This is a genomic window from Mycoplasma sp. AC157 (assembly GCF_054343415.1).
The window spans coordinates 1-57,671 of record NZ_JBTGVE010000002.1 but is presented as its reverse complement, the minus strand read 5'-3'; the positions used below and the strand labels follow the sequence as shown (position 1 = coordinate 57,671).

At 23.8% G+C, this 57,671-nt stretch carries 50 protein-coding genes and 10 tRNA genes (1 of these 60 running past the window's edge); 49 read left to right on the top strand and 11 right to left on the bottom strand.

Annotation, left to right across the window (positions count from 1 at the left end; all coding sequences use genetic code 4):
* The 7 genes from ACXX84_RS00750 to ACXX84_RS00720 all read right to left on the bottom strand — a co-directional run.
* Positions 1–1,280, bottom strand: partial view of a hypothetical protein gene (locus ACXX84_RS00750; protein WP_458572725.1) — the beginning only. Its footprint begins 2,932 nt before the window's first position; 1,280 of the gene's 4,212 nt are visible here — the first part of the coding sequence; it begins with the start codon at positions 1,278–1,280; its stop codon lies beyond the left edge, outside the window.
* Positions 1,281–1,491: 211 nt separating this feature from the next.
* Positions 1,492–2,187 (bottom strand): 16S rRNA pseudouridine(516) synthase, encoded by a 696-nt coding sequence (locus ACXX84_RS00745; RefSeq protein ID WP_436358524.1) that lies wholly within the window; start codon positions 2,185–2,187, stop codon positions 1,492–1,494.
* Positions 2,188–2,194: 7 nt separating this feature from the next.
* Positions 2,195–3,811 carry an ATP-binding cassette domain-containing protein gene (locus ACXX84_RS00740; protein ID WP_458572724.1) on the bottom strand — a complete coding sequence of 539 codons (1,617 nt, stop codon included), beginning with the start codon at positions 3,809–3,811 and terminating at the stop codon, positions 2,195–2,197.
* Positions 3,786–5,387, bottom strand: coding sequence for an ATP-binding cassette domain-containing protein (locus ACXX84_RS00735; protein ID WP_458572723.1), 1,602 nt, complete (start codon positions 5,385–5,387; stop codon positions 3,786–3,788). Before ACXX84_RS00735 ends, ACXX84_RS00740 begins: the two co-directional genes overlap by 26 nt.
* Positions 5,387–6,133 (bottom strand): type III pantothenate kinase, encoded by a 747-nt coding sequence (locus tag ACXX84_RS00730; RefSeq protein ID WP_458559325.1) that lies wholly within the window; start codon positions 6,131–6,133, stop codon positions 5,387–5,389. The genes ACXX84_RS00735 and ACXX84_RS00730 overlap by 1 nt, the downstream gene beginning before the upstream one ends.
* Complete coding sequence (rsmA, locus tag ACXX84_RS00725) at positions 6,134–6,913, bottom strand: 16S rRNA (adenine(1518)-N(6)/adenine(1519)-N(6))-dimethyltransferase RsmA (protein WP_458560335.1); 780 nt, start codon at positions 6,911–6,913, stop codon at positions 6,134–6,136. It abuts the gene before it with no gap.
* Positions 6,914–6,917: 4 nt separating this feature from the next.
* Positions 6,918–8,204, bottom strand: a complete 1,287-nt coding sequence (locus tag ACXX84_RS00720; RefSeq protein WP_436358518.1) for a TatD family hydrolase — start codon at positions 8,202–8,204, stop codon at positions 6,918–6,920.
* A gap of 81 nt (positions 8,205–8,285) precedes the next feature.
* Here ACXX84_RS00720 and ACXX84_RS00715 point away from each other — a divergent pair, with 81 nt between their 5' ends.
* Together ACXX84_RS00715 and rsmG are read left to right on the top strand one after the other, a co-directional pair.
* The gene (locus ACXX84_RS00715; RefSeq protein ID WP_436358517.1) at positions 8,286–9,254 is read left to right on the top strand and encodes a ribose-phosphate pyrophosphokinase; all 969 of its coding nucleotides are present in this window, start codon (positions 8,286–8,288) and stop codon (positions 9,252–9,254) included.
* Positions 9,241–9,927, top strand: a complete 687-nt coding sequence (rsmG, locus tag ACXX84_RS00710; RefSeq protein ID WP_458572722.1) for a 16S rRNA (guanine(527)-N(7))-methyltransferase RsmG — start codon at positions 9,241–9,243, stop codon at positions 9,925–9,927. The genes ACXX84_RS00715 and rsmG overlap by 14 nt, the downstream gene beginning before the upstream one ends.
* A 13-nt stretch (positions 9,928–9,940) precedes the next feature.
* Here the strand turns inward: rsmG and ACXX84_RS00705 are convergent, their stop codons facing one another.
* Positions 9,941–10,687, bottom strand: coding sequence for a phosphotransferase (locus ACXX84_RS00705; protein ID WP_458560334.1), 747 nt, complete (start codon positions 10,685–10,687; stop codon positions 9,941–9,943).
* A gap of 22 nt (positions 10,688–10,709) precedes the next feature.
* On the opposite strand from ACXX84_RS00705, the gene ACXX84_RS00700 reads away from it, so the two are divergent.
* From ACXX84_RS00700 to proS, 17 genes are all read left to right on the top strand, one after another.
* A complete protein-coding gene (locus ACXX84_RS00700; RefSeq protein WP_458572721.1) occupies positions 10,710–11,369 on the top strand; it encodes a phosphotransferase in 660 nt (219 codons plus the stop codon).
* Between the two features lie 109 nt (positions 11,370–11,478).
* Positions 11,479–12,993, top strand: a complete 1,515-nt coding sequence (gene gpmI / locus ACXX84_RS00695; RefSeq protein ID WP_436358512.1) for a 2,3-bisphosphoglycerate-independent phosphoglycerate mutase — start codon at positions 11,479–11,481, stop codon at positions 12,991–12,993.
* An 85-nt stretch (positions 12,994–13,078) separates the two neighbouring features.
* On the top strand, positions 13,079–14,434 hold the full coding sequence (locus ACXX84_RS00690) for a hypothetical protein (RefSeq protein ID WP_436358510.1): 1,356 nt from the start codon (positions 13,079–13,081) through the stop codon (positions 14,432–14,434).
* Positions 14,435–14,608: 174 nt separating this feature from the next.
* The gene (locus ACXX84_RS00685; protein WP_458557227.1) at positions 14,609–16,261 is read left to right on the top strand and encodes a hypothetical protein; all 1,653 of its coding nucleotides are present in this window, start codon (positions 14,609–14,611) and stop codon (positions 16,259–16,261) included.
* 58 nt (positions 16,262–16,319) lie between these two features.
* Entirely contained in the window at positions 16,320–16,892 is a 573-nt protein-coding gene (locus ACXX84_RS00680; RefSeq protein WP_436358508.1) for a diadenylate cyclase, read from the top strand.
* Positions 16,893–16,912: 20 nt separating this feature from the next.
* Positions 16,913–18,364 (top strand): magnesium transporter, encoded by a 1,452-nt coding sequence (mgtE, locus tag ACXX84_RS00675; protein ID WP_458560330.1) that lies wholly within the window; start codon positions 16,913–16,915, stop codon positions 18,362–18,364.
* 26 nt (positions 18,365–18,390) lie between these two features.
* On the top strand, positions 18,391–18,906 hold the full coding sequence (locus ACXX84_RS00670; RefSeq protein ID WP_436358505.1) for an MHJ_0274 family protein: 516 nt from the start codon (positions 18,391–18,393) through the stop codon (positions 18,904–18,906).
* On the top strand, positions 18,899–19,507 hold the full coding sequence (gene pgsA, locus ACXX84_RS00665; RefSeq protein WP_436358504.1) for a CDP-diacylglycerol--glycerol-3-phosphate 3-phosphatidyltransferase: 609 nt from the start codon (positions 18,899–18,901) through the stop codon (positions 19,505–19,507). Before ACXX84_RS00670 ends, pgsA begins: the two co-directional genes overlap by 8 nt.
* Before the next feature lie 130 nt (positions 19,508–19,637).
* Positions 19,638–20,336, top strand: coding sequence for a purine-nucleoside phosphorylase (gene deoD, locus ACXX84_RS00660; RefSeq protein ID WP_436358503.1), 699 nt, complete (start codon positions 19,638–19,640; stop codon positions 20,334–20,336).
* Positions 20,337–20,395: 59 nt separating this feature from the next.
* Positions 20,396–21,691, top strand: a complete 1,296-nt coding sequence (locus ACXX84_RS00655; RefSeq protein ID WP_436358502.1) for a pyrimidine-nucleoside phosphorylase — start codon at positions 20,396–20,398, stop codon at positions 21,689–21,691.
* Between the two features lie 2 nt (positions 21,692–21,693).
* Positions 21,694–22,362 carry a deoxyribose-phosphate aldolase gene (gene deoC / locus ACXX84_RS00650; RefSeq protein ID WP_458559333.1) on the top strand — a complete coding sequence of 223 codons (669 nt, stop codon included), beginning with the start codon at positions 21,694–21,696 and terminating at the stop codon, positions 22,360–22,362.
* Between the two features lie 37 nt (positions 22,363–22,399).
* Positions 22,400–23,023, top strand: a complete 624-nt coding sequence (gene upp, locus ACXX84_RS00645; protein WP_436358499.1) for a uracil phosphoribosyltransferase — start codon at positions 22,400–22,402, stop codon at positions 23,021–23,023.
* Positions 23,023–23,898 carry an ROK family protein gene (locus tag ACXX84_RS00640; protein WP_436358498.1) on the top strand — a complete coding sequence of 292 codons (876 nt, stop codon included), beginning with the start codon at positions 23,023–23,025 and terminating at the stop codon, positions 23,896–23,898. The genes upp and ACXX84_RS00640 overlap by 1 nt, the downstream gene beginning before the upstream one ends.
* Positions 23,891–24,529 carry an MPN527 family putative ECF transporter permease subunit gene (locus ACXX84_RS00635; RefSeq protein ID WP_436358497.1) on the top strand — a complete coding sequence of 213 codons (639 nt, stop codon included), beginning with the start codon at positions 23,891–23,893 and terminating at the stop codon, positions 24,527–24,529. The genes ACXX84_RS00640 and ACXX84_RS00635 overlap by 8 nt, the downstream gene beginning before the upstream one ends.
* 184 nt (positions 24,530–24,713) lie before the next feature.
* The gene (locus ACXX84_RS00630) at positions 24,714–25,838 is read left to right on the top strand and encodes an HAD family acid phosphatase (protein WP_458572720.1); all 1,125 of its coding nucleotides are present in this window, start codon (positions 24,714–24,716) and stop codon (positions 25,836–25,838) included.
* 105 nt (positions 25,839–25,943) lie between these two features.
* Entirely contained in the window at positions 25,944–28,445 is a 2,502-nt protein-coding gene (lon, locus tag ACXX84_RS00625) for an endopeptidase La (RefSeq protein ID WP_458572719.1), read from the top strand.
* Between the two features lie 138 nt (positions 28,446–28,583).
* On the top strand, positions 28,584–30,014 hold the full coding sequence (gene proS, locus ACXX84_RS00620) for a proline--tRNA ligase (RefSeq protein WP_458572718.1): 1,431 nt from the start codon (positions 28,584–28,586) through the stop codon (positions 30,012–30,014).
* A 50-nt stretch (positions 30,015–30,064) separates the two neighbouring features.
* On the opposite strand, the gene ACXX84_RS00615 is transcribed toward proS, so the two are convergent.
* The gene (locus tag ACXX84_RS00615; RefSeq protein WP_458557221.1) at positions 30,065–31,018 is read right to left on the bottom strand and encodes a potassium channel family protein; all 954 of its coding nucleotides are present in this window, start codon (positions 31,016–31,018) and stop codon (positions 30,065–30,067) included.
* A 38-nt stretch (positions 31,019–31,056) separates the two neighbouring features.
* Between ACXX84_RS00615 and tsaE the strand changes: the two genes are divergently transcribed.
* The 12 genes from tsaE (at position 31,057) to ACXX84_RS00555 (ending at position 36,244) form a co-directional block, all read left to right on the top strand.
* On the top strand, positions 31,057–31,452 hold the full coding sequence (gene tsaE / locus ACXX84_RS00610; RefSeq protein WP_458559611.1) for a tRNA (adenosine(37)-N6)-threonylcarbamoyltransferase complex ATPase subunit type 1 TsaE: 396 nt from the start codon (positions 31,057–31,059) through the stop codon (positions 31,450–31,452).
* A 1-nt stretch (position 31,453) separates the two neighbouring features.
* Positions 31,454–31,993 (top strand): tRNA (adenosine(37)-N6)-threonylcarbamoyltransferase complex dimerization subunit type 1 TsaB, encoded by a 540-nt coding sequence (tsaB, locus tag ACXX84_RS00605; RefSeq protein WP_458560939.1) that lies wholly within the window; start codon positions 31,454–31,456, stop codon positions 31,991–31,993.
* A gap of 225 nt (positions 31,994–32,218) precedes the next feature.
* Positions 32,219–33,793: an ATP-binding cassette domain-containing protein gene (locus ACXX84_RS00600; protein ID WP_458572717.1), complete on the top strand. Its 1,575-nt coding sequence runs from the start codon at positions 32,219–32,221 to the stop codon at positions 33,791–33,793.
* A complete protein-coding gene (locus ACXX84_RS00595; RefSeq protein ID WP_458572716.1) occupies positions 33,786–35,390 on the top strand; it encodes an ATP-binding cassette domain-containing protein in 1,605 nt (534 codons plus the stop codon). Before ACXX84_RS00600 ends, ACXX84_RS00595 begins: the two co-directional genes overlap by 8 nt.
* A 130-nt stretch (positions 35,391–35,520) precedes the next feature.
* Positions 35,521–35,597, top strand: a tRNA-Pro gene (locus ACXX84_RS00590).
* 1 nt (position 35,598) lies between these two features.
* A tRNA-Ala gene (locus tag ACXX84_RS00585) sits at positions 35,599–35,675 on the top strand.
* Between the two features lies 1 nt (position 35,676).
* A tRNA-Met gene (locus tag ACXX84_RS00580) sits at positions 35,677–35,753 on the top strand.
* A 25-nt stretch (positions 35,754–35,778) separates the two neighbouring features.
* Positions 35,779–35,855 (top strand) — tRNA-Ile (locus ACXX84_RS00575).
* A 1-nt stretch (position 35,856) separates the two neighbouring features.
* A tRNA-Ser gene (locus tag ACXX84_RS00570) sits at positions 35,857–35,947 on the top strand.
* A gap of 65 nt (positions 35,948–36,012) precedes the next feature.
* A tRNA-Met gene (locus ACXX84_RS00565) sits at positions 36,013–36,088 on the top strand.
* 2 nt (positions 36,089–36,090) lie between these two features.
* A tRNA-Asp gene (locus ACXX84_RS00560) sits at positions 36,091–36,167 on the top strand.
* Position 36,168: 1 nt separating this feature from the next.
* A tRNA-Phe gene (locus ACXX84_RS00555) sits at positions 36,169–36,244 on the top strand.
* A gap of 192 nt (positions 36,245–36,436) precedes the next feature.
* Here ACXX84_RS00555 and ACXX84_RS00550 read toward each other — a convergent pair.
* Entirely contained in the window at positions 36,437–37,435 is a 999-nt protein-coding gene (locus ACXX84_RS00550) for a hypothetical protein (protein WP_458559607.1), read from the bottom strand.
* A 71-nt stretch (positions 37,436–37,506) separates the two neighbouring features.
* Here ACXX84_RS00550 and ACXX84_RS00545 point away from each other — a divergent pair, with 71 nt between their 5' ends.
* From ACXX84_RS00545 to ACXX84_RS00485, 13 genes are all read left to right on the top strand, one after another.
* Positions 37,507–38,298: an HAD-IIB family hydrolase gene (locus ACXX84_RS00545; RefSeq protein WP_458572715.1), complete on the top strand. Its 792-nt coding sequence runs from the start codon at positions 37,507–37,509 to the stop codon at positions 38,296–38,298.
* Positions 38,299–38,749: 451 nt separating this feature from the next.
* Complete coding sequence (locus ACXX84_RS00540; RefSeq protein WP_458560322.1) at positions 38,750–41,134, top strand: hypothetical protein; 2,385 nt, start codon at positions 38,750–38,752, stop codon at positions 41,132–41,134.
* Positions 41,134–42,231, top strand: a complete 1,098-nt coding sequence (locus ACXX84_RS00535) for a hypothetical protein (RefSeq protein ID WP_458559613.1) — start codon at positions 41,134–41,136, stop codon at positions 42,229–42,231. Before ACXX84_RS00540 ends, ACXX84_RS00535 begins: the two co-directional genes overlap by 1 nt.
* 92 nt (positions 42,232–42,323) lie before the next feature.
* Positions 42,324–42,398 (top strand) — tRNA-Cys (locus ACXX84_RS00530).
* Positions 42,399–42,402: 4 nt separating this feature from the next.
* Positions 42,403–42,479, top strand: a tRNA-Arg gene (locus ACXX84_RS00525).
* Positions 42,480–42,556: 77 nt separating this feature from the next.
* Entirely contained in the window at positions 42,557–45,490 is a 2,934-nt protein-coding gene (dnaE, locus tag ACXX84_RS00520; RefSeq protein ID WP_458561095.1) for a DNA polymerase III subunit alpha, read from the top strand.
* Positions 45,483–46,346, top strand: a complete 864-nt coding sequence (locus tag ACXX84_RS00515; RefSeq protein WP_436358485.1) for a 5'-3' exonuclease — start codon at positions 45,483–45,485, stop codon at positions 46,344–46,346. Before dnaE ends, ACXX84_RS00515 begins: the two co-directional genes overlap by 8 nt.
* A gap of 1 nt (position 46,347) precedes the next feature.
* Positions 46,348–46,896 carry a dephospho-CoA kinase gene (gene coaE / locus ACXX84_RS00510; RefSeq protein ID WP_436358484.1) on the top strand — a complete coding sequence of 183 codons (549 nt, stop codon included), beginning with the start codon at positions 46,348–46,350 and terminating at the stop codon, positions 46,894–46,896.
* A gap of 46 nt (positions 46,897–46,942) precedes the next feature.
* Positions 46,943–47,863 (top strand): DnaD domain protein, encoded by a 921-nt coding sequence (locus tag ACXX84_RS00505; protein ID WP_436358483.1) that lies wholly within the window; start codon positions 46,943–46,945, stop codon positions 47,861–47,863.
* Positions 47,864–47,881: 18 nt separating this feature from the next.
* Positions 47,882–48,769, top strand: coding sequence for a DnaA ATPase domain-containing protein (locus ACXX84_RS00500; protein ID WP_436358482.1), 888 nt, complete (start codon positions 47,882–47,884; stop codon positions 48,767–48,769).
* A gap of 39 nt (positions 48,770–48,808) precedes the next feature.
* Positions 48,809–49,915, top strand: coding sequence for a (d)CMP kinase (cmk, locus tag ACXX84_RS00495; RefSeq protein ID WP_458572714.1), 1,107 nt, complete (start codon positions 48,809–48,811; stop codon positions 49,913–49,915).
* On the top strand, positions 49,908–51,215 hold the full coding sequence (gene der, locus ACXX84_RS00490) for a ribosome biogenesis GTPase Der (RefSeq protein ID WP_436358480.1): 1,308 nt from the start codon (positions 49,908–49,910) through the stop codon (positions 51,213–51,215). The genes cmk and der overlap by 8 nt, the downstream gene beginning before the upstream one ends.
* On the top strand, positions 51,215–51,499 hold the full coding sequence (locus ACXX84_RS00485; RefSeq protein ID WP_436358479.1) for an HU family DNA-binding protein: 285 nt from the start codon (positions 51,215–51,217) through the stop codon (positions 51,497–51,499). Before der ends, ACXX84_RS00485 begins: the two co-directional genes overlap by 1 nt.
* Here ACXX84_RS00485 and recU read toward each other — a convergent pair.
* Entirely contained in the window at positions 51,492–51,980 is a 489-nt protein-coding gene (recU, locus tag ACXX84_RS00480) for a Holliday junction resolvase RecU (protein WP_436358478.1), read from the bottom strand. The two genes, ACXX84_RS00485 and recU, sit on opposite strands and share 8 nt — an antisense overlap.
* 102 nt (positions 51,981–52,082) lie before the next feature.
* Between recU and ACXX84_RS00475 the strand changes: the two genes are divergently transcribed.
* The 5 genes from ACXX84_RS00475 (at position 52,083) to ACXX84_RS00455 (ending at position 57,479) form a co-directional block, all read left to right on the top strand.
* Positions 52,083–52,379: a holo-ACP synthase gene (locus ACXX84_RS00475; protein ID WP_436358477.1), complete on the top strand. Its 297-nt coding sequence runs from the start codon at positions 52,083–52,085 to the stop codon at positions 52,377–52,379.
* Between the two features lie 81 nt (positions 52,380–52,460).
* Positions 52,461–53,165 carry a lysophospholipid acyltransferase family protein gene (locus tag ACXX84_RS00470; protein ID WP_436358476.1) on the top strand — a complete coding sequence of 235 codons (705 nt, stop codon included), beginning with the start codon at positions 52,461–52,463 and terminating at the stop codon, positions 53,163–53,165.
* The gene (locus tag ACXX84_RS00465) at positions 53,165–53,995 is read left to right on the top strand and encodes a segregation/condensation protein A (protein WP_436358475.1); all 831 of its coding nucleotides are present in this window, start codon (positions 53,165–53,167) and stop codon (positions 53,993–53,995) included. The genes ACXX84_RS00470 and ACXX84_RS00465 overlap by 1 nt, the downstream gene beginning before the upstream one ends.
* Positions 53,985–54,581 carry an SMC-Scp complex subunit ScpB gene (gene scpB, locus ACXX84_RS00460; RefSeq protein WP_436358474.1) on the top strand — a complete coding sequence of 199 codons (597 nt, stop codon included), beginning with the start codon at positions 53,985–53,987 and terminating at the stop codon, positions 54,579–54,581. Before ACXX84_RS00465 ends, scpB begins: the two co-directional genes overlap by 11 nt.
* Positions 54,582–54,593: 12 nt before the next feature.
* Entirely contained in the window at positions 54,594–57,479 is a 2,886-nt protein-coding gene (locus tag ACXX84_RS00455) for a lysylphosphatidylglycerol synthase domain-containing protein (protein WP_458572713.1), read from the top strand.
* The last annotated feature ends 192 nt before the right edge of the window (positions 57,480–57,671 follow it).

Here is a 57,671-nt window from a genome sequence, read left to right as displayed (position 1 = left end):
TTATTATCAATTAAAGAAATATCTTTAATGTGTAAATTATCTTTTTCATTAAATTTACTTACTTGTTCATCATATTTTATAAATGAATCTAAAAGAGAATAGTCTATTTCATTAAATTCTACATTGTTATTAGTTGTTGTAAAAGACTTATTATTTAAAGAAATATTTTGAGTTCCTATTTCTAGATTAGTAAGATAATAAGTTGTATTAGCTTTAAGATTATATAAATCAAAAGTTAAATTTGTATTGTTTGATTTTGGACTACTAAAATCAAAAGTTTGTCCATTTGTGTCTTGAAGAGATAAAGTAGCAGCATCAGATGAATCTAATGGTGTATCTAAAGAAATAGTAAGTTGTGCTTTATTAGTTTGAATATTAGAAATAGTGGTATTTTGTAAATTATAAGTTTTTTTCTCTTTTTTTGGTGGTGTTTCAGGTTCTATTTCTTTTTGTTTCATTGCTGTTGTAATGCTTAAATTATCATTTGGTAAAGATAAAGAATTTCCATTTAACAACACAGAAGTTAAAGTATAAGTTGTATTTGCTTGAAGAGAATTAAAAGTTATAGAAAATGTAGGTGATTCAGTTATTGAAAGATTTTGATTATGATTTTGTCCATCTGAAATAGTTACTAAAAGATTATTTTTGTTTGCAACAGAAAGTGTGTAGTTAGAAAAGTTTAAAGTTAAAGTAACGTTGTTTGTATTGATATCTTTTCAAAAAACGCTTGATATTGTAAAATTATCTTTTTTCTCTTGACTCGGTTCATTATCTTTATTTTTTGGATTTGTTGGCGTAATTGGGGTTTCTGGAAGTTTTGGTTTTTCTACTGGCTTAGGTTTTGTAGGTGGTTTATTTATACCGGAGTTAGGATTTTCTTGTTTTTCTTGTTGTTTAGTTTTAAAGAAGAATTGTTTTTCTTGTTGTTTAGTTTTTAGTGATTTTCCATTATATTTAATGTCAAAAGTATATATTTTATTTGATGATAAATTATTTATGAAAAATGTTATAGTTTTTTTATCGCTTGATAAGTATCCATTAATATTTTGATTATCATAGGTTAAAGAAAAACTACCATTTTGAGAAATGGGTTTTTCTAAAAAAACTTTAATAGTAGCTGAATTTTCTGTAGTTTTATTTTCTATTTTTTTAATTTCTATTTCTTTATCATTATTATCGAATTTTTCTACTTCTACTTTTTCATTACAAGCAACTGCTAAAACAGGTGCAATACCTAAAAAAGCAGGAATTACATATTTTTTAAATTTCTTTTTTTGCATAATTAATCCTTATATTTTAATTATATAAAAATACTTATAAATTGTCTTACAAATAGGGACTTCAAAAGCAATTATGCGTAAATTTTGATTAAAATACCTTTTTTTAATATTTTTTTAAAATATATAATTTTCATAAAAGAAATAATAATTTTTAAAATTTGTAATTGTTTTAGAATAACAAAGAGTATATATATATATATATATATCATAATTAAAATAAATCTTCTTTTTTAATAATTTTATATTGTCCTAACTCCAAATCATCAGGGAGATTTAAGTTGTTGAATTTAACTCTTTTTAAATATGTAACTTTATAATCAAAAGAAAGAAACATCCTTTTTACTTGATGAAATTTTCCTTCACTAATACTTAAAAAACATTTATTTTTTTCTATTAATTCCAAAAAGGAAGGTTTAACTTTTTCGGTTTGGGAAATATAAAAACCTTGTGCAAATTTTTCTTTTAACAAATCAAAATTGATTTCTTTATCTAACTCTACATAATATTTTTTAATTATGTGTTTTTTAGGTGATAAAAGATTATGAGTGCTTTCACCATCATTTGTAATTATTAGCAGTCCTTCTGTATCTAAATCCAATCTTCCTATTGTATGTAAATTTTTTATATTAGTAATAGATTCAGGAAGTAAATCAAAAACTGTTTTATATAAATTATCTTTATTTGCACAAACATATCCTGCGGGTTTATTTAGTAAAATATAAATAAATTTTTCTCTTAAATAAAGAGAATTCCCGTTAATTGTAATTTGTAAATAGCTTTCTTGAAATAATTGACCTACTTTAATTTTTGAATTATTTACAAGAATTTGTTCTTTTAAAATTAACTTTTTAATTTCTGTTCTAGAGAGATTGCAATTATCTGAAATTATTTTTTCTATTCTTTTCATTGTAACCTTATAAATTGTTTAAATCTATTATTTTGTCAAATTTTTCATAATGTTTAAGATCTAAATTATGATTAACTAAAATAAGGGTTATTTCTTTATCTTCGATCAGTCTATCTAAAATGATTTCTATATTTTTTTTATCTAAATTTGAAAAAACCTCATCAAAAACTAGGAATTTTCTATTTAAATAAAATACTCTAGCAAGTGATAATCTTTGTTTTTGTCCTTCAGATAAAGCAATGGCAGACTCTTTGTGTTCAATTTTTTGCTGAACTTCATTTCATAAATTAGCTTTTTTAAGTGCTTCTATTACTTTTTCATCATTGTTTTGTTCTCATAAAGAAACATTTTTGTAAATCTCTTCATCAAAAATGATATTTTCACTATTTAAATAAGTTATTTTATTTTTATAGGAACTATCTGAAATAGTTTTTAAATCTGCTTTGTTAACTAAGATTTGCCCTTCATAATCTTGCTCAATACCAAGAATTAGTTTTAATAATGTAGATTTTCCTGTTCCTGAAGCGCCTTTGATGAAGTATTTTTTTCCTTGTTCAAAACTAAAATTAAAGTTATTGAAAATTAAATTTTTTCCATTTTTGTAACTAAAATTAATATTTTTTAGTTCAATTTTCTCTATTTCTTTTTCTAAAGTATTTCCTAAATCTTTTTCAATATTAAATTCAATTTTTTCTATTATTTTTTTAGATGTTTTTATTTTTTTGATTCCTGAAATATATGAAGGAACAGTGGTAATTAGTTTAGGAAATAGAAAATTAATAAAAGTAAGAGTAAAAATAGTAATATGTGGAACTTTTAAAAATAATAAAATAGCCATAGTGATTATTGAAACAAATTGTAGTATTCTTAAAATTCTTTCAGGAATCATTTCATTTAAAGCTTGAGCGTTGTTAACTTTTAAAGATGCTTTATAAAGTTGTCAATTTTTTTCTCTTGAGTTTTGATAAATTAAATGAGTTTTGTTGTTATAAAATAGAATTTTAAATCCATTTAAATAATTATCAATAACTTGTAAAAATTCAGTTCTTGCATTGGAATAATCTTTTTGTTTTTTTGTTTGTTTTTTATTGAAAAATAAAGAAAGCAGAACTGAAAAAAACACAATAATTAAAATAATGGGAATTAAATAAAAACTAATCAATCCTGCTGAAATTAAACTAGCTATTAGTCCAATTGTGGAACCGATTGTTCTAACCATTGTTAAAATAACTTGATCAAAAACAAGATTGCTATCATTGAAAATAATACTAAAAATTTTAGCACTATCAAATTCATAACTGTTTTTAGCAGTTGAATTTATAAATTTATTAAACACGTTTTCTATTAATTTATTAATTAATTTCATTCTAAAATAAACTTCAAGTCGCACTCTTCATCAAATGGAAAATTTAGTAAAAAAATCAGTTGCTAAAATAAATATAATAACAATTAAAAAACTTTTAAAAAAAGCATATTTATCATTTGTAGGAACAATTGCATCATAAATTAAAGAAGAAGCATAAGACATTAAAATTCCAAAAAGAAGTGTTGAAACAACATTAATAATTTCAGCAATAATATACAAAATTGTATATTTTTTAGATGCTCTTAGCGATCATTTCATCTTTAATTTTCTCCATATCTATAATATAATCATACATTTCATAATTTTCAGCATGGTGACTGATATTTAAAATTGTTAATTCTTTATTTTGAAATAAGAAATTTTCAATTAATTCAATATTTTCTTTATCTATATTAGCAAGTGCTTCATCTAAAATTAAAAGATTTTTGTTTCTTAAAAAAGTTCTTGCAAAATTAATTCTTTGCTTTTGTCCTGTTGATAAACTATTGTTTAAATTGATGTCATAATCTAAAGAAATTTCTGTTAAGTTAACTTTTTCCAATGCCTCTTTTGCTTCGTTATTCATACCTTGTTCTCAAAGAGTTAAATTATTATAAACAGTATCAAAGAAAACAAATTCTTTTGAGTCTAAATAAGTAAAGAAGTTATTAACTTCAGGTTGAGAAATTTCTTTTAAATCATAACCATTTAAAAGGATTTTTCCTTTATATTCGTTAATTTGTTTAGTAATTATATTTAAAAAAGTAGACTTCCCTGAACCAGACGGTCCTTTGATTAAATACTTTTTTCCTTTTTCTATTTTTAAGTTAAAATCTTTAAAAATTACATTTTTTTCATTATAAGAATAGCTTAAATTTTCTATTATTAATTCTTCAAATTTAGGATTATCTCCTTTGAAAAATAATTTTTCATTTTTTGGTGTACTTTTGAATTCTTCTAATTTTTCTTTTAAACTTTTATAATGCACAAAGAATCATGAAGAGATTCTGAAGGATAAACTAATTTTAAAGCTAAGTGCAGGAATTATTATAATGTTTGCAACCATTTCATTTTCAAAAAGAATAAAATAAGCTGTTACTATTAATAGAGCAATATCAGTTATTGTTATTACATATCAAGTTACAACATCAACCAAAAATAATATAGAAAATATTTTCAATAATTTCATTCTAAATTTTGTGTTTAAATTATTTAATTGTTCTTGAAAAATGTGTCTAACATCTAGAAAATAAAACATTTTATAAGTGGATAAAAAAGCAGATAGTTTTACATTTCCTTCTTCAAAAGTTTTCATTAATAATTTTCATTTTTTTGAATTAAATGAAGAAATAATTAAAGGAATAACTGTTGTAATAAAAGAAAAAAGAAGGATAAATATACTTAGTTTTCAACTTGAAATTACTGCTAAAATAATGGCACAAATAATACTTCCGATATTGAAAAATAAGTTAAAAAAAGCAGAATACAACCTTTCAATAATTATTGGAATTTGATCTTGAATTTGTGAAATAAATTTACCTTTTGTTTTTATTTCAAAATTCATTGGATTTTCATTAACAGTTGATCTTAAAATATCTTCTCTAAGATGAAACTGAATTTTATTAAAAATTTTATTTTTTAAAAATAATCGTACAAATGCTAGAATTGTTGCAAAAAACAACAAACACCCTTCTATTGTAATTCAAAAATAAAATTCTTTACTGTTATTTTCTTGGATGTACTGATTAATTAATCCAGGAATGTATAAAGAAAAAGTTATTTTTGTAGCTATTAGCATTTCAATAATTGCAATAAAAAAAGTAAGTATTTTTTCTTTATTCAAATATTTAAACATTATTCAATTATACAACTTTCTGCAAGTAGTTTTAATGATTTAATAACCATTTCTTCAATTATATTTTGTTTTTCTTTGATTTTATTTTTTAGATATTTTATATTACCACCCGTAAAAAATACTGGAAGATTTTCTTTATTCATTTGCTCTATTAATCCTTTTATTGCAAAATAATTTCCGTTTATTATACCTATTGATAAAGCATCAACTGTGTTTGTCCCAATTGATTTATCAATTTTATCATTTAAGTTGATTTTATTTATTTGTGAAGTTGAATTAAAAAGAGAATTTAGTCCTTTTTCTATTCCTGGCAAAATCACAACTCCTTTAATTTCTTTTTTATATATTTTTGAAATAACAGTTGCTGTTCCAAGAGACACAATTATTGCTGATTTAAATTGTTTTGCTGTATAAAAAGCATTTAGTAAAATATCTGTTCCAATCTCAGAAAGATTAATTTGATTACTAATAATTAAATCTGTTAACTTAAATACGTGGTTTTTTATTTGGTGAATTTTAATATTATTTTCTTTTAAAACATTTTCTATTATTATATTTTTTTCAGGCTTTACTGAAGAAAAATAAGCATTTATAAAGGAAAAACCTTTATTTTTGATTTCTTTTAGTTTTGAATTTAAAGTATTTTCATCCATTTTATCAACTGGAATCTTTTCTATTTCTAATTCTTTGTTTGTGTTTAAAAATCCAATTTTTAAAAGCGAATTTCCTAAATCTAAATATAGCATTTATCCCTTTCTGTAAAAACTTTTGAAAATCTTTTCAAAAGTTTGTCAATTTAATTCTTGTGGTCTTGTGTTTTCAAGAATATTATTTTCTTTAAAAACATTTAAAATGTCTTGACTTGGAAATTTATTTTTTAAATTATTGTAAAGGGTTTTTCTTTTCATAGAAAAACAAAGTTTTACAAATTCTAAAAATTCATTAACATAATTTTGATCTAAATTTTCTTTAATTTTTATTGTTATAATAGCAGAATTTACTTTTGGTTTTGGAAAAAAACAAGTAGGAGGAACAATAAATTCTTTTGTAACATCTGCTAGAAATTGACAACTAACTGACAATTTTCCATATTCACTTTTATTATTTTTTGAAACGATTCTTTGTGCAACTTCATCTTGAACCATTATTGTTAATTTTGAAAAACTATTTATATTTTCGAATATTTTAAACAAAATTTTGCTTGTGATATAGTAAGGTAAATTTGCAACAACTTCTTTTTTTGAATCAAAAGAAATTTCTTCTTTTAAAAAATCATTATGAATTAAATTAAAATTTTTGCTTGTTATCTTGTTTTTTAAAATTTCTATCATATCATTATCAATTTCAAAAGCAGTTAAATTTTTTGCTTTTGAAACAAGGATTTCAGTTAAAGCACCTTGTCCTGGTCCTATTTCTATGATTTCTTTATTTTCTACATTTGCTATTTCTATAATTTTATTGATAATATTTTTGTCAATTAAAAAATTTTGTCCCAATTGTTTTTTAGCTCTAATTTCTTTATTCATTATTTTATACCCCAAAGACTCTTTTAACATTATTTAAAATAATTTGTTTCATTTTTTCTTTTGAAATTCCTTTTATTAAACTTATTGTTTCGAGTGTATATTTTACATAGTGAGAATGATTAGTTTCAGAACGAAAAGGTTCTGGAGTTAAATAAGGAGCATCTGTTTCTGTAAAAATTCTTTCTAAAGGAATCATTTCTATCACTTTTCTTGACTCAACATTTTTTTTAAAAGTTATAACACCTGAAAAAGAAAAGTAAACATTTTTAAATTCAAGAAATTTTTCAGTTCATAATCTGTTGCCTGAATAAGTGTGAAAAACGAAGGGAACATTTTTATATTTTTTAATAATTTCATATATATCTTCAAAAGCATCCCTAATATGTAAAATTACAGGTAAATCATGTTTTTTTGCAATCTCAATTTGTTTAATTAAAGAATTAATTTGAATATCTTTAGATGGATTATCTTCATAATAAAAATCCAAACCAACTTCACCTATTGCTACAATGTCTTTTGTTATTAATTTATCTAAATTTTCATAATCATCATTAATAGAAACAGTATTAGGATGTATCCCAAGAACTGGAAAAACATTTTTATGTTTTCCAAATTCCTGCATAATTTCTGTATTTTCGTTTCAATTAGTTGAAACGAAAAACATTTTATAAATGCCATTTTTAAAATTTTCTTGAATTTCTTGTGAAGGATTTTGATAATATTCTTTAAATGGATGAGCATGTAAGTCAATTAGATTATTTTCCATAATATTGGTACTTAATTTATAAAAGAAAGTAGATTCTTTTTCTCTTTTAATTTCTTTTTTAAAAAAAGGATTAAATTTTTCAATTATTTTTTGTGAAAATAAGTTAGTTTTATCTGCTGTTATAAAACAAGTATCTAGATTATATTCATTTTTTATCAATTCAAGTGCTTTTTCTAAACATAAGGTTCCAATTCCTCTTTGTCTTAATTTTGGATTAACTCAATAACCAATGTTACCAAAATTATTAATAATTTCATTATTTGAATCGTTACTTTTTCTTATATTAAATCAAGCTGCTATTTCATCAAATTCACCATCTTCATCTATTAAAAATAAAATTTTACCTTTTAAAAACTCATCATCTGCTTCTTTTTTAGTTAGTTCTTTTAAGAAGTTTATAATTTTAGGAAAATTTTCTTCAGAAATTTCAATTTTTGAAAAACTTATTGGATTATTTTCAAAATTTGTATTTAAAAAAACGTCTTTATGCTTGGTTTTTAATTCACTAAATCTAAAATTAGCCATTTTTATTCCTTAATTCTTTTTTTTCTTTCTTTTAAGTTTATAATTTAAATAATAATTCAATTTTACAACAAAGGAGAAAAAATGCTAATAAACGAACGAAATGTTCTATTTGGAATGGAAAATTCCTTAAATCTAGCTAAAAAAATTTCACAAAAGGTAAATTTACCATTAACACCAATTAAAAAAGAGGTTTTTGCTGATGGAGAAGTTATGCTTAATTCAGCTGAAACTGTAAGAAATTCAAATGTTTTCATAGTTGCAAGTACCCATACACCAGTAAATGACAATATTATGGAACTTTTAATTTTTATTGATTCATTAAAAAGAGCAAGTGCAAAAGAAATAACTGTAATTTTATCATATTATGGTTATGCAAGACAAGATAGAAAAGCAAAAGGAAGACAACCAATTGCTGCAAAATTAGTTGCAAATTTATTAGAAACTGCTGGTGCTACAAAAATAATCACTGTCGACTTACATAATCCATCAATTCAAGGTTTTTTCAATATACCTTTAGATGATTTAAGAGGGCAATATGTTCTTGCAAAAAGAATTAAACAGAAAAAACACTCTTTTACAGTTGTTTCACCAGATCATGGTGGAGCTGTTAGAGCAAGAATTTTATCTGAATTGCTATCAAATTCAGTTAAAATCGCTATTATCGATAAAAGAAGAGTAGGAACAAATCAAACAGAAGTTCTTGGTATAATTGGAACTGTCGATGAAGAGCATGCAATTATAGTTGATGATATTATTGATACAGGTGGAACCATTTTAAAAGCAGCTCAAACAGTAAAAGAACACGGAGCAAAAAGTGTTACAATAGTAGCTACTCATGGAATTTTTTCCCGTGGATTTGAAATGTTTGAAGAAAGTCCGTTTGTAGATAAAGTTATAATAACTGATTCTATTGAAAAACCAAAATTAAGTAAATTTTCAAAAATAGAAATAGTTTCACTTTGTGATTTTATATCAGAAGTTATTATAGCAACAATTAATAAATCATCTGTTTCAGATATTTATAAAGGTTTCAAAAATGAACTTCTATAAAGAAAAAACCCGTATTTTTGTAAATAATGAAGACAATTTTAAAACACTAGAAAAATATGTAAATTTAATAGAAGAAAAAAATAAGGTTATGAATTTAACAGGATTTAGCGGAGACGTTCTTTGAAAAGAAGGGATTTATGAATCGCTCCTTTTCATGAAAGAAAGTTTTGCTAATAAAATAACTACAGAAAAAAATCATTTTCTGGATGTTGGTGCAGGTGCAGGATTTCCTTCAGTTCCCTTTTTAATAACTAAACCTAATATTAAATTAACTATTTATGAACCTTTAAAAAAGAGAGTAAATTTTTTAAATATAGTAAAAGAAGAATTAGATTTAAATATGGAAATTTTTCCATTAAGAGCAGAAGAATCTAAAGAAAAAGAAGTTTTTGATTTTGTTTGTGCAAGAGCAGTTATGGACTTTAAAAGATTATTTGAAATAACTCATCATTTAGGTAAAAAAGGTGCATTTTTTAGTTTTTTAAAAGGTCCTAAAGCACAAGAAGAAGTTCAAAGTTCTGTGAATTTAACTCAAAAATTCAATGAAGAAATTAATGTAAATGAATTAAAAATTTTTGAAGATAAACAAAATTTTACTATTAATTTTCACAAATTACACTCTACTCCAATTGGTTTTCCAAGAAAGTGAGATAAAATTTTAAAAGAAAAATAAAAAGAACAAGTTGTTATTTTGTTCTTTTTCATTCTCTTTGTCTTTCTTCTAAAGTTTTTGATACAACTTTAATTTTGTCTATAAATTCTTTGTCATCAAAAGGTTTTGTTTCTTGAGCATTTACTCATAAAATGATTAAATAAAGAACCAAAATTCTGTGTTGTAAAACAAATTCGTAGTCATAAGAATCATAAGTGTTTAAAAAAATAGTTTCCTGTTCATCACTTAATCTTGATGATTCAATGAAATAAGCTAAATCAAAATGTTTATCACCTTTTGAAGCATATTCTCAATCTATGATTCAAATTTTATTATTTGGATCAATAATAATATTATTTGCTCACAAATCATTATGAAGAGGTGTATCTTTTTTCATATTTCTCAAAATTAAATTGATTTTTTTATAATATTCATTAATTATTGGAATATTAATGTTTTTATTTTTCAATATTTCTCTATATTTTTTAATTCTTGCTGCATGATTTGAATTAGGCATTTCTACTTTGGAAGTATGTATTTTTTTCATTAAATTAGCAATGTTTATTAAATTTTCATTTGTAATTTCTATATTTTTTCCATCAATTCACTCATATTTTAATAAAGAATCTGAATTTTCTAAAAGTTTAGGAACAAAATCAAAAACACTTAAGTTTTCATAATTTATTTTGTGATTAAATTCGTTATATTTTTTTTCTTGAAGAAAAGTGTCATTTTCTTTATATGAAATATTTGTATACCCATTATTTATCTTTATTTTCATTTTTTAATTATATAATTTTTATATGAAATTAAAAGAGTTTCCATTAGAAATTAATAAAAAATTAAAAAAAATTTCTTTTTTTTATGAAGGAAATCATAATAAAACTTATATTGGATATTTTGAAAATAAAAAAGTACAAATAAGAGTTAAAAAAAACAATATTGTTAATTCAAAAAATGAAGAAAATTTCTTTTTACAAACACAAAAAAATAATTTTGTTTATTACAAAGAAGGTAACTATATAAAATTTTGAATTTCAGGAGAAAATTTAGAAAAAATTTTTTTAACAAAGAAAAAACAAAGAAAAATTCTAGAACATTTGTATTATTTTTCGTCTTTAAAAGTAAAAGATATAGAAGTTTTTAATTGGGAAACTTGAAATCATAATGATAAGAAAATTACTAAATTATTAAATGGATACAAAAATGAAAAAATGACACTTTCTCACGGAGATTTAAGGAAGAAAAATATTATAATAGACAAAAAAAACGATATTTATTTTATTGATTTTGAATGAACTAGACTAAATTATTTAATGTTTGATTTAGCTTCTTTATATTTATACGTTAATATAAGTAAAAAATTAATTATTAAATATTTTAAAATCAAAAAAAATAATTTAGACAAATGAATATATTTGGTTAAAAAGTTTAATAATGAGTGAAACGAAAAAATGTATTAAATTTTAAACTCAAATTACTCTTGCAAACAGTGGTAAAATAAAATAAAACTTAAAAGAATTTAAAAAAATATAAAAATGGTAAAATTTAATTAAAAAATAAGGAGAAAAAATGAAAAAACCAGTTATTTTAACAGTTATTGATGGATTAGGTTTAAGAGAAGAAAAACAAGGAAATGCGTTTGCATTAGCAAAAACACCTACATTTGATGAATATTTTAAAAATTATCCTCATTCTATAATTCAAGCATCTGAAGATTTTGTAGGATTGCCAAAAGGACAAATGGGTAATAGTGAAGTAGGACATTTAAATATAGGGGCTGGTTTTGTTGTTTATACAGGATTATCCCTTATAAATAAAGCTTTAGAAGATGGAGAATTTAAGAAAAATCCAAAATTTTTAAGTGCTTTTGAAAATTCAAAAAAAACAAATACAGCCTTACAAATTATGGGTCTTTTATCTCCAGGGGGAGTGCATTCATTAGAAAATCATTTATTTGAATTAGTGGAAGCAGCTCATGAAAATGGAGTTAAAAAAGTTTCTATTCACTTATTTGGAGATGGAAGAGACGTTGCTCCACAATCCATATTAACATCACTTGAAAAATTAAATGCAATACTTTCTAAATATCCAGATTATAAAATAGCTTCTATTTCCGGAAGATTTTATGCAATGGATAGAGATAAAGTTTTTGAAAGAGTTGAGAAAGCTTATGATGCAATTTTAGGGTTTTCTAATGAAAAATTTACTGATGTAACTGATTATGTAAAACAACAATATGAAAAAGGAATTTATGATGAATTTTTAGTTCCAGCAGTAAATTATGAAGTTGAAAAAAATGACTTTTTAAGAAATAAAAACTCTGTAATATTCTTTAACTTTAGACCAGATAGAGCAAGACAATTAAGTCATTTGATTTTAAGAACTAATCTTTATGATTTTATGCCAGAAAAACAAGTTCATGTACATAATTTTGTTTCAATGATGAAATACGAAGGAATTGAAACAAATATTGCATTTGAAGAAACTGAAGTAAAAGAACCAATTGGAAAAGTTATAGAACAAGCAGGTTTAAAACAATTAAGACTTGCAGAAACTCAAAAATATGCTCATGTAACATTCTTTATGGATGGTGGTAATGATGTAGAATACAAAAACAGTGAAAGAATAATGGTTCCTTCTTTAAAAGTTGAATCTTATGCTGATGCTCCACAAATGTCTGCAAAAGAAATTACTGATAAATTATTAGAAAGAGCAAAAGAATTTGACCTTGTGATTATGAATTTTGCTAACCCAGATATGGTTGGACATACAGGGAATTTAAAATCAGCAATAAAAGCAGTCGAAATTTTAGATGAGCAACTTGGAAGAATTAAAAAATGAGTTGAAGAAAACAATGCAATTCAATTTATAACAGCAGATCATGGAAATGCCGAAATTACAGAAGATGAAAATGGTAAACCAGCAACAAAACATACTTCTCAACCTGTAATGTTAATTACAACAGATAAAACTTTAAAATTAAAAGATGGAAAATTAGCAAATATCGCACCAACAGTTTTAGATTATATGGGTATACAAAAATCCAAATATATGACTGAAGAATCACTGATTATAAAAAAATAATTTAAATTAATAGGAAAAATAAAGAAAATTTCCTATTTTTTTATTTTTTTAAAATTTTTTCACAAAAAAAGAAATATTAAATAGAATGAAAAAAAGAATTGTTAGAATTATTATGTTTTTACTTATTTGTTTTTTATTACCTTTTTTCAGTTTTTCAGCAGGTGTGCAAAAATATGAAAATAAAGATAAAATTTCTATATTAAACAAAGAAAAGTTATTCAGTAACATTAATTATATTGAAACTTTTAAAAAAGACTTTGACTTAGATTCACAAAATATAGCATTTTTAATAAAGAATCAAGAAAAAGAAAAATTTAGTCAAAAAAACAAATTTTTAATTCAAGTTATAAGTGAAATTAGCCCTAAAACAAAAGTCAATATTTATTATTTTAATAATGAAGATGATTATAAAACCATTCTTAATAAGATTAATACAGAAAAAAATAAAGGAATTTTTCATTTTTATGATCAGGTTGATAAAAATGATGAAAAAAATGAAGAAGCTTTAAAATTTCTTGAAAAATTTTCAGATATTAATTATATAGGTAATTTTTTTCCTGCAATTTATAAAGAAAATAATATTTTTTTAGATAGTTTTAATTCTATTTTGGTAGGAAATATAGGAACTCGTTTAAAAGGAAATATTGTTGATTTTAATTCTTTAAAAAAAGAAAATCAGTATGAAAATAAAAAAACAAAAAATGGCAAAATTTCTGCAAGCATTGTAGCAACAACTGCTTGAATTTCAAATACTGAAGAAGGTAGTATGGAAGATGCTTATTTAGCAACAGCAATAATAATAGCTACATTTTCAAGAATGATTATTGAAGATACAAGAAAAAATTTAAAAGAAAAAACTCTTTTAGCAATTAATTCTTTGCTTTCTTCTGCTAAAAATAATTTAAATTTTAATGAAAAATATTTTAATAATTTTTGACTTAAAATAGGTAGTGGAGTTTTTGATTTTGAAAAGTCCATTAAAAACTATCAAAGGTCTAAACTTATTAAAATTGAGAACACATCAAAAGAAAATGAAATAGCATATTTACAGGAATTCTCTTTTTTAAAGGAACAAGACTTAAATTTAACTATTTTTTGATATGATCAAGAAGGAGTGCGAGATAAAGAAAAATATCAAAAATATTTAGAACTTAAAATGAGTCAAGTGGCAGCAAGCTGACAACCTAATCCTGTATTTGGTGATATAACTAGTGAATATTTAAGAAAAGAGTACAAAAAAACTTTTTATTCTAAAAATGACTTAGATTTATTTTTAGATTTTTACGATGGTGGTTGAATAGAAATAGGTAGTTCAACAAGCAAAAAAGCTAATGTTGAGAAAATTTCACTGAAAATTCCTTATTCTGGAAAATATAGAATAAGAGTTAAAAAACCAAAAGAAAAAATAAAAGAGAACAGTAAATTTGTTCTCAATTACTAAGAAAGACCATTTTTTGTGTTTTTTTCTTTATAAAATGTGTTTATTTTCTTTCTTTTTTCAAAAAATAATGTAAAATTTTTATATATTAAAAAATAAAAATAAATTTAAAAGTTTTTATTCAAAATAAAAATTTTAAAAGTAATATAGAAAACAAAATTTTAAAAAAGAGGAAATATGATTAGAAAATTTTATTGTTCTAAAGTAGAAAACCATAATACAAAAACAGTTGAATTTCAATTTAAAGCAGCTAAACAACCAGATCATTTAGTTTTTAACAGTTTAGAAGAAACTATTAATTATTTCAAATCATTAAAATTAAATGCAACAATGTGACTAAGAGAAAACGGAATTTTTGTTAGTTCAATAAAAACAAGAATTGGTGAAGAAGAAGATTCAGAAGTTGAAGTTGAAATTGTTCATTTTGAACCTAAGAAAAAAGAAGTAGAAGTTGAATGAAACGTTTCTGATGATTGTGAAGAGTGCAAAAAACTAGATGCAAGTGTAGAGACTTGAAATAAAGTTGAAGAAGTTAAAAAAGAAGAAGTGAAAGTTGTTTCTCATTCTTCTTCAAATGTTGCAGAAGGAAATTGTAATTGCGAAATGTGTGCAATTGCCTCTTCTATCGAAGATTCAAACAAAGTGGTTGAATTAAAAGATGAAACTTTAGATTGTTCAGAATGTAAAGAATGCTCTGAATTTGAAGAAGAAGATGACAATAAATGTAATTGCGAATTGGAAGAAGAAAAAACTCCAATTTTAGAAACAAAAGAAAATATTGTTGTTGAAGAAGAATGTTTAGAATGCAAATTAGAAGCAGAAGTTGGTTCTGACTGTTATGAATGTAAAGAATGTGATTTAGAGGAAAATACATCTAAAGTTGTTTCTGCTGTAGAAATATCATCTGATTTACCAAACTCTAATTCATGTGAAGTATGTGAAAATAATGTAGAAATTGAAAAAGAAGAATGCAAAGGTTGTCAACTACAAGAAAATGAACAAACTTGTTCAGAATGTGACTATAGTGCAAATGATAATAAAGAAATTATTTCATCTACAAACAAAGAAGTTGAATTGTCACATATAGATTGTGATGAATGTTTAAGATTACTTGAAATTGAAAATCAAAATTTAATAAATGGATGTAATATTTGTGATTCATTTGTTAAATCAAACGTATCACCTTCAACTCAAGTTTTAGCTGAAAATGAAGAAAAATCAAAAGATTTTGTAACTTTAGAAGAAAAAAATAAAGTAGAAATTTCTTCAGATTGTGAAGCTTGTGCAAAAGCAAATCAAGTAGAATTAGAAGAAAAATGTTCAGGATGCGAAATCTTATTCAAAAAATCAGATATTCACCATGTAACAAACTTGGAATCAAAAGAAGGATGTCAAGAATGTTATAATATAGAACAAGAAATCGCTAAATGAAATGCTGAATTAAATAAATATTCAACTATTGAAAAAGAAGAACAAACAATTATTTCTTCTCCAAAAACTTCATCTGTTGTATCTAATAAAGAAAATCCACAACTAATAATAAATGAAAATTCTGAATCTTTAGTTGTTTCAGGTAAGGTTTTAGTTTACCACACTAATGAAAAAATAAATGTAGATGAAGAATATGTTTTAGTTAAAAAATCTACAAAAGAAGCAATTGATGTTGAAGTTGTTGAAATTTCTAGTTTAGATATTAATACAGGTACTCAAAACGTACAACAAACTAAAGAAAGTATCTGAACTAGAACAAACTATGTTCTATGATTTATTTTCTGAATATTACTATTACTTTTATTAGTATCATTATTAATTTTCTTCTTGGCAGTTTAATAATAAAAATTAAAACGTATCAAATTTATTAAGATACGTTTTTTTAAAAAGAATAATAATGTTAGCATTAGTTATACTTACTTTTATACTTGTCTTTATAATATTTCTATCAATAGGAATAAAAGAAATATTAATTTTAATTAAAGATATAAAAAGTAAAAAATCAAAATTCAGAGAATTAGCTGATTCTAATAAAAATAGAGTAATAATAGAATTAAAAAACGCAGTTGATGAACTTTCAAGAACTAAAACAGGAGCAATAATAACTATAGAAAATCACGATAATATTGAAAATTTAAGAACAGATGGAATAAAAATTGATTCCAATATTTCTTCTTCACTTTTACTTTCTATATTTAATAAAAACTCTCCACTTCATGATGGAGCAGTGATAATTCGTGGAAATAAAATGATTTATGCTTCCACCTATTACAAAATAACATCTAAATCAATTAATAATAAATTTGGTTCTAGACATAGAGCGGCAATGGGAATTAGTGAACAATCAGATTCAACAACTATTGTTGTTTCAGAAGAAACAGGAGGAATTACCATTGCAAAAAATGGTAAATTTGAATACGTTTTAATAGATGATTTTAGAAAAATTTTAGAAACAAAACTTAAAAATTAAGAAACAAAGGAGGGCAGAATATGACACCTATTGAAAATGCTATTGAAAAAAAAGATATTTCTTGGATTAGGGAATATTCGAAAAATACTCCTATTGTAACAATCGCCGATGAGGTAGAAAAATTAAATGATATTCATAGAATAATTTTCTTTAGAATGTTAAATACAGAAGTAGCAGGAGATGTTTTTTCTTATTTGCCAATTGAAATACAAGAAAATTTGATTCATAATTTTTCTCAAGATATGCTTAATCAAATTGTTGATGAACTTTATACAGATGAAATTGCAGATTTAATTGAAGAAATTCCACAAAATTTAGCACAAAAAATATTAAAAAACATCGATCCGGAAACAAGAAAAGCATTAAACAGAATCTTAAGATATAATGAAGATCAAATTGGTTCGGTGATGTCTGTAGACATTATAACTTTAAAAGAAAATTGAACCGCAGGACAAGCTTTAGAATATATTAGAAATAAAAAAGATGAAGTAGAGTTAACTCATTATTACTACATTGTTAATAAAAATAAAAAATTAGTTGGTGCTTTAACTTTAGAAGATATCGTTTTTTCAAAAGTATCTTACCAACTTAAAGATATTATGTTTGCAGTTCCTAATGTTTATACAACAGACTCAAAAGAAGAAGTTGCTAATATCTTTGCTGAACACGATATGTCAGTAATTCCGGTAATGAATTCATCTAATAAGCTTGTTGGAATGGTGACTTCAGATGATATTATTGATATTTTTCAAGAAGAAGCTACAGAAGATATTTATAAAATGGCAGGAATTAGTTCGAAGATAGTTGAAGAAGAATACTTAAAAACTAAAGTATTAACCATTGTAAAATCAAGAATATTTTGATTAATAATTTTGATGTTAGGTTCTACTTTATCACAAGTTGTTATTCAACTTTTTACCGATTCACTTGAAAATAGTTCAAGTTTAAAAGCTTTAGGACTAGGGATATTTATTTCAACAATTGTTTCGATAATTCCTGTAATTTCGGGTTCAGCTGGAAATGCTGGTTCGCAATCAGCAACTACCATAACAAGAGCCCTTTCTTTAGGGGAAATAGAAAAAAGAGGATATTTAAAAAAGGTATTTTTCAAAGAAGTTAATGTTGGAGCAATTATTGGATTAATATTAATGCTAGTCAATTTTTCAAGATTAGTAATTTATTTTATGATAACAAAAGATATTTTTAATACAGAATTTATTACATCCAGTGAAGGAATTGTTACTAAATTACCTAAATATGCCTATATTTTAATAATTTCAGCAGCAGCTTCTGTATCAATGTTTTTGGTAATTATCTTTTCAAAAATTTTAGGTTCTGTAATACCTTTATTAGCAGCAAGAATGGGTAAAGATCCAGCTGTTATGTCTGCACCTATTTTAGCAACTTTAACAGATGCAACTTCAACTTTTATCTTTTTTGGTATAACTATTTTAATATTCTTATTAATTTAATATAATTTATATAAGGAGAAAATAATATGGATCAAGTAACAATATGAGTTATTGCTGGGGTTTTACTAGCTTTAATTATCGGAGTTCTTTTATTTCAAATAATTTCAGAAAGAATCAAAAGAAAAAAAATCAAAAAAGAAAAAGCAGAATTAAATAAAATAGAGCAAGAAGTAATTGAAGCATCTGTATATAAAGTGAATGCAATAATGGAAATTAACGATGACTTTTTAAAAAAATTTGTAGTTTCTGTTGGTGATAAAAAAATGAAGGACATTCGTAGTTTTGCAGAAAAACAATTAAAAGAAATCACTCATGAAAAAAAATATAAAAAAATTTTTATTCATAATAAATTGGAAAGAGATACTACAATTCATCAAAATATTTTAAATTTAATTGAAAATAAATCAAATTTATGATCTAAAAAAAATCAAGAAGAAATAAAATATTTTAAAGATATGGAAAAAATCTTTTTAGAAAAAAATTCAGAAGAATATTTATCTAAAAAAGAACAATTTAAGCAAGAGGTTTTATCAAATGTCTAAAAAGAAAAATATTCCCAATTATTTAACTATTTTTAGAATGATTTTATGAATTCCTTTTGTTATTCTTTTAGTCATTTATTACAATAATGCACATTATAAATATGCCTTTAAAGATAGTTTTATTAATTTTCATCTTTTAGCAGTTTCTGTTATCATCTTCTTGCTTGCAATGTTTACAGACTTTTTAGACGGATATTTAGCAAGAAAATGAAATGTAGTTAGCAATTTTGGAAAACTATTTGATCCAATTGCAGATAAAGTTATCACAACAACTGCATTAATATTTTTAGGACTATTTAATTTTACAGAAATTTGAGTAGTAATTGTTTTCATTGTTAGAGATATTGTTGTGGATGGATGTAGAAATTTAGCAGCAAAAAATAATTTAAATATTAGTGCTTCTATTTGAGGAAAATGAAAAACCTTTATTCAAAGCTTTGCTATTCCTTTCCTTTTCTGAATAACACCATTTTTTATTAATAATACAAACTGAGTTTGAATCTACTGAGTTGTAAATATCCCGCTTTTTATAGCACTTATTTTCTCTTTATTTTCTGGATTTTTATATGTGAAAGAAATGACAAAAATTCTAAAAAAATAATATAAATTAAACTTCTTTTTCCCAAGAAGTTTTTTATTTATTTTATATTTCTTTTTAGATAAATTTAAAAACTTTTAGATAACTTTATTGTATAATAGTAATAATAAATTAGTTAAATTAAGGAGAAAAAATGACCCCACATATTAATGCAAAACCAGGGAAAATTGCTAAAACAGTTTTAATGCCTGGAGATCCATTAAGAGCAAAATTTATTGCTGAAAAATTTTTAACAAATGTTGAACTTGTAAATACAGTTAGAAATATGTTTATGTACACTGGATTATACAAAGGAAAACCAATTACAATCGCTGCATCAGGAATGGGAGTCCCATCAATTGGAATTTACTCATATGAATTATTTAAATTTTATGATGTAGATAGAATTGTAAGAATAGGTTCTGCAGGAGCTTATACAGCAGATTTAAAATTATACGATGTTTTATTAGCTGATAGTGCTTATTCAGATTCACACGCATTTTCACAACTTGTGCTTGGAGAAAATACACATTTATTAGAACCATCTAAAAAATTAAATGCACAATTATTAGAAAATGCTTTAAAATTAGGAATTAATTTACATGTAGGAAGAGTTCACTCATCTGATGTTTTCTACTCTTCTAGACCATTAAATAAGACAATTGAATTAACAAAAGCAGTTGCTGTTGAAATGGAATCATTTGCTTTATTTGCAAATGCTAAAAAATTAAATAAAGAAGCTGCTTGTTTATTAACCATTTCAGATAATTTAATTACAAAAGAAGAAACTTCATCAGAAGAACGTGAAACTAAATTTTTACAAATGATGGAAATTGCTTTAGAACTTGCATAAAACAAAAATAGACTAACTTTTAGGTTGGTCTATTTTAAAAAAAGAAAAGTGAGAAAAAAATGAGAATAGTTGATTTAATAATAAAAAAAAGAGAAGGTTTTGAACTTACAGATAAAGAAATTGAATTTATTATTCATAATTATGTAAGTGGAGAAATTAAAGATTATCAAATGTCTTCCTTTCTAACAACAATTTTATTTAAAGGAATGACACCTAAAGAAATTGGTAAATTTACTTTAGAAATGATGAAATCAGGAAAAATAATTGATTTATCTTCAATTCACGGAATAAAAGTTGATAAGCATTCAACTGGTGGTGTTGGTGATAAAACAACTTTAGTAGTAGGTCCAATTATAGCAGCTTTAGGTGTTCCGGTTGCTAAAATGTCAGGTCGTGGACTTGGACATACAGGTGGAACTATTGATAAGTTAGAATCAATTCCAGGTTTTGGAGTTGAGTTAACTGAAGAACAATTTATCAATCAAGTAAATAAAATCAAAATTGCAGTTATAGGACAGAGCAATGACTTAGTTCCTGCTGATAAAAAACTTTATGCTTTAAGAGATGTTACGGGAAATGTATCATCAATTCCACTTATTGCATCTTCAATTATGTCTAAAAAACTAGCAACTGGTTCAGATGCAATTCTTTTAGATGTAAAATGTGGAAATGGTGCTTTTATGAGTAATTTAGAAGAAGCAAAAAAATTATCCGAACAAATGATTACTATAGGAAAACAACTTAATAGAGATGTTAGAGTAGAAATAACCAATATGTCTAGACCAATGGGAAAAGCTATTGGAAATAAAAATGAAGTTTTAGAAGCTATTGAAACTTTAAAAGGTAATGGACCAAAAGATTTTGTTGAGCTATGTTATTCTGCTTGTTCTACAATTCTAAAACAAGCAAAAGTTACAAACGATGAACAAGAAGCTTTAAAAATGATTGAAGAAGTAGTTCACAACGGTAAAGCACTTGATAAATTTTATGAATTTGTAAAATTCCAAGGCGGAGATGTTGATAAATTGAAAGCTGCTGATTTTTGAAATCCAAAATACAAATTAGAAGTATTTGCCCAAAAAGATGGATATATGGAAATCACTTCCGCATTAGATTTTGGTATCGTTGCTTCAAAACTTGGTGCAGGAAGGGAAACAAAAGAAGATTCAATCGATTTTGAAGCAGGAATACAAATTAACAAAAAAACAAATGACAAAGTTAATAAAAACGATCTTTTATTCACACTATATTCTTCAAATCCAATAAATGAAGAATTAGTTCAAGAATTAAAAGATTCATATAAAATAAATTCTCAAACAGTAGAAAATAAAATAATTTTAGAAAAAATGGAGTAAAAATGAATTGAGCAAAATTAATTGATCACACTTATTTAAAACCAGAAGGAACAACAAAAGAAATTAATAAACTTGTTGCTGAAGCAAAAGAATACGGTTTTAAAACAGTTTGTGTAAACTCATCATGAGTAAAATATGTAAAAGAAAAATTAGAAAATTCTGAAGTAGGAATCACAGCAGTGGTTGGTTTCCCTTTAGGTGCAATGATTACACAAGCAAAAGCACAAGAAGCAAAACTCGCTGTTAACCACGGAGCTGATGAAATTGATATGGTTATTAATATCGGGAAATTAAAAGACGAACAATATGAATTTGTTTTAAACGATATTAAAGCAGTTAAAAAAGAAATCGGTTCTAAAATTTTAAAAGTTATTGTAGAAACCGCTTTATTAACTAAGGACGAAATCAAAAAAGCAACAGAAATAGTTTTAGCTTCCGGAGCAGAATTTGTTAAAACTTCAACAGGTTTTTCATATAGAGGTGCTTCAGAAGAAGATATTAAAATTATGAAAGAAGTTGTAGGAGACAAAATTGAAATCAAAGCAGCCGGTGGAGTAAAAAGTCTAGAAGACTTGAAAAAAATGTATGATCTTGGTGCTACAAGATTTGGAACATCATCAGGTGTTCAAATTATGCAAGGAATAGCTTTAGATAAAAATAATAACTATTAAAAAACCAAATATACAGAAAAATAAAGGAGAAATATAAATGGTAAAAGTTTTAAATCACCCCCTAATTACTACAAAATTAACAATAATGAGAGACGAAAACACAACACACCATTTATTTAGGGAATTACTAAAAGAAATTTCAACATTAATGGTGTATGAAATTTTAAGAGATTATAAAACTGTCGATTGTAAAGTTAAAACAGCAGTGGGAGTGGAAACCATTGGACAAAAAATGGAACAAGAAATTGTCATAGTACCAATTTTAAGAGCTGGTCTTGGGATGGTAGAAGGAATTTTATCACTTGTTCCAACATCAAGAGTTGGACATATTGGAGTTTATAGAGATGAAAAAACTTTTGAAGTTCATGAATACTTTTATAAAATACCTAATGTTTCTAAAGATTCTTTAATTTTAGTGGTAGATCCAATGCTTGCCACTGGAACATCAGCAGTAGATTCTATTAGTAGATTAAAAGCTGATGGATTTAAAAATATAAATTTAGTTTGTCTTGTTGGTGTGCAAGAAGGAATTAATCATGTTTCTTCTAAACATCCAGATGTTAAAATCTTTTTAGCAGCAAAAGACGAAAAATTAAATGATAAAAAATATATATTACCTGGTCTTGGAGATGCAGGAGATAGGATTTTCGGTACAAAATAATGAATAAATTTGCAACAGTTGATATTGGCGGAACTAATGTTCGTTTCGCTTTAATAAAAGAACACAAAATTACAAAAAAAATTAAATTTCAAACAAACACAACTAACTGACAAGAAACACTTGATAAAATAGTTAAACTTATCAATACATATGAAATTAATAAATTAGCAGTTTGCATTCCAGGGCCTGCTAACTACAAAGATGGTATCATCTTTAACACTCCTAATTTAAAAGGTTGAAAAAATTTAAATGTTAAAGAATACCTTTTAAATAACACTAAATTAGAAAAAATTGTTTTTGAAAATGACGCTAATGCTATGGCTTTAGCTAACCATCATTTTTATAATCAAAATAAAGAAGATATAACTCAATTTTTTACCATTTCTACAGGATTTGGTGCAGGATTAGTTATTAACAACCAAATTTACACTGGAGTAAATCATTTAGGACAAGAAATTGCTAGAATTCCTCTTGGAGAACCACTTTTTAGCACATTTCATTTATCTAAATATGCTGCAGAACTATTTGTTTCTGGAACAGGTTTTGCACTAAGAGCTAGTCAATTAAAAGATAAAAAAGTAGATGCAAAAGAAGTTTTAGAAAATTACAACAAAGATGAAACTTTTGAAAGAGTTTATAATGAATCTGTTATAACTTTAGCTAAAACTATTGCTACATTTATAGGGATTTTAGCTCCGAATTTAATTGTTTTTGGAGGTTCAGTAACTCACAAAAACAGTTTCTTTGTAAAAGAAGCTATTAAAATGGCAAAAACACTTTGTGATAAACAACAATTTAAACAAGTTAAGTTTAAATTTGATAAATTAAAGGACAATTCAGCACTTATTGGATTAAGTTATTTATTAAATGCATAAAAACTTTTCTTACTCCAAAGAAAGAGTTGTGTTTTCAATTGTATTTACAGCTATTTTTCTTTGTTTATCTTTAATAGCTCTTTTTCTAAGTAAATATATAGCGTGACCACTTGGGGATTTTGGTTTAAAAATTGACCTATCAATTATCTTTATATTTCCAATCGCGTTCTTTTTGCGTTATAGATATACTTTAATTGCTTTATTAATAAGATTTCTTTTAGGACCAGTAATTCAATTAAATATAGATGCAACGGGTTATTTGGGACATTTTATTTTATTAGTAGCAAACTTGATCTTTATATTTAGTTTTTTCTTGTTTAAAAAACTTTTTGAAAAAATAATTAAAAATAAAAATTGGTTTATTGTTTTATCTTTAGTTTTATCTATTATAGTTACAACTATTGTAATTACCACATTAAATATTTTTGTTTTTAATTGACCATATTTTTATTTATATGGTTTAAAAATGAGTTATAAAGAATATTTAACTGAATATTTTACAGTTTCTTTAATTACTTTTATTCCATTTAATTTAGCTAATTACCTTCTTTCTTCAATATTAACCTTTGGAATTATTGTATTTTTAGAAACTTATTATAAAAATCACAGAAAACAAAAACATCATATTTAAAAAACAAAATATGATGTTTTTTTATTGAAACGGACTCAAAATTTAATTAACTAAAAGGGCATAAAATGAATTTTTCCATAAAAATTCATAAAAAATGCAACTTTTTGATTTTATTTTATAAAAATTATTCATATTTTTCTATAATTTTATATGTAATCAAAAATTAATATTTTTAAGGAGAAAAATGAAATTAAAGAATATTTTAATTAAATCAAGTCTAGTGTTAACACCAGCAATCGCTTTTGCAACCGTTGTTTCTTGTGGTGAAAAAACAACAAATCAAAATTCAACTAACCAAAATTCTGAAGATAAAAACATTTTAGATAATCAAAGATGATTAACTAATGTTTGAAATTCAGTTTCAGCAGAAAAAGATGCTATGGCATACACTTTATACCAATCAGCAATGAAACAATTCGATACTTTAGTAGAAGGACAAAAAAGTGTTTTTGAACTTGATAAAGTACAAACAAACGGAGACCATGTAACTGTTACAAATACAACAGAAGGAAAATCTATTCCAGTTGTATTTATGGATTTAGATGAAACAGTTTTAAATAACTATGCTTACCAAAATTACTTAGTATTACATAAACAAACATTTAATGCAGATTCATGAAATGAATTTGTTCAAGATAAAAAAGCTAAAAAAATAGCAGGAGCTATTGAATTCATTAAACATGTATGATCAAAAGGTGGAGTTGTTATGTTCAACTCAAATAGAGAACAAGAAAATCAACTAGAACCCACAAAAGCAAATTTAGTAACTGAAGGATTAGAAGCAAAATATATGCCAAAATGAATTTGATGAATGCAAGGGGTTGATTTAAGTCAAGACAAACCATGAAATCATATTAAAAAAGATTCTGATGGAAAAAGAGTAAAATCCGCAAAAGAAGAAAGAATGAATTTAGTAAGTTCTAAAAAATTAGATTTAAGCACAGAACAAACAGGAGCAAATGCTGTTTCCTTTAAAGTTGTTATGAGAGTTGGAGATAACTTCGATGATTTCAATGATTTAGCATCAGCTAAAAAATCTAATGAAGATAGAAAAACCGTATTAGAAACAACAAAAAAATTATTTGGTAACTTTGATGTTAATACAAAAGGAATTAAATATACAAAAGGCACAGATGGTCAAGTAACTCACGAAAATGAAACTTGAGCAGAAGGATATGTTCTAATTGGTGGTAATGCTTCATATGGTGGATTTGAAGAAGGACTTGCAGAAGGATATTACGGACTTTCTGATGATAAAAAAGTTGCAGCATTAAAAGCAGCACTTAATTCATTAAAATGAAAAGATTAAAATAGATTTTAAAAAAATTAGCACTTTTTATTATAGAGTGCTAATTTTTATTATATAATTTTATTTATTGTATAATTAAATAATTAAATTAAGCAAAGGGGAGATATGCAAAATAAAACAAAAAACAAAATGTTATTATTAAATTTCGATGAAGTCTTTCTTTTTACTAAAAAAGTAATTAGACTTGATGAACAAGAATTTAAATTTTTATGAAAAGAAAGGGAAAAATACGGGAAAAATAATGATTTAAGTGAAGGTTTTCCTGTAGTTATTTCTCATTTTGATTTATGAATCGACTCTACAATGAATATGGAAGTAATTCCTGATGAAGAAAAAGTTGGTATAGTTTGGAGAATAATTGATATCAAAAGAGAAATGAAAACTTTTGTTGAATTAAATATGTTACCAACAGCTCAAAAAGTTAAAATTAATTCTTTTTCTCCAGTAGATAAAAGTTTTAGTAGAATTATTGGTCAAGATGTTGATGCAGAATTTATAAAATTTAATTCTTCTAGTCTTGGTGCTGTAAAAGCAGGTATTAGAAAAATGGAAGAAGAATTTTCAAATCATTCCTTTTTAAAACCAATTAAAGAATTTTTTGAACCACTTTTTTCATTAAAAAATTTAATGGATGAAAATGAAATCATTTTTCCACTTTTAGCAATTGCTGAAGAAGTAGATTTACCAAAAGAATATAAAAAACGTTTAATTTTTGCAACAGATAATTTACAAAGATTAGCAGCAATGGCAGATTTTATTAATAGTTTGATTCAAGAAAGAGCAATTGTTAATGAAATAGAAAATAAAATGAAAAAAACTCTTGATAAACAACAAAAAGAATTTATTTTAAGAGAAAAAATGAGAGCAATTCGTCAAACATTAGGGGATGAAGATTCTCAAGAAGAAAAAAATGAAAAAGAATTGTTTAAAAAAGATGATGAAAATAAATTTCCTATAGAAGTAAGAGAAATAATTAAAAATGAAACAAGAAAATTAAAAGGAATGATGTCTAGCTCTCCTGAAGCGAATGTAACTAAAAATTATTTAGATTTAATTTATAATTTACCTTGAAGAAAAGTAAAAATTGATCATTTAGACATAGAACAGGCATCCAAAGAATTAGCAAAAAAACACTTTGGTTTAAAAGATGTTAAAGAAAGAATTTTAGAATTTCTTGCTGTTTTAACTAACATAAAAAATAAAAATGATGAAAAAAAATTAAATATTATTAAACCATTGCCTACAGAAAATGCTGCTTTAGATTTAAGTTTATTTGATAAACATTCAAATAAATTAAATAATAATATGCCTATTTTAACTTTAGTTGGTCCTCCAGGAACAGGAAAGACTTCCATTGCTCAATCTATTTCTGATGCTATTGGAAGAAAAATGATAAAAATTTCTCTTGGTGGAGTTAGAGATGAATCAGAAATTAGAGGACATAGAAGAACTTATGTTGGAGCTATGCCAGGAAAAATAATTAATGCCATTAAAAAAGCAGGTGTTTCTAATCCAGTTATCTTGTTAGATGAAATTGATAAAATGTCTTCAGATTTTAGAGGAGATCCTGCATCAGCAATGTTAGAGGTTTTAGATCCAGAACAAAACAAATTTTTCCAAGATCATTATTTAGAAACAGAATACGATTTATCTAAAGTTATTTTTATTGCAACTGCAAATTACTTTGATGGTATTCCTGAAGCTCTTGCAGATAGAATGGAAATTATTGAATTATCTTCCTATACTTTATTAGAAAAAAAAGAAATTGTTAAAAATCATTTATTAGATAAAGTTTTAAGTGAAACTCAATTAGACAAAAAATACTTTAATATCGATCAAGAAACAATTGAATATATTATTAAATCTTATACAAGAGAAGCGGGAGTAAGAGATTTAAAAAGAAATTTAGATAAAATTGCTAGAAAAATTATCGTTAAACTATTAAAAAATGAAATTAGCAAAGATAAAGATTTTATAGTTGATAAAAAAGTAGTAACAGATATGCTTGGAATTGAAAAATTCTCAGATGATATAAACGAAACTAAACCACAAATAGGGATAGTTAATGGATTAGCTTATACTGCTTATGGTGGTTCAACATTGTCAATAGAAGTTAACACCGTTCCTTCTACAAAAGCTGAAATAAAATTAACTGGTCAGTTAAAAGATGTTATGAGAGAATCTGCAGAAATAGCTATTAGTTATGTTCGTGCAAATGCTAAAGAATTTGGTATTGATTTTGATTTCGAAAATAATCAAATTCATATCCACGTTCCTGAAGGTGCAGTCCCAAAAGATGGGCCTTCTGCTGGTGTAACTTTTACTACTGCAATTATTTCTGCTTTAGCTAAAAAACCTGTTTCTCCAACAATAGGAATGACAGGAGAGATAACTTTAAGAGGAAAAGTATTAGCAATTGGTGGTTTAAAAGAGAAAACTCTTGCAGCATATAAATTTGGTATTAAAACTATTTTCATTCCTAAAGATAATGAAAAAAATATTGTTGATTTAGCTGAAGAAGTTAAAGAAAACATTACTTTCCATCCAGTTTCTAATTATCAAGAAATTTACAATTATATTTTTAAATCTCAAACAAAAAATAAATAATTTAAAAACAAAAATTCAACCAAAACCATAATGGTTGAATTTTTTATTTAATAAGTACCTTTTTTCAAAAAGTTAAAATAATATTAAAAAAACAATTTTTTATTTTGTTTTTTACTAAAAAAATATAAAATTATACATATGAAAAAACTTGATAAAATTACACCTTGAAAAGAAAACTTTGCACAGTGATATGTAGATGTTATAAAAAATGGAGAATTAATCGAATATGGTCCTGTAAAAGGAACTATAATTTTTAAACCTAATTCTTATGCTATTTGAGAAAATATTCAAACAGAAATGAATAAATTATTTAAAGAAAAAGGAATTCAAAATGTTTATTTGCCAATGTTAATTCCTGATTTCTTTATTAATACAGAAAAAGAACATGTTGCGGGTTTTGCTCCTGAGTTAGTTACCGTAACACATATTGGTGATAAAAAATTACACAATAATCTGTATATTAGACCTACCAGTGAAGTTTTATTTGCTGATTTGTTTAAAAAAAATATTGAATCTTATAAGGATTTGCCTTTAATTTATAACCAATGAACTTCAGTTATGAGATGAGAAAAAACAACAAATCCTTTTTTAAGAACTAGTGAATTTTTATGACAAGAAGGACATACAGTTCACTCTGATGCCATGGAAGCTAGAAAATTCACAAGAGATATGATTAAACTCTATGAAAGATTTTTAAAAAAATATTTAGCTATTCCTACAGTTGTTGGTAAAAAAACACCAAGAGAAAAATTTGCAGGAGCTTGTTCTACTTATACAATTGAAGCTATGATGAAGGATGGAAAAGCGCTTCAATCAGGAACTTCCCATTATTTAGCTCAAAATTTTTCACGTGCTTTCAAAATTATTTTTACAAATAAAGATAATAAAGATGAATTTGCTTATCAAACATCTTGAGGTTTATCTACGAGATTATTAGGTGCTTTAATTATGACTCACGGAGATGATTCTGGAATTGTAATCCCACCAAGAATAGCTCCAATTCAAGTTGATATTCTTGAACTTTTTGCAAATAAAAATCCACAAGTATCAAAAACAGTAAATCAATTAGAAAAATGACTAGCTAAAAAACTAAAAGTTAGAGTAGATAGAAGTGACAATCAACCGGGCTATAAAGCAGCTAATTCAGAAATTCAAGGAGTTCCTATCAGAGTGGAAATAGGACCTAAAGATGTTGAAGAAGGTGTAGTTACAGTAGTTAGAAGAGATACATTACAAAAAGAAAAAGTAAAAATTTCTATTTTAAGAGATTACCTTGAAGACAAATTAATTGAAATTCAAGATAGTATGTATCAAAAAGCTAAAAAAAGACTTGAAGACAATACAGTAGTTGTAAATAACTATGAAGATTTCAAAAAAGAAATTGCTAAAAATAAATTTGTCATTACTGCATTTAATGGCGATGAAAAAGAAGAAGAAATGATTCAAAAAGAAACTGGTGCTACTTCTAGATGTATTCCATTTAAATATTTAAAGCCAGTTGATGAAGGATTATGTATGTTTTCACAAAAACCTTCAAAAAGATATGTTCTTTTTGCAAAAGCTTACTAAAAAACACAAGTTTAAATAACTTGTGTTTTTCTTTGTTTATGTTCAAATAATTATTTATCACTATTTTGGTTATTTGATTCGTTTTTGTTTTGTTTTTCTGTATTTTTGGTATTTTTATGTTTTTCTTTTTTTTCAATTTTAGTTTGCACTTTTGATAAAAATGCTCCTGCAATAACCCCGGAAGGGATTGCAAAGATAGCTATACCTATAATTGACATAATTACTACTAAACTTCTAGCAATATCAGAATGAGGGGTTATATCTCCATATCCAATAGTGGTTAAAGTAATGGTAGTAAAATAAATAGCTTTAGGAAACGTATTTACATAACTGCCTAAATCTTCTTCTGGTATTTTATTGTTTTTAATATAATCTAACTCTGCATCTAAAATAATTAAAGAGAAGAGTAAAATAACAATTATTATAAAAACAAAAATATTGGTTAAAATTGTTTTTTGTGTTTTAAAAACAGAAAATAATGAAGAAAATGATGAAAATAAATTTAATAATAAAATTATTCTAATCATTCTTAAAAATTTAAAACTTTTTAATAATGTTATTCAAGAAATATTTAGTTCTGTTGGTGTTAATAAATCAATAGAATATAATGAAGGTAATATTGATAATATTAAATTAAAAGATAAGACAGAAAACACAAAGAAAATTCTTGGATATTTATGTTTTTTTACATTTCTAACAGGAGCGCTTCACACTCATAAAAGATAGTCAAATATCATTAAAAAGAATGTGAATACCTCCATAAACCCTACTAAATGTTTGATTCCTGAAGAATCATTGTTATTTAAGTAAAGTGCTAAAATTGTGGTACTGAAAATTGAAAGAATAGAAAAGAAGAAAATCACTGAAAAATATATTATCTTAGTTATTTTAACTTTTTGTTGATGTTCGTCTTTAATACCTTTCATATTTTCTCTAGTAGCAACTATATTGTCCAAAATAGTTAGAAAATAGTCACTTTTTAAAAAAAATAATTTGTTTTTCATAATTGTATTATACTAAAATGTAATAAAATTATATAAATATGAAAGATAAAATAATTTTTATAAAAAAAGAAGAAAATTTAGAAGATATAGTTAACTACATTTTTCAATTTAATTGAAAATATTTATATTTAAATGGAGATTTAGGAGCAGGAAAAACAACTTTGACAAAATTAATTGCAAAAAAGTTAGGTATTAAAGAAAATGTAGTTTCTCCTACTTTTAACAAAATGAAAGTATATTCTAACTTAATACATATCGATGCTTATAATTTGTTAGGTGATTTAGAAGAATTTGAAGATTATTTTGAAGATAAAAAAGTTATAATCGAATGATCTAAAAATTTAAATTTAGATTATGAAAATTTTATTGCTATTGATATAAAATTTTCAAACAATGAAAGAATTTATGAAATTACTATAAATACGGAGGATTAAAATGAAAATTTTTATAGATACAACGTTAAATGATTTAGTTGTGGCTCTTTTTGATTCTCAATATAAACTTATTAATTATGTTTTAGAAACTGAATTAAAAGAAAAATCAGAAAAATTACCTTTAGTTTTTAAAAACCTTTTAGAAAGAAACAATTTTAGCTTACAAAATATTAATAGTTTTTACATTAATTTAGGTCCAGGAACATTTACAGGAAGCAGAATAGCTTTAGTTTTTTGTCGTACCATTGCACAATTAAGTAACATTAATATTTACACAACTTCTAGTTTTAATTTAGTTTCTTTACATACAAAAAATAAAGAAATTGCATATATTGATGCTCGTGGCAAATCTTCTTATAAAGCATTTGTTCAAAAAGGAAAAATCCTTTCAGATATAGAAGTGGTTGAAAGAAATCAAAACTGAGCAATCGATTATTTAGATGTAATAAATAATTTCTTTGATTATCAAAAATTATTTAAACTAGAAGAAAATTTGCTCGAAATTCAATCGATTTATGTAAAAAAACCACATATCGGTTAAGCTGGTAAAAATTTTTCTTTTTGTGTTAAAATTAAATTAGACAAAAAGAGGGAAAAATGAAAAGAAATATTTTTATTAAGAAAATTAAAAATATTATTACTATAAGTATTAGTAATTATTTTTTCATTTTTCAAGTAAATTAATTTTTTAATAATTGTTATATTTAAAAATAAATAATTACTTGAAAAAGTAATTTTTTGTCAAAAAAAGAAAGGAAATTATTGTATGAAAAAATATTTTAGCAATAAATGAATTATCATATTTTTTACAATTTTTTATTTATTTACTATATTAAGTTCATCTCTATTAGTTTTATATTTGGTAAATTTAATAGATGCAATAGAACAAAGAAATTGGGAAGAATATAATAAATTTATTATTGCAAATGCAGTTTTATCATCTTTATTTGTAATTTCAACGTTTTGTTATTTATTTTTAAAAAATAAATTAAATATGAAAATAAATCAAACATTAACAAAAGATGCTATTACAAAAATTTCTTCTATTTCTAATTATGAAATAGAGAAAAATAAAGAAGGAAAATATTTAATTTGAATTAAAGAAAGAATTCCTGAAATTACTAGTTTAGTTTTTGAACATTCCTTAGAAGGTTTTTTAAAAACTTTAACTAATATTGTAGTTTTAATCATTATGTTTTTTATAAGTTGAAAACTTGCTTTAATAGGAATTGCAGTTTTAATTTTAGCCTTTATAATTCCTTTATTTTTAAGTATTTTAGCTGGTAAGATAAATGAAAAATATATTGTAAATCAAGAAAATCTTATTTCTTCTTTACAGACAGTTTTCAATGGTTTTAAAATTTTATATTATTTAAATAAAGAAGAAAAAATTATTCAATTGGTTAATTCAATTTTGAATAATTGAATAAAAGAAATAAATACTAAAAAATCTAAAGTAATTTTGCTTGAACTAATTAATAGTTTTTTTCAAATTATTTCATCAATATTATTGCTTTTTATAGCAGGATATTTTATTTTTTATCTAAATGAACCTGTGGGAACAATTTTTGTTATACCTTCTTTCTTTATGGGATTTGCTCATAATTTTAGAGAAATAATTATGTTACTTCAATATTTTGGAACTTACAAAGAATATATTAAAGAATTTACGGGTGCAAAAGAAATTACTAAAGAAAATATCGTAAAACAAAATATAGATAAAATTGAAGTAGAATCTCTTGATTTTAACTATGAAGAAAAAGAAATTTTCAAAAATTTTAATTTTACTTTTGAAAAAGGTAAAAAATATGCCCTTATAGGAAAATCAGGATCAGGAAAATCTACTTTGTTAAATATTTTATTAAAACAAATTGATGATTATAAAGGAAATATCCGTATAAATGGAAAAGATTTAAGAGAAATTAATATAAATAATTTAAAAGAAAATTTAATATTTTTATCTAATAGAGAAGAATTTTTTTTTGATTCTATTTATAATAATATTTCTCTTTGAGAAGAGAATCAAGAGCAAAAAGTTCAACAAGCATTATTAAAAGTAAATTTAGAAAATTTAGATTTAAATAGAGAACTTAAACAAGATGATGAATTATCAGTAGGAGAGAAGCAAAGAATTAACATTGCAAGATATTTCTTTAAAAAGCCAGATTTATTAATTTTAGATGAAGCAATGTCTAATATTGATGAGAAAAATGCAAAAATAATTTTAGAAAATATTTTCAAAAATAATCCCAATTTACTATTTATAAATTGTACACATCATCTTAAAAATCCAGAATTTTATGATCACGTTATAGAACTAAAAGGAGATGAAAATGAATAAAACATTAAAAAATATGAAATTTACTTTTTCTGTTTTTCTAATTTGTTCTATTTTAATAAGTGTTATAGAAATGGTTCTCTCAATTATTGAAGGTTATGCAATTGATAGTGTTTTAAAAACCTTATCATTTATTAAAAATGATCCTTTTTTAACTTTTGGTATTTTAATAATAATATTAATTTTAGCAAATGTGGTTTTATTTGTAAGTAATTATTTTTACTTTACTTTTTATAATAAGCTTTTGCTTTATGTTGCAAAAAGTATTTCTAAAAACTTTTATAGTGATTTTTTAAATACTAATGAAAAAGGGATGAAAAAATATAGTCCAGATTTAGCTTTTAATTCAATTATAAATAATGGTAGTGCAATTACATCTCAATCCATCATTCCTTTAGCACAATTAACTGCAATATTAGTGAATTTACTATTTATTTTCTTATTTTTTGGAATAACTAATTGAGTAATTTTATTAATAGTTTTAGCAATTTTTACTTTAAGTACTATTCCAAATTTAATTTCAGTTAAAAAAGCAAAAATATATACAGAACAAAAACAAATTTCTTTTAATCAACTCTCTTCTAAACTTACTTATTGAATAGATAGATATACTGTTTTATATTATGCTAATAAAGAAAATATGCTTTATTCCTTTATAGAAAAAGAAATTTTAGATTATTATTTAAAAACTTATAAAAAAGAAAGATTTAATATTTTTAATAATAGTCTTTCACAATTAGTTGTGGAAGCAGGTGAAATAATAGGAATAATTATTTTGGTATTTATGTATTTTAAAAACGATTCTTCTGTAAGTATAGGGATGATTTATATTTTTAAAAAAGTTATTGAAAATTCTAAAACTGAATTTCTAGATTTTATTTCTGAATTTAAAAAATTTGTTGCTTCAAAAGAAATTTATAAACTTTTAGAAACAAATCTTGAAAAAGAAGAAAATCAGTTAAAACTTGATTCAATAGAGCAAATAGAAATTAAAAATTTAAATTTAAGTTTTGATAATAAAGTAATTTTTAAAGATTTCAATCAAACCTTTTCTAAAGGGCAAAAATACGCATTAATTGGTGCTTCTGGTTCTGGTAAATCAACACTGCTTAGTGTTTTATTAAATGATTTAGATAATTATCAAGGACAAGTTCTTATTAACAACCAAGATATAAAAACATTCAACGATAAAAGTATAAAAAATGCTATTTCTTACTTAGATAATCAAAATTTTGTTTTTGACAAAAATGTTTCTGAAAATGTTTCCTTGCTTGAAAATGATGAACAAAAAATAAAAGAAGCATTAGAATTTGTAGACTTAAATAAAGAATTAGAACAAAACGCATTTTCTAGTGATTTTGATAGTTTTACATCTTTATCTTTAGGACAAAAACAAAGACTTGCACTTTCTAGATTGATTTACTTTAATAAAGATTTTATTATTTTAGATGAATCATTATCTAATTTAAATAAAGAATTAGCACAGCAAATTTTAGATAAATTTTTAGATAGCAATAAAACTTTAATTTACGTATCACATCATTTAGATTCAAAACAATTAAATAAATTTAATAAAATAATAAATTTAAATGAAATATAATAAAATCAAGAACACTAAAATAAGTGTTCTTTTCTTATTATTTTTTTAATAAATATGCCTTTAAAAATAAATTTAAAAAAAATTATTAAAAAATATTTTGATTTTTGTATTTTATGTTATAATTTTCAACGGAGAAGTAGCTCAGCTTGGCAGAGCGCTACGTTTGGGTCGTAGTGGTCGCAGGTTCAAATCCTGTCTTCTTCACCATGGGGGGGTAGCTCACTTGGCTAGAGCGCCTGCCTTGCACGCAGGAGGTAGAGGGTTCGACTCCCTTCCTCTCCACCATGGCTCTGTAGCTTAGTTGGTTAGAGCGTTCGGTTCATACCCGAAAGGTCAAGAGTTCGACTCTCTTCGGAGCCACCATATGGAAACCCAGCGGGTTTATTTTGGACCTATAGCTCAGTTGGTTAGAGCAACCGGCTCATAACCGGTCGGTCACTGGTTCGAGTCCAGTTGGGTCCACCATGGGCAATTACCCAAGAGGCTGAAGGGACTAGTCTTGAAAACTAGCAGGGGCTTCACCGCCCGCGGGGGTTCAAATCCCTCATTGCCCGCCATTTATTATTAAATAAGGTAATAACTTAAAAATAATTCCAATGTTGTCAATTTACAACATTTATATAGCGGAGTGGAGCAGTTGGTAGCTCGTCGGGCTCATAACCCGAAGGCCATAGGTTCGAGTCCTATCTCCGCAACCAACGGTTCAGTGGTAAAGTGGTTTAATACGTCTCCCTGTCACGGAGAAGATCGCGGGTTCGATCCCCGTCTGGACCGCCATGGCTCTGTAGCTCAGTAGGTAGAGCAACGGATTGAAGCTCCGTGTGTCACTGGTTCGATTCCTGTCGGAGCCACCATTTCAAAAAATGACCTCACCTTTTGAAGGTGATTTTTTTATTCTTTTTAAAAAGAATGATTAAATTAAAAAATGTAATTAAATCAGATAAATAAAAACCGTTTTGCCCCATAAAACAGGCATAAACGGTTTTTTAATTAACCAAACTGGGAAACTAATAAAAAAAATCAATCTTAATAGATTGAAATATTTCTTATTTTAAAAGTAATTTAATGAATGCATGATTTTCTACCACTTCTTCTACATGTGTTGCTTCGTGAGAGTGGAAAGAAAGCATCATTAAAGTTCCTATAATTCCAATAGCAAAGAATATTAATGATCAATATCATTCTTTTTTTGAACCATTTCTTAAGTGAATGAACTCTGGAACAAGTTCTATTACAACAACAAAAGTTAGGATAGAACCACCAGAAGCATTAATTATTGGTAGTAATCATCAAATTGTTTGCAAATGTCTATTTATAAATGCACCTATAGTCATAATAGGAATTAATAAAAGAGTAGTTAATAAGTTATAAATAACTGCTTTTTTAACTGTTTGACCATATTGTACTTGTCTATAATAAACAATCAAAATTTCAATTACAATGTGAATGTTAAATGTAACAATTAAACCTACATTAATATCTTCACCTACACTTATTCTTGAAACTGTAGCTCCTAAAATAAATCCATCAATTGTTCTATGTGATAAAAGCAATAATATAGCTAATCAAGCAGATTTAGGATTATCGATATCACTAAAGTTTATAATGTGGTCGCTATGACCATGTTCATTATGGTCTTTGTGAACATCAGAAACACCAAAAAAACGCACAAAAATATATCTAACAATAAAAATAGTACCAATTCCAATAATTGCTCCTGAACCAATTATTGCTAAAGTCAATAATTGTTCATTATAAACACTTTTACTTAGAAAATCTTTCAATTCATCTTGATGATGAATTTTGTGTTCGATGGTATCAAAACCTTCTCTTAAAAATCCTACTGTTCCTATAATAATTAGCATTCCTGCACTTAGGGCATATAAGTAAATATTTGAACTTCTTTTAATAGTTGGTTTTAATTTAGCAATTAGTAAAACCATTGTAATTGGTACTATTAATAATATTGATATATATATTAATAGATTAACAAAAATTGCTAAATCAATATTTCCATTAAAAGACTCAGCTTTATATGGGAACATATTTTCCTTTCTACATTAAAATTAATTATAAATTTTAGCATATTTTTTAATTAAACAAGTATAATTAACCTATGAAATTTCCAAAATTATTATTTTTAGATTTAGATGGAACACTTTTAGATAAAGGTATAGGTGTTTGAGCTAAAATGAGTGAAAAAAATAAAGATGCTGTTTTAGAATATTCAAAACAATATCCTGTTGTTGTTTCAACAGGTAGAACCTTTAATCATGAAGTAGAAAAAATAGCTAAATCAGTTAATGCTAAATTTATAGTATGTCAAAACGGTTCCATTATACTTGACAAAAATTTTAAGGAAATTCAAAACTATAAAATTTCTCAAGAAGTAATTAAACAAATTTTGGATGAAGTAATTAATCAAAAACTTACTTTTGTTGCAAATCCTGGATCAATAGTTTATGGACGTGGTTTTTGAAACAAAATATATTCTTTATTTTCTCACTTTAGTCATAAAGACTATGAAGAGTTTGAAATCAAAGAATTAAATAAAATTCTTGTAATAGGACATTCAAAAAAGAAAATTAAAAATTTATTTAATGATTTAACAACTAAATTTCATAACCAAATAGACGCAAGAATTGTGGGTAAAAATTACGCAATTGAAATTACAAGACATGATTGTTCAAAAGGAGAAGCAGCAAAAACCATAGCAGAATTTTTAAATATTGATTTAAAAGAATCAATGCACATTGGCGATTCTATGAACGATTCTACAACAAAAAATATTGTAGGTACTTTAGTAGCAATGAAAAGTGGTTCTAAAAGGTTGCAAGAAATTGCGGATGTCGTAGGACCGAGAAAACAGAACGGCGGAGTATCAAAAATACTAAAATCATTTAAATAAAAAAATAAATATTAGTCAAAACATAATAAAAAAATACGGAATCCTAAAAAAAGAATATTCCGTATTTTTCTTAAATCAAAATCTAATTTATTAAAAAATTGAAAAATTTTGATTATTTTTTTGAATAATTATGAATTTTTTTAAATAAAATGATATAATTTAAATATATGAGTAAAGTGGTTATCAAAAATTTGATTAAAATTTACAATAAAAATAAAATGTTAAATAATATTCTATTTAAAATGAAATTTAAAAGTTTTTATTTAGTATCAAAAATAGCAGTTTTATCAGAAATACTATTTTAAAAGAAGACAAAATAATGGTAATTATGATAGTGAAATTTTATTAATAACAAGTTTTTAAAAATAAAACTAAAATGATATTTTGTAAAATTTCGAAATAATATTAACTACATTACAAATATATTTTATTGAGTAAAAAGGAGTAAATAATGAAAAAAATAATATTTAGTTTAACAGCAGCAACTTATGTTGCTTTACCAGTGATTTCTGTTTCTGCTTTTGGTGATTCAGAAACAGGACATTTATATGTAATAGAAATAAATGGTGTGCCTAAATCATTTAGAAATCATCAAGAAATTTTAAATGAATTGTTAAAAATAGGAAACAGAAGATTTACAAGTGCAATTGGTCTTAAAGATACAAATAATCAATATGGTCAAGTTTTTCTTGAACCAGAAAAACTTTATAAATATGATCGAGAAAAAATAAAACCTGCATACAGAGATATTTTTGGAAATTACGTTGATAATCAAAGACTTGCAATTGATTCATATATTTCTGAAAACAGAATAGTTAAAAAATACTTTGATAGTTTCAACAATCCTTTTGATACTCAAGAAGAAGCGCAGTTAAGCATAGTTGAAGCAATTAAAGAAAATTTAACTTACAATCCGTTTTATGAATTTAAAGTTAAAGAAGTAAATCAACCAGAATATGATTTAAAAATCAATCCATTTATACAGGATGATATAGATAAATTGAGAGATATTTTAGCAAAAGAAAATGTAATTATACGTCATAAAGATGATTTAGAAAATGTAAAAATTAATCAGGAAAAACAAGGAATTACACTAAATGGAAATGACTATATTTATCATAGAGACAATACTGATTTAGAAAATTATTTAGAAAATGTTATGAATAATTTTATTGATGATTTATTTGATATGAAAAACGAAAAAGTCTTTAAACTACAATTTAAATTAGTTGAAACAAAAGGTGATAAAAACAAAACAAATAGTGGTTTTGAAGTTTCAATTAATGATAATGAAAGCAATTGATCTATTATTCAAAATGATGAAAATGGTCTTACTTTAGAAAAAAATGTTAGTCAAAATTATATAGATAAATATAATGTAGAAAATGTTTTAGAAACAATGAAAAATTCTAATGATTATTTTACAACGGATTTAGAACAGAAATATAATTTTTTTGTAAATAAAGTTGGAGATGTTACACTTAGACTCAAAGATAAAAACTTTTTATCAATAAATAATATGAATATAAAAACAAAAACCAAATGAAAACTAGATGAACAAGCAATTGTAAGATATTTTGGTTTTTCTAAAGCACCAGTAAGTATTTTAGATTCTTATGATTCAGCACAAGCATGAAATAATTTTAATATAGAAGTTAACTTAAAATTAGATACAAATAAATTAAAAAGAGTTTTTGAAAATAGAATTAAAAATCTAAATGTAAAAATTTTAAAACAGCAAATGATTTCAACATTAGAGAAAATGTTGAAAAATAATTCTCAATTAAAAGAAAAATATAAAGAATTTAACAATGATTTAGTTTTAGACTTAAATATGAAAAAAATATTAATTAAAAGTATTGAAGAAAAACGTAATAATTTAACATCTAATTATGATTCTGTATTTTATAATATAAACAATTTAATTTCTAAAACTGGAGTGAAAAAAACTAAAGAAAAGATAAATAATTTTAATATTTTAATGAAAAGTAAAATAATTAATAGTATTAAAGACATAAATAATAAAAAATATAAAATATTTATGAAAAGCAAATTCTTTTCTTTAAATGATAAATTTGTTTATAAAAATCAAAATAATATATCATTATTTGAAAATATTGAAAAAAATGATTATACAATTATTAATCATCAAAAATTAATAAAAAATCCATTTAATAATCAAAAAATAAAATATATAAATAAAACTGATTCTACTATAAATGGATTAAATCAATTAAGAAACATTTGATTAGATTATTATGAAAATAACAAAACTAAAAAAGATGAAAAATTGCTTAATATTTTAAAAAATTTTAATCAATACTTTTGAAAAAACAAAGAATTTTTATTTTTAGAAAATACCAAAATAGGAATTTTAAAAAACTTTATTTCAATAGATGATGCAGAGAAAAAAATCTACAATTATAATTCAAGATATACCAATATTACAGAATTAGCTAATCAAACTGAAGAATCGAATTTAGAAGAATATCTTTTAAAAAGAATGAAACCAAAAGAAAGATATTATATCCCAGGATTAAAAAGCACCCTTATTTCTAGAGGGCAACCTTTTAGAGAAGAATTATTTGAATTTAATGATCCTAAAATTTTCCAATTGAACTACAGATTAATTCTTGGAAAATTAATTCTTCCTGTAGCAGAAAGAAGATTTTATGTAGAAGATAACAAATCTATTGAAATAAAATCTAACTATTATAATTTGTGAACCATAGATTTAAATAATCAAGAATTATTCTTTGATTCTCAAGAAGGAATGATGTCATATCTAAGAGATTACATAAAATATAGAGCTAAAAAAATAGAAGGGACTAAATAATGAAAAAGAAAATATTATTAACTAGTGCAGCAATCCTAGCTTTTGCTTCTGTAAATTTGGTAGTAAGTTGTAATCATGAAGAAAAATCAAAAGAACCAAATTTTCCAAAAACGCCAAGACAACAAAAATATGAAGAACTTTTTAATAAATATAAAGAAAAATACGTGGGAAGTGATAATTATGTATTTGATGATTTTGAAGAATTTGATTTCAATAATCAAGATTACTATGAAATAATCAATATTGATAAATTATTAGAATTTAAGCCTACTTATGAATATGTAAAATTAGAAAAATTTAATAACGAAAATATTTTTATATATTTTAAACAAGAAAAAACTGAATTTTTTTATAAGTGATTATTTGATTTTAGATTTAAATTTCAAGTTTATAAGGACGTTATTGACAAATTTGTGCCAAACAAAAAAATAAAATATAAGAATGGAAAAGATGTTTATTTAGTAAAAGAAAGCAAATATAAATTTAAATTTAATTTTTCTCAAAGTGATAAAGATTATAATGAAGTTTTTTCGATTGATAATTCTATTATGGAAGAATTATTATCAATTCCAAATGTAAATATTGAAGGAAGATTTGCTTTTAACAACGAACTTTATTTACCTAAAGAATATAAAAATAATTATTTTTCTAAAATAAATTTATTATCTAATTTTGGTTTTTCTGAATACGAAGATAATGAAAATTATAAATGATTTTCTATTCCAAAACCTAAAATAGAAAAATTCATACCGGGTATTTCACAAAAAGAAATTGATAAGTTTAATTCTTCATTGCCTATAATAAACGTATTTACAACAGAAAATTTAGGTTTTACATCTCGAAATTATTTAAATGACTGATATAACATTGAAAATGATTTAAATGCAAGAGAAAATGTTGAAACAATTGCAAATCAAGATTCAGAAAATTTTTATGATTATGATTTAACTTTTTCTAGAGAAAGAAAAATACAAGATTATGATGTAAAAACAGATGAAAAAAGAGAATATATTAAAAAAGATTCTATTCATTTTATACTTTCTAGACCGCTTAAGATTATATCTACTGAAGGAAAAAATGAAAAAAGAACAGGCTAATTCTTTTCAAAATGATTTTTTTTATTTTTAGAAAATACTAAAATCATTTAAATAAACAAATTTATTGTATAATTAAATATGTAATTATACAAGGCACCATAGCCAAACGGCCAAGGCATGGGTCTGCAACACCCTGATTACCGGTTCGAATCCGGTTGGTGCCTCCAAATTGCGCCCGTAGCTCAACTGGACAGAGTGTTTGGTTACGGCCCAAAAGGTTAGGGGTTCGACTCCTCTCGGGCGCGCCAAATCATCTTATTGACCATAAAGGAAATTTTTAAAAAAGTTTCCTTTTTTCTTATTTGTTTTTCTATATAATTAAATTATGGAAATGAAAATAAAATATAATTATAAATTACATAATATTACTGAATATTCTTTTTTGGAATCAACAATTACAATAGATAAACTTATTTATTTTGCTAAAGAAAATAATTTTTCTTATGCATCTATTTGTGATAGAAATAATATGTTTGGAGTAGCAAAATTAATTGATGAGTGTCAAAAAAATAATTTAAAACCCATAATTGGAATAGATTTAGATGTAGAAAAATATAGATTTTTAATTTTTGCTAAAAATTATAAAGGTTACTTAAAATTAAGTAAATTAAGTTCTGAATTTTTTGCAAAAAAAGAGATTTTTATTTCTGATTTAGATGATGAAAATTTGATAGTTATTGACCATTTTGATTATGGTTTTTATGCAACAAATAAAGAAGTTCCAAATATCGTTAACTTCTACAAAAATAGTAAGGAAATAAATGATGAAAAAACTGTTTTTATAAAGGAAAATCGCCTATTTTTAGAAAAAGATAGAGATGTTTTATCTACACTTTTTTCAATTAATAATAAAGAAATAAAAAATGATTTCTTTGCTTTGTGTGAGCAGGATGAAATAAATGAAAAAAACAATAAAAATATAGAAAAAATTATAGATGATATTAATATAATTTTTCCAACACAACTAAATCCTTTACCTAAATTTAAAAATGATAAAAATTTAGATTCTAAAGAATATTTAATGGATATTATTAAAGAAAAAGCTAATGCTAAAAGTGATGAATTAAAAAAATTTGCTGATAGTTTACCAAGAATAAAAAAAGAGTTAGAAATTATTAATGAACTCGGTTTTTCAGATTATTTTTTAATCATTTGAGATTTAATTAAGTGAGCAAAAGAAGAGAATATTTTTATTGGACCAGGAAGAGGTTCAGTATCAGGATCCCTTATTTCATATATTTTAGACATAACAGAAATAAATCCGCTGAAATATGACTTATATTTTGAAAGATTTTTAAATCCAAAAAGAGTAACAATGCCAGATATAGATATAGATATTCAAGATACAAGAAGAGAAGAATTAATTCATTATTTAATTAATAAATATGGCAAAAAAAATGTAGCACTAATTACAACTTTCCAAACTCTTGGAGCTAAAATGGCATTTAGAGATGTTGCGAGAGTTAAAAAAATTTCTGTTTCAGAAGTTAATGAAATTTCCAAATTAATTCCAAATGATTTTTCATTAAAACAAGCATATGAAAAAATACCTAAATTCAAAGCAAAAATTAACTCAAATCCTTTATATTTAGAAGTTTTTGAAATAGCTAAAGAAATAGAAGGACTTCCACGACAACATGGAACACATGCTGCTGGAGTTGTTATTAGTGACAAAGAAATTGAAACAGTAGTTCCAACTTTATATACAGATAATAATTTTTTAGAAACTCAATTTCCTATGGAGTATCTTGAAAAATTTGGATTATTAAAAATTGATTTATTAGGTTTAAAAAACTTAAGCGTTATTCAAGATGTGATTGAACTTGTAAAGGCAAAAACAGGATTGCAAATCAAAATTGAAAATATTCCAACATATGACTTAAATACTAATTTATTACTTTCAAAAGCACAAACAAACGGTGTTTTTCAACTGGAATCACCAGGAATGAAAGAAACTTTGAAAAAAATTTCCGTCACTTCCATTGATGATGTTGCTGCTATAATCTCTCTTTTTAGACCAGGACCAATAAAAAATATTGATACTTATGCTAAAAGAAAAAAAGGTTTAGAAGAAATTCCAATTATCTCTAATGATTTTGACCAAATTTTAAAAAGCACATATGGAATTATCATATACCAAGAGCAAATTATGCAAATAGCTCAAACTGTTGCTAAAATGGATTTTGCTGATGCAGACATTTTAAGAAGAGCAATTTCTAAAAAAGATATTCATTATATGGAAGAGTTAAAAGAAAAATTTTATTCTGGAGCACTTTCAAATAATTATTCCTTAGAAACTGTTGAAAAAGTTTTTTCTCAAATAGAAAAATTTGCAGAATATGGGTTTAACAAAGCTCATGCAGTAGCTTATGCTGTTTTAGCATATAAAATGGCATATTTAAAAAGTAAATATACTCAATATTTTTATGCTGCTTTAATTAATAATGCAAGTGGTTCTCATGAAACAATTAAAAAATATGTTTTAGAAGCTCAAAATTTAAAATTTGAAATCGAATCTCCAGAAATAAATAGTTCTTTAAATAGTTGTGTTATAGTTGAAAATAAATTAATTTTACCTTTTATTATGATTAAAGGTCTTGGTATTATTGCAACACAAAAAATTATTGAAATAAGATCTAAAGGTCAATTCACTTCATTTTTTGATTTTTGTTTAAAAATGAAAATGAATAAAATTACTGATTCAATTATCAAAACTTTAATTTTTTCAAATACTTTAAGAGAATTTGGAAATATCTTTGAACTTGAAGAAAAATATAACCAAATTTCTTTATATATAGATATAATCGTAGAAAAACAAGGTGATGATTTTTCTTTAAATGAAGAAATTTATGAAAAAACAAAAAATGAATTTTTACAAAATGATATAAAAATAGAACTAGATAATGCTAAAATAGAATTAATTCAAAATAAAGAGTTGTCTTATCTTGGAATGACTTTTACAAAGGAAAAAGCAAGTAAATTTGAAGGAAAAATCAAACTTGCAGATATCCACAAAGGAACTAAGCACATTTTAGTTTTAAAAGTAGTTTCCAAATCTTCTTTCCATGATAAAAACAATAATGAAATGGGTAAAATTACTCTTAAAGATAGTTCAAAAATAATTGAAATATTAATTTTTTGAAGAGAATGAGAAAAAATTAAAGAACTAAAAATTAATCATTATTATGAATTTGAAATACTAAAAAAAGAAAATCATGATTTTAAAATTTCATCTATTATAAAGGAGTTATATGAATAAAAAAATATTATTAGTGGATGCCAATTTACTACTTTTTAAGTCATTTTATGGAACAATTTACAACAATTTAAATAATAAAGATGGTGTTCCAACATCAGCAATCAACGCTTTCTTTTACACTTTATTAAATGTAATTGATTACATTGATCCAGATTGTTTATATCTAGCTTTTGATTCTGCTCAAAAAACAAAAAGACACGAAATGCTTGCTGATTATAAAGATGGCAGAAAACAAGCACCAGAAGAACTTTGAATTCAATTTGATTGAATTAAAAAAATATTAACTGAAATGAATATAGTTTTTGAAAACATTCCAACTTTTGAAGCAGATGATTTAATTGCTACCTTAGCAAAAAGATTTTCAGAAAATGAAAATGAAATTATAGTATTTTCAGAAGATAAAGATTTATTGCAATTGGTAGATGACCATGTATCAGTATTAAACAAAAGAAGAGAAGAATATACACTAAAAACAAGAAAAAACTTTTATATTTATGAAGAAATGGATCCAAGACAAGTTATTGATTTTAAAGCACTTGCTGGCGATCAATCTGATAATATCAAAGGTGTTGAAGGTATAGGAGAAAAAACTGCTAAAAAACTATTAAATAAATTTAGTAATATTGACAATATTTATAGAAGAATTGAAGAAGTTTCAGATTCTTTAAAAGAAAAATTACTTGCAGATAAAGAAAATGTTTATTTATATAGAGAAATTGTAAAATTAAACGACCAAGCAACAACTAAACACACAATAGAAAGTACAACTTTTAAATTTAGAAGAACAAAAGAATTAGCAAATATTTTAGAATATTTAGAATTAAAAAATTTAGAAAAGAAAATAGACAATTTTTAAGATGATAGCAGTTATTGGAAAATATGGTTCTGGAAAAACAACCTTTTTAAAAAAAATAGAAAAATACGGTTATAAAGTTTTATACACCGATGATTTTTATAAAGAATGCTATGCAAAAAACGGAGTTTGCGTTTCTATAATTAAAGAAAAATTAGGAATAAATTTTATTAAAAATGATGAAGTAAATAAAGAAGAAATTAGAAACTTTATTCTTAATGACAAAGGCAATATAAATAAATTAGAACAATTAGTTTATCCGGTGCTTGAAGAACATTTAAGCAAGTATAAATATGATTTTGTTGAAATACCAAATTTATTTACGAAAAACGCAAATTTTCTTCGTTTTTTTTCACAAATTTTAAATATTCAAACAACCGAAGAAAAAAGGCAAAAAAATATTGAAAAAAAAGGTGTGAATAAAAAAATTTCTGAATTAAATAATTTCCTAAATAATGGAAAAATAGGCAAAAAAGTTGTTAATATTTCGTGAGAAGATATAGAAAAAGAAAACTTTTTTGAAGATTTTTTTACAACTTTAAAAATACTATAATAAAATAATTTCACTTAAATAAAAAAACAAAATTTTAGGGAGTAAAATGAAAAGCAAATATAAATTAGAATTAGAAAAAAGAATAACAGATTATGATATGGAAATCATAGAGAATTTTTACTTACCTATTATTGGGGCAAAAGCTGTATTTTTGTTTAGTTTTTTACATAATAAAGTTAAAGCAAACTTATCTTTAAGTTCTCTATTTTTTGAAATTGAAGAATTTATTATTGAATTAAATATGAAAGAAGATAAATTCAAAAAAAGCAAACAATTTTTAGAAGCTGTTGGTTTAATTAGAACCTACTATTCAGAAGACTTAGATGAATACATTTTTTTACTAAAAAAACCTTTAGAAGTTGAGACTATTTTAAAAAATAAATTATTTTTAAATGAAATAGAGAAAAAAATAGGACAAAAAAAATTAGAAAAATTAATAAATAAATTTGAAGTTAAATTAACTAATACAGATGATTATGAAGATATTAGTACAAGCTTTTTAGAAGTTTTCAAAATCGATGAACAAAAAATATCTAATACAGTAGAAATTGAATTAACTAAGGTTAATGACAATTCAACTGCTAAAGAAACTTTTAATACTGAAAGATATTTAAATTTTTTAACTAAAAAATCTGTAAAACCTTCTTTAGTAAAAGAAATTGATAAATTTTTAGTTCATATGAGTCAAGAATCTATTAATGAAGTGTTAAGTTTTTGTTATGAAGTTAATGGTAAAATAAATAGAAAGTATTTTATTACCATAATATCTGATTTACTAAAAAAAGAAATAACTGAAGCAAAGGATATTAAAAATGAGTTAGAAGATGCCCTTTCTTTTAAAAAGAGTTCCCAAACTAATATTTTAGATTTAGATGAAGAAGAAACTAATGGTTCTAATAATTCATTTAAAAATAAAGAAAAAGAAGTTTCAGAAAATGAATTAGAAAAAATATTAGATTTTTTATAGAAAAGAGAATGGTATAAAATGAAATTAAATTTAGATATCTTTTCTAGTGAACAAGAAAAAGAAATAATTGATAAAAAGAAACAACTAATAATTCAAGAAATAAAAAGAAATAGTAAAACATCTGAAATAATTGAACAATATTCAATTTTGGATCAAGAAATTGAAAAAAATTTAGATTTATTTATTCAAGTTTTAGAAAAAAATGAAAATTTTGAAGTTTCAATCGTAAGAACTGAAACAGGAACTTTGAAAAAAGTATTTATTTTATCTGAGAAAAGAAAAAAAGAGAAATATAAACAAAATTTTTGATTAACAGAAATTTTTAGTTTTGATGTTGATTTAGACTTAAAAACTCTTTTAAAACAAAATCAACAAAAAGATACAAAAATTAACTCAAGATTTTTAAAAGTCATAGAAAAATATAAAAATTTAGAGCATGGCTTTTATTTTTATGGCGATATGGGAGTGGGAAAAACAAAATTTTTACAAGCTACATCAGTGCATTTTGCTAAAAAAAATAATTCTATAATTTTTTTAAATATTCCTATTTTTCAAACTTATTTAAATAATAAAATAACTTCCAAAACATTAAATTTAAATGAAATTTTAGAAAAATTGAAAAAAGTAGATAAATTATTTTTAGATGATTTTGGTTTAGAAAAAAAATCAATGTGATTCAGAGATTCAGTTTTATACGAAATTTTAAATTATCGTTTAGAAAATTCAAAAATAACTTTTTTTAGTTCTAATTATTCTTTATTGGAACTCAAAAAAATTTATTTAGATTCTTTTGTGGACAACAACAAAAAAGAAGATGAAGAATTTAAAGTTACAAGATTTATAGAAAGAATTAAAGGACTTACTGAAGAGTATAAAATTTTTGGAAAAAATTTAAGAAATAAATAAAAAAATATTCTTATTTTCATTTATAATTTAATTAAAATTATGAATGAAAATAAAGAAAATAGAAGACAAAAATGAAAAAAATATAGAGATTCTATTAATGGATACTCTTTTTTTTATTTTGCTCTTTTAGAAAAAGATGTAAAACTTAAGAAAAATTATTATAAAATTAAAAAAATAGTAGAAAATTTTAATAAAAAAAGCACATTAAAAATAGATGATTTTTTAATTTTAGAAAATTTAGATAGAGAAAAAAAAGCAAATAGTAATTTAGAAGATGACAAAAATATAAGTTTAAATTTTAATTTTTTAAATAATAAAATAAATGAGTTAAATGCTTTTTTAAATGAAAAAAAGGAAAGAATTACATTTGTAGAAAACATAAATATAGATTCACATATTTTTGATGAAGAGATTCAACATGTTGAGTCAATTAATATCGAAAATGAAAGGATAGAAATGAAAAAAATAAATATAGCTATCGATGGACCTTCAGGAGTTGGTAAATCCAGTGTTTCTGAACTCCTTGCTAAAAAATATGACTTAAAATTTATTAATTCTGGATCATTTTATAGAGCAATTTCTTTGTATTTTTTAAATAAATTAGGAGAAAATAATTTTTCTCAAATATCAAATGAAAAATTTGTATTAGAAAATTGAAATATAGACAAATTGCATTTAGATCAGAAAGGTAATTTATATTTAGAAAATAAGCTAATTAATTCTAATGATTTAAGACAAGATGTTATTTCATGAGGAGCAAGTAATATTGCCAGATATAAAGAAATAAGAAAGCAAATTGTAAAATTTTTACAAGATTATTCAAGTAAAGAAAAAGGTGTAATAATGGATGGTAGAGATACAACATTTGTTATTTTACCTAATGCTGAGTTAAAAATATTTTTATGAGCTTCTGCAGAAGTTCGGGCATTAAGAAGAATGAAACAAAATAAAGAAATGGGTTTTGAAACAGATTTTGAAAAACTCAAAAAAGAGATTGAAAATCGTGATTTTCAAGATATGAATAGAGAAAATGACCCTTTACACAAAACTGAAGATGCTATTTTAATTGATTCTTCTAAATTGACTCTTGAAGAAGTAGTGGAAGAAATTTCAAAATTAGTTGAGCAAAGGATGAAAAATGAGTAAGAACATAGTTGCAATTGTAGGAAAACCTAATGTTGGTAAATCAACTTTTTTTAACAAATTAATAGGAAAACGTGTATCAATAGTTCATGATCAACCTGGTGTAACTAGAGATAGACTTTATGAAGAAGTTGAATGAACAGGAAAGAAATTTAAAATAATAGACACAGGTGGAATAGAAGTTGAAGAAAGAATTTTTCAAGAGCAAATAAGAATTCAAGCACAAATAGCTATTGAAGAAGCTGATTTAATTATTTTGATGCTTGATGGAAGAAATGAAGTAGATAAAGACGATTTTTTCGTAGTAAATTTACTTAGAAAAAGTGGAAAAAAAATCCTTGTTGCATGTAATAAATTAGAAGGAAACAAAGAATTTGATTATTCAATTTATAAACTTGGTTTTGAAAAATATTTTCCACTTTCAGCTATGCATAGTGAAGGTATAGGAGATTTATTAGATGAAGTAGTTGCTCATTTAAATTTCGAAAATACAGAAAAATCGGATAAATTTAAACTTTCAATAATAGGTAAACCAAATGCTGGTAAATCATCATTGCTAAATTCTCTTCTTAATGAAAATAGATCTATTGTTTCTCCGATAGCTGGTACTACAAGGGATTCTATATCTTCTTTTTTAACTATTGATAATCAAGAATTTGAAATTATTGATACAGCTGGAATAACAAGAAAATCTAAATTAGTTGAATCGGTTGATCATTACGCCTTAATGAGAGCTATGAATTCCTTATCAGAAAGCAATTTATCTTTAATTATAATTGATGCAACACAAGAATTAAGTCATTTTGATTCAAGACTTGCTGGTTATGCATTTGAAGAAAATAAACCAATAATTATTGTTGTAAATAAATGGGATTTGGTTGAAAAAGAAACAAATACTATGGTAAATTTTGAAAAAAAACTTAGAAAAAATTATAAATTTTTAGATTGAGCTTCTGTTGTATTTATTTCTGCTTTATACAAGAATAGATTAGAAAAATTAAAAGAAGAAATTCTTCATGTAAAAGAAAATTTACAAAGAAAAATTCAAGCAAGTCTTTTAAATGAAGTGTTAATGGAAATTCAAATAAGTCAACCTGCTCCATCATTAAAAGGAAAAAGACTGGAAATTTCCTTTATAAAACAAGTAGAAGGACCTATTCCAACTTTTTTACTTTTTGTTAATAACAAAGATTATGCACATTTTACTTATTTAAGATATATTGAGAATCAACTTAGACAGTATTTTAATTTTAAAGGAACACCAATTAAATTAATTTTAAAAAACAAAGGTGAGAATAAATAATGAAAAGAAAAGAAATTTTAGTTGAACTTTCACAAAGAACTAAATTAAACATAAGACATTGTGATTTATTTTTAGACTCTTTTATTAATTTAGTTATGGATAAATTAAATGAAGAAGAAGAAATTTTGATTCCAAAATTTGGAACTTTTTGTATAACAACTCAAAAAGCAAGAGAAACAATTTATTGAAAAACCAAAGAAAAATATATTGTTGAACCTAAAAAAATTCCAAAGTTTAAACCAGCAAAACATTTTAAAGAATCTATATCAAATAATATTAAATAGATTCGATAAATGGTGCAAAATCAATAATTCCTGGATACATTAAATCTATTTCAATCCCTTCTTTTGATAAAAAATCAATATTTATGGATTGTTCACTATTTAGATCAATTTTATTTGCTGAAATAAGGAAAAATCTTTCTAAGTGTTTAAATAATATTATAAAGAAACTAATACCGCCATGTGCATTAATGTTTTTTAAATATTTTAATTGATGATCTTTTATGTTTTGTTTAGGTAAGTAATTTTCATTTGTGCTTTTAGCTTCAAAACAAATAAAAAAACCTTTATAAATACCATAATAATCAACAGTACTTTTTTTAGAAATAATTGCATTTTCTAACTCATTGTTATTTGATACTTTTTTAAAAGAAATATCTAAATTCTTTTTGTGAAAAATTGCAATATTATTTTCTAAATAAAATTTAATAGTATTATTAATTATTTTTTCTAAGATCATTCCTCTGTTTTTAGTGTTTTGCATACTTATTATTTCCTTTTTTTACTACTTTTGTAAGAAAAAATACAAAAATGAGAAAAATACAATATTTTTCCTATTTTTCGAAAAAAAAGTATAATTATAAATATGATTGGGGTAGATATAATTTCAATTTCCAGATTTAAAGGAAAAAAAGAAAATTTTATAAAAAGAATTTTGTCAGAAAATGAATGAAATTCTTTTATAAAAACAGAAAATAAAGAAAAATTTTTAGCTACAAGGTGAGCAATTAAAGAAGCAATTTTTAAAGCAGATAATAAATATTTTAATTTTAAGCAAATTGATATTTATAAAGAAAACAAAAAGTATAAATTTCAAAATTTTGAAATATCAACCTCAAATGATGAAGATACAGTTATTGCAGTAGCAATTAAAAAAGAATAAAGGAATATTATTATGAATATAAAATTTAAAAAAATTCTGTTTTCTCCTATTTGATTATATAGATTTAATAAAATTAGGAGAATGGCAAAAAAATATAAAAAAGGAAAAATTGAATTAAAACCACAATTTAGAAACGATTTAATTTTAAAATATGCAGAAAAAATTTTAAAATTATACAATGTTGAAATTGAAGTAAAGGGCAAAGAAAATTTAACTAATAAAAATTTTATTGCTGTTGCTAACCACTTGTCTAATGGAGATTCTTTTATTTTATTTAGTGCTTTGCAATCCGATATTGAGTTAAAAACAGATCCAAGAAGAATATTAACCTTTCTTGCTAAAAAAGAACTCACTAAAAATTGAGTTTCTAGAAGTATTTTAAATTTAATTGATACATTTTTTATTGACCGTTCTAAAATCAAAGAATCATTTAAAACTTTAGATGATTTCGGAAATTTTGTTAAAACCAATAAAACTATAGGAATAATTTTCCCAGAAGGAACCAGAAGCAAAGATGGTAAAATGCAAGATTTTAAAGCAGGAGCTTTTAAAATAGCTAAAAAAATGTTTTTACCAATTTTACCTATAACTATTAATTATAGTGGACTAATGTTTGATTCCAAAAGAAAAGGAAAATTAAAGGTAGAAGTTATATTTCATAATTTAATAAAACCACTAAGTTTTAGTTCTCAATCAAATGAAGCAATAGCTGCAAGAGTAAAAAACATAATAGAAAGTAAATATATTGTTAGCGATCCAGAAAAAAGAAGTAAAAAGGATAAATAATGGAAAAATTAGAGAATGAATTAAAAGACAAAACTAAAGAAAATATAGATAAAATAGAAGAAAATCTTGAAAAAGAAATCGAAGCAGAAAAAAATAATGATGCTGATATAAATATTGAAAATTTTAGTGGACCATTAGATTTATTATTATCTTTAGTAAAAGAGAAAAATTTAGATATTTTTGAAATAAACTTAGCAGAACTTGCTACTGACTATTTAAGAGTTATTGATAGAATTAAGGATACTCACTTTGAAATAGCGACTGATTATCTTGTTATGGCAGCAACTTTGATTCAAATAAAAGCAAAAATGCTTTTAGCAGAAAAAGATGAAGTTATAAAACAAGAAATTGAAGAAGATAAAGAAAAATTATTAAGATTACTTGCTGAATACCAACAATTTAAACCAATTTTTCAACTTTTAAGAGAGCAAGAAGAAAAAAGATCTCACATTTTTATTAAAAAAGCAAATGATTTGGAAGAATTTGTTAGACCTATTGACAGAACACAAGTGGATGGAAATTCTTCAAAAACTAAATTAACGCAAATTTTAACTTTAATGTTTGAAAGATTACATGCTGAAAAATTAAGACAAATTAAAATCGATAGTGTTAGTGTTACTCCTGGCGATCAAATGAAAATGATAAGAGAGTTATTTGCAAAACACGGAAAAGTTACTTTTGAAATGATCTTTTCAGTACCTTCCATAAAACACTTTGTAATTACTTTAATAGCATTATTAGATATGAGTAGAAAAGAAGAAATTATCTTAACACAAGAAGAACAATTTGCTACAATAATAATAGAAAAAGGACCAAACTATGAAAAATAAAATAATTGAAGCTTTAATTTATATGCAAGGAGAAGAAGGGATTTCTTCTGAACAATTACAACAAGTTCTAAAGTTAAACACAGTTAATGAAGCAAGAAGTTTGCTAAAAAGATTTGCAGATAACTTTAACAGACTTGAACGTGGAATCTTTGTAGTTGAATTTAATGATGTTTTTAAATTTGCTACAAGAGAAGAATTTAAAGAATATATTTCTGATTTAGTAACAATTACAAGAAGACACAAATTATCAAATGCAGCTATTGAAACTGCAGCAATTGTTGCTTACAAACAACCAGTAACTAGATCGATGATTAGTGACATTCGTGGAGTTGCTTCAGATGCAATTGTTGCTTCCTTATTAATGAAAGGAATAATAGAAGAGGTGGGTGTTTCACCAACTGTTGGACAACCAACTTTATATGGAATTACAAATAGATTTTACGATTATTTTAAATTAAAATCTCTTCAAGATTTACCAAAATTTCACGAGTTTGATCAATTTGTAGAACCATCTGGAGAATTCGATGAAATAGAGGAAGTTGAAGAAGAAGCTTTTGATTTATTCGGTTCACAAAGAGAAAAATAATTTTAGGATACAATGACGATAGATAATAATAACGAGCATTTAATTAATCATATAAACGAAGAAAATACAGAAAAAATGGATTCATTAGCAACTGATGGAGAATTTTTTGTTTCCGAAAATGAATTAAAAACTGCAAATATAATTTCATCCGAAATCGTAGCTAAATTAGGCAATTCTGAAGAAGAAATTAATGAAAATAGTGTTTTTCTAAAGGCTACTTTATTTAAAAATATGCTTCAAAAGTTATCAAATAAGAATCATAAAATTTTCATATATTTTGATCATGATGATATCAATTATGCTTTTGCAGAAATTTTTATTAAAATCTTATCAAGTGATCAAAATAATAAAATAACAGTTTTAAATGCAGAAAATAATTTAACTAAAGATTTTGCATTAAACGAAATTTTTAAGCAAAGTTATGATTACTCCATTTTATTTTTAAAAGAAAATGATTTTTATAAAATTGTTTTCAAAAAAAGAACTTGAGATAACTTAACAAAAAAAGAAGAACAATTTTTAAATAAACTAGAATTATTTAATACTTTAGCTTTTAATAAAGTTCAAAACAGAGAAGAAGGTATTGTTTTTTTAGATAAAAGAATTATCAAAAGTAACAAAACCGTTTTTTCTGATAATAAGTATTTAATTTCTATTGACAAAAAAGATGATTTATCTGTATTTTTACCATATAAAAATATTTCTATCAAACATTTTAATGGCTTTTTAAATGGTAAAGAAATTCCTTTAAAAAGAGAAATTAAACAAACATTATTAAAAGAAAAAAAAGAAAAAAAAGATATTCTATTTTTTAATAATATTCAAAAGCAAACAAAAAATATCTTTGTTAAAAATTTAAATAATAAATATATAGAATTAACACAAGATGATATTAACTTACTGACTGTTGAGTATATTAGTGATAAAAATAATGGTTTAAATAATGTTGAATTTCATATTTTAGATGATAAATTATCTATTTTTCAAAGACTTTTAAGAGATAAAGGAATTACTAATATTATACAAAGTCCAAAAGAAATTTCTTTAACTGATTTTGTGTTTAAAAACAAAAATAAGATTAAAAACTTAGTTTTTGTTTATGATGGAATTAAAATTTATAAAATCGATTTTAGCAACAAAAATGATTTAGTTGGATTTGAAAATGTAGCAGATATTTTATTTAATATAGAAGTTTTTGATTATTTTAAAAACAATAAAAAAGATATTTGCAATTCATTAACAAAGATAAAAAAAGAAATTGATATTAATGTTTCAAGATTTAATCAAACTATAGCTATGAGTTTTAACTCCTTTTTAAAATTTGTTAAAAAAATCAAAAGAGAAAAAATGATTTCTAAATATAAAATTTTAGAGTTTGATCTTAAAAAGCAGGAAAATCTTTCTTCAAAAAGAACAATTTCTATAAAACTAACTTTAGAAAATGGATTTATTATTAATTTCTATTTTGATAAAGTGCAAAATTTACTACAATTTTCTACTTTTTCAACCTTTATACACAAACAAGAAATCAATTCAATAATTAAAAAAGAAGATGAAATCAAAAAAGAAATTATAGATTTTTCTATTTCATTAAAAGAAACAAACATAAATAGTAAGATTAAAAACATTTTTAAGTTCGCTTCGTTTTTAGTAATAATCTTTGTGATCTTTGTAATTTTATTTTCAACCATTTATAGAACTAAAGAAAGTGATGCTGAGGGAGTTTTAGGAATATTTGTTATTTTTTACAACATATTTTTAAATAATTATTTAAATAGATTTTTTAGTATTGCAATTGGTTTATCCTTTTTATTTTATTATCTATTTAGCACGTTTATGCTCTATAGAATACTTAAAAAACAAGGAACTAAAGTTAAGTTCAAACATTTATATTTAGCAATTTTTATAGGAACTATTGTTCAAAATATTACTCCTTTTGCTTTTGGTGGTGATTTATCTTCATATTGATATTTACAGAAAAAAGGGTATAATAAATCACATTTAGCTTCTGCATTTGCTTTATCATCACTATTTCAACAAATATCTATTTTAATAACTTCTTTTATTTTTATTCCATTAGGTTTTTATTTATATAGAGATACTCTTTTAGTTGATATAGATGCTAAAAAAATAATAACTTTTATTTCTTTAATTTTAGGAATATTATTAAATATTGTTCTGTTTTTTATTATTCTACTAATTTCAGTTGTTAAACCAGTTCAACACTTTATTATAAGAGTTATCATTTTCTTTCATAAACTTCATCCTTTATATTATTTTAGTAATTTAGATAGAAAAAAAATAGTTTTAGAAAATAAATTCTCTGAATTTAAAAACAATATTAAAAATGTCTTTAAAGATATTAAATTATTTTTAGAGTGTATATTTTTATATAAAATTTTAAATTTCGTATTAAATGGCGCTATTTTTATTGCTTTAATAATTCAACCTAAAATACTTGAAGTATATAATACACCAGGTCAATTTATGTATTGATTCTTAAATTTTTTAGCAGGAAGTGCTCTTGTAAATACAGCAAATAACCTTTCTCCAACACCTGGTGGAATAGGGACATCTGATTGATTATTATTAGTAATTTTTAAAAATATTTTTGTTGACAAAAATGTTGTTGATTTAGAAAACAATCTTAAAATATTTAGTTTTTCACTTAAAATTTTCTACTGATTAGTACCTAATATTTTATCTGGATTAATGTTATTAACACTTTATTTAGGAGAAAAAAGAGTAGATAAATACAAAAACATTGAATCACTTATTAGTATTGATTCTAATTTATCTAAAAACTACAAAAAAACAAAAACAATTTATTTTAAAAATGCTTTAATTATTTGAATAGTTTTTTCAATATCCATTTTATCTATTATATTTTTTCATTAAATAAAGAGAAAATAATCAAAAATAATAAAAAAACCTCATTGTGGAGCAATGGGGTTTTCATTATCTAAATTTAGATAATTAAGTGTAATGAACTATTTATTTAAATATTCATTAATAAGATGTTAACTTTAATTTTATAAAGTGGGACAATTTATTGGGACACATTTTACCAGTGATATCACTGGTAAAATT